The following is a 44,799-nucleotide window of genomic DNA, read 5'->3' on the forward strand; positions in this document are numbered from 1 at the left end:
AAAGCGCTTAACCTTGTAGGTCGGCATTTATGCCGTCATTTATTTTGATTTTGTAATTAATGCTGATGGGCTAAAGCTCAACCTACTTAAAGAAAGTACTAGGTTTAACAAACAGGTGCTAGGAACTCACTCATTTTAGCCTTTGATTGCTTAGCTAAAACGAAAAACGCTGCGTTTATGACGCAGCGTTTTTGTTTTTGGTGCTTTAATCTTTTAGAACCTAGAACCTAGGACCTAGGACCTAGGACCTAGAAGCGAAGCGTCCTAGAACCTAGGATCTTCTTTTACCTTAATTACTTAGCTCTTAGTTGCTAAACTCTTAGTTACTTAAGAATTCAGCCCTTGTCGCTGGGTTTGACTTAAATTTGCCGCCTAGCGCTGTGGTGGTGGTTGAGCTGGTTGAGTCCATCACGCCACGAGATTTAACGCAGTAATGCACCGCATCCATCTTAACCGCTACATCTTGAGTGCCTAATAACGCCTGTAGCGCCACTAGAACCTGTTGTGTCAGACGCTCTTGCACCTGAGGGCGCTGAGCAAAGAAACGCACGATACGGTTAATTTTAGACAGACCGATAATGTTCTCACGTGGTAGGTAAGCCACGGTTGCCACACCGTCGATGGTGACTAAGTGATGTTCACAAGTACTGGTTAAGCTGATGTCGTTAACCTTAACCATTTCATCAAAGCCCATCTTGTTTTCGATGACGGTGATCTTTGGAAAGTTGGCGTAGTCTAGGCCTGAGAATATTTCATCGACATACATTTTGGCGATACGACGTGGGGTATCCGCTAAGCTGTCATCGCTTAAATCCAGTGACATTAAGGTCAAGATCTCACGCATATGATGCTCAATCTTGTCTTTGCGTACTTCAGCGGTTAGCTCGCTAGGTAGCATCGGCGTTTCTAAGCCGCGCTCCATTAATGCAGCTTTTACTATTTGAGCAGATTCACTGAGGATTGCTTCTCTTGATGTCATAAGTTCCTCCTTCACCATAAACAATGAGTGGTGATTTTCGTATCCAGTGTACTAGGGCCGTCAGTCTTATTGAGACTAAGTTATCTCATGAAAAAATGAATAGTTTGAGTGGCAACTATTTGCATTGTATTTAGAGAGGACGGGAGAATAGCGCTATTTGCTGTAAATATACACCGAAAACCGCATTGGAGATAAGAAAAACCGACTAAATTAGTCGGTTTTTCTATTTGAGACATTGTAATGCTAGATCCGCAGTGGCTTTTTAAGCTGCGTTAGCTTTGAAGCAGTTGCTGTTGGATGAAAGTCCACTGTTCATTAAAGTGCTTGGTCGGCTTGAGCTTAAACTCACTACGCACAAACTGAGCGATGCGGCCTTCGGCTACAGCAAGCAGTAAGTTAGCTAACACGGCTTCATCGAGCTCAAAGCCTTTACCTTCACGTAGACTCTTCTCGCGTAAAATTTGCTTTAAATGCGTTTCAATCTTCGAGAATAACTGGCTAATACGGCTACGCAGGCGTTCGTTTTCACCCAGTAGTGCATCACCGTTTAATACTCGCGAGATCCCTGGGTTGCGCTCGGCAAACACCAACAATAGTTGCAAGAGTTGCTGGCAACGTTTCATGGTGTCTTTTTCTTCGTCCATGATCAGGTTGATACGAGAGAGTAGCGATTCTTCGATAAACTCAATGAGTCCTTCAAACATACGCGCCTTGCTAGGAAAGTGACGGTAGAGCGCCGCTTCTGATACGCCAACTTCTGCGGCTAATTTAGCTGTGGTGATCCGTTGTCCTGGGCTCGTTTCTAGCATTGTCGCTAAGCATTGGAGGATATGCTCACGACGATTTATCTTAGGGCTTGCAGCCATTTATCTGTCCTTCACTCGATTACTACTGAGCGAGACGGCAAGGAAACTTTGCTCCATGCTATCCATTTAAATTGATTACGCGAGGTTCGCTGAAATCTGTTATTTGGTTCCTGAGTGGCCAAATCCACCTGCGCCGCGATCAGACTGATCAAACTCATCGACAAGTTTAAATTCAGCCTGTACAACCGGTACAAATACCAGCTGCGCGAGTCTATCACCAATTTCGATTGTAAAAGGCTCACTGCCACGATTCCAGCAAGAGACCATTAATGGTCCTTGGTAGTCAGAATCGATAAGTCCAACAAGATTACCCAATACGATACCGTGCTTATGGCCAAGGCCTGAGCGAGGTAAAATCACCGCAGCTAAACTAGGGTCTGCCACGTGAATAGCAATGCCTGTCGGGATAAGTACGGTTTCACCCGGCTGTATTGTTAGCTGGGTGTCGGTGATGGCGCGAAGATCCATGCCTGCACTGCCTGGTGTGGCGTAAGCGGGTAGCGGAAATTCTGTGCCGATCCGTGAATCGAGGATTTTTAATTCGATTGGTGTCTTCATTAGTTTTTTATTTTATTCGCTATTAGGGTGAGCAATTGCTTGGCTAGCGTGTCTTTATCAACAGCGGGTAGCTCTTGACTACCATCGCTCCAAAACACGCTCAATGCATTCGCGTCGCTATTAAAACCAATGTCGCTATTAGATACATCGTTAGCGGCAATCATATCGAGCTTTTTACGGCTTAACTTACCACGAGCATATTGCTCTACATCATTGGTTTCAGCTGCAAATCCGACGGTAAATGGTCGGTTAGCATGGCTGGCAACGCTGGCTAAGATATCAGGATTTCGCACTAGCGCAAGCTGCATCTGCTCAGCTGATTTTTTAATTTTATTTTCTGCGACTTCAGCGATTCGGTAATCGGCAACGGCTGCGCAGCCGATAAAGATTTGATGCTGTTCAACCTGCGGCATCACCGCGTCTAACATCTCTTGAGCCGACTCAACATTAATGCGAGTCACGCCTGCTGGCGTCGCTAAATTGACAGGGCCTGCGACCAGAGTCACCTCTGCGCCCATCTGCGCTGCCGCTTTAGCCAGTGCAAAGCCCATCTTGCCTGAGCTATGGTTGGAAATATAACGCACAGGATCAATCGCTTCACGGGTAGGACCCGCTGTGAGTAGCAGTGACATACCTTGCAGTAACTTAGGGCCAAAAAAATCAACGGCCTTGTCGGCAATAGCGACAGGTTCAAGCATTCTGCCAGGACCGACTTCACCGCAAGCTTGTGAGCCTGAATCTGGCCCCCAAATCTGTAAACCTCGCTGCGCCACTTGCGTTAAGTTGGCTTGGGTTGCACTGTTGCGGTACATCTGTTGGTTCATTGCCGGGCAAAGTACCACAGGTGCCTCGGTGGCTAAGCAGGTCGTTGTAATTAACTCGTCTGCCATGCCAGCGTTTATGCGTGCGATAAGGTTTGCTGTCGCTGGGGCAATAATGACTAAGTCGGCCCAGCGTGCTAATTCGATATGCCCCATGGACGCTTCGGCCGTGGGATCAAGCAGATCGGTTGCTACCGGATAGCCTGAAAGTGCCTGCAAAGTGAGCGGAGTAATAAATTCCTGCGCACTTTGACTCATAACCACGCGGACGTCTGCGCCGCGCTCTTTTAATTTCCGTACTAGGTCAGCAGATTTGTATGCGGCTATGCCGCCGCCGATGCCCAGCAGTACTTTTTTGTTATTGAGACCCATACTTAACTCTTTCCATAATCACTTTGGCGATAAATGTTTCATCACGCTGCAGATGTTGCGGCCTAAGATATCACAAACCGCTAAATGGTGATGAACAACTTCCAAAAATCTAGACCATACTCATAGAAGAAAACAACAGGGAGGTTGTGATGGCGATTAAGGATTGGCCCGAAGGGGAAGCACCGCGAGAAAAATTATTAAATAACGGGGTGAAGCAGTTATCGGATGCTGAATTATTGGCGGTATTGCTTAGGATTGGCGTAAAAGGCTTAAGTGCTGTTGAGCTGGCAAGAACTATGCTAAATGAGTTTGGGGGGCTTAGAGGCCTGCTTAGCGCGTCTCAAATGCAAGTTTGTAGGCAAGATGGAATAGGTCCGGTAAAATTTGCGCAAATACAGGCTGCAGTGGAATTAGGTACGCGAATTTCGCAAGAAAAACTACAAAGAGGAAATTTTTTATCTGATCCTGATTTAACTCGGGACTATTTAATGAGACAATTGTCTGATCGTGCTTACGAAGTGTTCGCTATTTTATTGTTAGATAGTCAACATAGGGTGATTCAATTCGTTGAATTATTTAGGGGCACAATCAATTCAGCATCGGTTTATCCACGTGAAGTGGTGAGCCTAGTGCTTGAAAAAAACGCTGCGGCTGTAATCGTGTGTCACAATCACCCCTCAGGGATTGCAGAACCAAGTTCAGCCGATAGACGAATTACTGAGCGATTGAAACAAGCCTTACAAACTATCGATGTTTCCTTGTTGGACCATATGGTTGTGGGCGATCGAGAGATAGTTTCTTTCGCTGAACGGGGATGGATAGATTAATCTATCCCTTGATCTTTGATTTTAGATCCTGTATAAAATGCGCCCTCTGTTGTGTGCCTCAGGCGACGGCCGTGTTCGAGGTGCATTAATGCTCGAGCGTTAAATATATTGTTTTGGAGAAGATTGACATGTCAAGAGTATGCCAAGTAACTGGCAAGCGACCAATGGTTGGTAACAACCGTTCGCACGCGAAGAATTCAACGCGTCGTCGTTTTTTACCTAACCTACAGAACCACCGTTTCTGGTTAGAAAACGAAAAGCGTTTCGTACAGCTACGTATATCTACTAAAGGTATGCGTATCATCGATAAAAAAGGTATTGAAGTTGTTATTGCTGAACTTCGTGCCCGCGGCGAGAAGGTGTAATAAACCATGGCTAAAGCTAAAGGTAATCGTGAGAAGATCAAGCTAGTTTCTAGCGCTAACACTGGTCACTTCTACACGACTGAAAAAAACAAACGTAACATGCCTGAAAAAATGGAAATCAAGAAATTTGATCCAGTTGTTCGTCAGCACGTTATGTACAAAGAAGCTAAAATCAAGTAATTACTTGTTTAAGCATCTTGGAAAAAGCCTCTATTTATAGGGGCTTTTTTTTGCCTAAAATTTGGCATTACTCTGCAATATCATTGTTTTCTATCCCGCTCATTCGTCATTGGTGACTTCATTTTTCACCTAATTCCTCGCGCGGCTTTACTTAATAGCCTTAGCACAAATAACACCAATTTATGCCTGCCAGACGTACTTTACCCTAATGTAAAAATAAACAGCCAAATTGAAAATAAATGCTTTTTAAATGAATATAAATGCAATACTATCTCTTGGAGTTACTAAATTCTGTTATTCAGATGAATGTATATTTACTCTTGAGGTGATTCTAGCGTGCGTACCACTGAACTTGTTGATGGATTTCGTCATTCCGCTTCCTATGTTAATGCCCATAGGGGCAAAACCTTTGTTGTGATGCTGGGCGGTGAAGCCTTAGCTCAGAAACAGTTTCGCGCCATTATCAACGATATTGCATTGCTGCATAGCCTAGGGATCAAAATCGTCTTGGTGCATGGTGCTAGGCCTCAAATTGATGAAGCCCTCGCGCAATACAGTCTGCCTGCCGAATATTACAATGGTGTAAGAGTTACGGAAGAAGATGCTCTTAAGGTGATTAAGCAGGTTGTTGGTGGCTTACATCTCGACATTACCGCGCGCTTGTCGATGAGTTTAAGTAACACGCCTATGCAAGGTGCGCAGATCAATGTTGTTAGTGGCAACTTTGTGATTGCACAACCGCTAGGAGTTGAAGATGGCGTCGATTATTGCCTCAGCGGTAAAGTGCGCCGAATTGACAGTCAAGGCTTGAAACGTCAGCTTGATAATGGCGGTATCGTATTGCTTGGGCCTGTCGCCGCCTCTGTGACGGGGGAGAGTTTTAATCTTACAGCTGAAGAGGTTGCTACCCAGATAGCCATCAAGCTTCAAGCGGATAAGATGATAGGTTTTAGCTCGCAGAAAGGTATCTTAGATGAGACCGGTCAGGTCATCGCCGAATTGATGCCGACAGATGCGCAAACTATTTTAAATAACCTGTCACAAGTCACGCCACTGTGCGTGGGAACAAAAGCTTTTTTGCAGGCAAGCATTGATGCGTGTCGTAATGGCGTGAGCCGCTGCCACTTTGTTAGCTACCTCGATGACGGAGCCTTGCTACAAGAGCTTTTCTCTCGCGATGGCATTGGTACTCAGATTGTGACTGAAAGTGCCGAACGCTTGCGTAGAGCGTCGATTAGCGATATCGGTGGTGTGTTAGATCTCATTCGTCCATTAGAGCAAAAAGGAGTTTTGGTCAGACGTTCACGTGAGCAGCTTGAAATGGAGATAGAGCAATTTATGCTGATTGAGCGCGATAGCTTAGTGATCGGTTGCGCTGCGTTTTATCCATTCGAGGAGGATAATGCGGGGGAGTTTGCTTGTTTAGTGGTGCACCCTGATTACCGTGATGCCGATAGAGGCAGCTTGTTGCTACAAAATATTATTGGTCAGGCAAGAGTGAGAGGCTATTCGCGCTTGTTTGCCTTAACGACTCGCAGTATTCATTGGTTCTTAGAGCATGGCTTTAATATCGTTGAGGTTGATGAGTTACCTGAGAAGAAAAAGCAGCTGTATAACTACCAACGAAAATCGAAAATCCTGGCTTTGGAGTTGTGAGTCCACTCTTAGAACGTGACCCTTTGATTTTGAGCTTAAAAGAGCCTGATATGTTGCTTTATCGATAATCAATGGCCCCACTAAACAAAAAAGCGAACCTCAGGTTCGCTTTTTTGTTTAAGATTCAAGACGGCTTATTTCTTAGCTTTTCTTTTATAAAACATATCAGTAGTAAACAATATCAATGCTGCCCAAATGAACGCGAAAGTAATGCCTTTTTCGGCATCGAATGGTTCATTGAATAAGCTGATTGCTAGCACAAACATGATACTTGGACCTATGTATTGAAAAAATCCTAGCATTGAAAAGGGGATCCTCACCGCCGCGGAGGCAAAGCACAATAGAGGAATCGTGGTGACGATACCGGCTGCCACTAGCAGTAGATTCAAATGCCAATCGTTAGTGAGCAGATGAGTTAATGAATCGCCCATATTGGTAAACAGGAAAATTAGCGCGATTGGCATCAAAATAGCGGTTTCTACCAATAAGCCTGTCTTGGCGTCGACATTCACTTTTTTACGCAGTAAACCGTAAAATGCAAACGAGCAAGCTAAACCAAGTGATACCAATGGAATTGAGCCAAATGAGATCAGCTGGATCATCACGCCAGTTGCCGCAAGAGCAACAGCGGCCCACTGGAGTTTACGTAGGCGCTCACCGAGAAATATCATCGCTAAGCTAACGTTCACTAACGGGTTAATGAAGTAACCTAGGCTGGCATCGAGCATATGGTCGTTATTGACCGCCCAAATAAACAGTAACCAGTTACCGGCAATCAGTACTGATGTGACACAAAGTACCGCGAGTTGCTTTGGCTGTTTAAGTAAGTGACGCAGGCGGGCAAAACCACCGAACAGTGCAATTAATATTGTCACAAAGAAAAATGACCAGATCACTCTGTGCAGCAAGATCTCAGATGCAGGAACATCGCCGAGTAACTTAAAATAGATCGGGGCAAACCCCCAAAGGGTATAGGCGCAAATGGCGTACAGTATGCCTTTACGGTATTCAGTTTCTTGCATTGGAATGTACTAAATAGGAAAGTAGCCGCAGATTGTAGTCTTGCTAAGCAATAGACTCAAGCGGGTGGGCGGCTTTATTGGAGTGGCTTGCTGTTGTGTGAATTTGACAGCTAGGAAACTTTAGCTGCCACTTAAAGCTAAGCGAGTGATTTGTTTTTATTTAATGTCTGGTTTAACGTCTAGCCAACCATATAAGTGCCTGTGCCAAAAGCAATATGGTCGCCTTTTTCGTTATGCAGTTCCATTCTTGAAACTGATACACGATTACCTGCGCGGATCACTGTGCCTGTCCCTGTAAATATTTCACCACGGCCAGGTCGAAGGTAGTCAATTCTAAGATCGATTGTGCCTAACGTTTTAATACGATGTGCTAACTCTTCAATGCTCCAGTCGTCACGGCTTGCTACTAACCCTGAAAACGCTGTGAGGCCGCCGACGACATCAAGGACTGTAGCCGTAACCCCGCCATGAAGGATCTGCTGATGAATATTGCCAATCAGCTCAGGTTTCATGGTCACCTGGATCTCTACACCGTCCATATCATATCGCTTGATATCCATACCAAGCAGGTTATGAAAGGGCACGTGCTTGTCAAAAATCTCAGCGACTCTTCGTAGTGTCTCTTGTTGAATAAGCTGACTCATCTTGCATCCTTGTTTGCTGATTGGAAATCTTATTGGCCACTTTAGAGTATTTAATCTATCGCTAATGGATGGGGTGATGCAAGCTCAAATTTTATTCATTAGCGAGAATCGAGAGAGACAATGTCGCTCGCCTCAATTAGAATAGTCGACCCTATTTTTAATACAGGTTTACTATGGATCCGGTTGCGCTCGATAATTCGGTCGATCAATTATCTTCCACCCTTCAGTCGGTATTTGGTTACCGTACTTTTAGAGAGGGGCAGCGAGAGGTTATTGAACAGATCTGCGCGGGACAAGATTGCTTAGTTATCATGCCTACTGGCGGTGGTAAAAGCCTGTGTTATCAATTACCAGCATTAATCATGCCTGGTCTGACAGTTGTTGTCTCCCCCCTGATCTCCTTAATGAAAGATCAGGTTGATAGCCTTATTCAAACGGGTGTATCTGCAGCTTACTTAAACTCCTCTCAACCAAGAGAAGAGAGTCTGCAAGTTTTGCAGAAGATGCGTTATGGCGAGCTGAAGTTATTGTACGTATCGCCAGAGCGTTTACTGCAGGCAAGTTTTATCGACAGATTGCATGAGCTTAATGTATCGCTATTTGCTATCGATGAAGCGCACTGTATCTCTCAGTGGGGCCATGACTTTAGACCTGAATATGCCGCGTTAGGCCGATTACGTCAGCAGTTTCCGCAAGTCCCCATCATGGCGCTGACTGCGACAGCCGATAAAGCGACTCGAGCCGATATTTGTGAGCGGTTAACCATAACGCCACATTCACTGTTAACCAGTTTTGATCGACCTAACATTCGCTATACCGTGGCTGAAAAACTCAATGCAGCAAATCAGTTGCGTCAGTTTGTTGATGCACAAAACGGCACCAGTGGCATTGTGTACTGTAGTAGCCGTCGCCGGGTTGATGAGGTCGCTGAGCGCTTGCGTCTGCAAGGGCATCAAGCCGAAGCTTACCATGCGGGTAAAACGCAAGAAGAGCGAGCAGATGTACAAGACAGGTTTCTAAAAGATCAGTTAGACATAGTGGTTGCAACTGTGGCATTTGGCATGGGGATCAACAAATCTAACGTGCGCTATGTGGTGCATTACGATATTCCCAAGAGTGTAGAAGCTTATTATCAAGAAACCGGACGAGCAGGGCGTGATGGGCTGGACTCTGAAGCATTAATGCTGTTTGACCCTGCCGATATTGGCCGGGTGCGGCACTTAATCGAGCAATCAGAGCCTGGTCCTCAGCAGCAAGTCGAGTTTCATAAGCTTAATACCATGGCAGCCTTTGCCGAGGCGCAGACTTGTCGTCGCCAGGTGCTACTGCATTACTTCGATGAAAGTGCGCAAAAGGCCTGTGGTAACTGCGATATCTGCTTAGATCCGCCCAAAAAATACAATGGCATTCAAGATGCTCAAAAAGTGTTGTCTTGTATCTACCGTATTGGGCAACGCTTTGGTATTAATCATCTTATTGACGTGCTGCGTGGTTCAAAGTCGGCGAATGTGATTGAACGTGGACATGACAAGTTATCTACGTGGGGCATTGGTAAAGAGAAAAGCCACGAGCATTGGCTCAGTGTGATAAGGCAGCTGATCCATTTAGGGCTGGCGAATCAAGATATCACCCGAGGCTCTTCTGTTACCCTTAACCCATCTGCACGCGCAGTGCTTAAAGGTGAAGTGGAGCTATTACTTGCTGAGCCTAGAATTGTTATTCAAACCACTAAGCGCCGCAGTAATAACTCCCGTGCGCCGCTGAATTACGACCGCAAGTTATTTGCAAGGTTGAAACTACTGCGCCGTACCCTAGCCGAAGAGTTAGATGTACCGCCCTATTTGGTGTTTAACGATGCAACTCTGGCTGAGATGGCGGCGATATTACCAACCAGTCCTGGAGAAATGTTGGCGGTAAACGGTGTTGGTGAGCGTAAACTTGAACGGTTTGGTGGCGAGTTCTTAGATGAAATAGCGGATTACCTTGCCGAAGGCTAATCAGCCTTTGAGCTTATCTAGGACTATTTATTGCAATGTTTGAAGGGTTGAAGTCTAGCGGCTGTTAGTGACAGGAATGAGTCGTCTAAGTTGGCTAACATTGGCGCGCTTTATCATAGATTGTAAGTTATCAAACTGCTGCATGCTGGCAAGACCAATGTTGACCTTGCTGTTGTTTTGCCATACCGCCATGGTGCCGGAGAGCTGCTCGATGACGTTAATCGCGGCAGCCTCTGAAGTATGGGGTAACATGATTAACAGCTGCTGCTCAGATTGTAAAAACAGCTGATCTTGCTCTCTTAACTTCGTCTTTAGTTGTTCAATCATAATCGGCATATCACTGTTTAACACGCCACTAGGGTCGAGCACTAACAATGAGAGCGGATAATGTGCGTGTTTACTGACACTCAGTAAATCTTCCATTTTTTGCTTGCCGGTCGCATTAGGCTTTATCGGCGTCGGCTCTTTAGAGGTTGGCGATGTTTTTGGTGTTTGTTTGTGATACCAGGCGATAAAGATGATTAAGCTGAAAAGAATAAATACAATTGGTAAGAATTGACCTGAAATTAATTGGCTGGGTACGACTGCTGCGTTGATACTTTGCTGATGTTCGGAGGCCTGTTGTTGGCGGCTTAAGTCTGATTTTAAATGAGATAACCAAACATTTTGGATAAATAGAGTTTCATTCTCGGTAGCTTGGAACTGCTTAAGCTGGTAATCGTAGGCTAAAGCAAAATCTTTCTTCTCGGCAAAGTATTTAGCTAACACGGCATAACAAAATTTTAGATCAGTATATAGATTTTTTTGTTGAGCAATCGCTATCGCTTCATTCATCTGCTCCAAGCCTAACTCCTCTTGACCTTGAGCCAAATTAACCTGAGCTAATAGGTGTAAAGCGCTAATGGTTGCGCTCGCGTTAGACTCTTTCTTAAACGTGTTAATGCTTAATTGAAGCAGTTGTTCGGCACTACTATATTTACTGCTACTAAAATCAATAAAGGCAATTTGCATATAGGCCTTGGCTAGTTCAAAAGGGCTACCAAGTTCTGCGAGCTTGCTGCGTGCTACCTGAACGTAATGATCCCTTAACTTAGCTTGATGATTAGATTGGGCTAGGTTAGCGGCATCAATTGCCAGGTTAAGCGCTATTTTTCCTGCTGAATTAACATCTTTGAGCGCCTTGTCTAAAAAGGCCTTTGCTTCTTTGGGTTCATTTTCTTCTATCAGTAACTTAGCCATGGATGCATTTAAGTAGGCGATGGGCGTGAGTAGCCATTGCTGATCTTGCTGTTTAACTTGTGGATAAAGGTCTAACGCTAGACGTAAGTCTTCAATAGCGGTGTCGTTATGCTGAACCTTAGCGTCAAGCTGACTTCTGAGCCATAAGCCATTAATCAAGGCCTGGGGTTGTTTTAGGCGACGAGACATGGTGATAGATGAATGAATTAACGGCAGGGCTTGTTGGTAATTACCATAGTGAACGTATGCTTGGGCCATACAGTTGAGAAAGTAAGGTCTTGCTTCATCTAGCTTCAGGCGTTTTGCTTTGGCTTCGTTAAATCGCGCTAAGTTAATTGCGGCTGCATTTTCCCCTAACTGCAGATAGGTTTCACACTTAAATGCGCTCATTCGCAGCTGTAAAACTTGGGGGTCTAAATAGGCGTGGAGTTGTTGTTCGATGTCGTGGATGGTATTTAATGCTTTGCTGGGATACTGATAGACAGTGGTATTAAGCTGATCTAGCTGCTCTAGGGTTAATGAATACGCAGGTGAAAGCCACAGCGTAAAGCTGAGGATCATAATACGAAAATCCATTTTAAAACGCTCCAAGGGTAACCCTTACCCACTTTCCATCGAATAAGGCCGCATTATAGCGAATCTAAATGAAATATGCATAAAAAAGCTTGTGACGCGAGAATATTGCGACAGGTTAATTATATGTCTGCTTTTTTGCGATAAAAACGTGTTCTTGCATGTTATTACGCCGATTACTGTCTTTTATTTCGCTTTTAAGAGCGATAATTAGCCTGAAAATAACTGAAGTAAGCTAATTTATGGTTGACACTGATGCGTATGCACGTTAAAAATTAACCGAACCCGCTATGGTGTTGGGAATATTTATCTAGTTATGGTGAATATAAAATCGTAACAAATAGAAAGTAGGTTAATTAACGTGATGATATATACCCGTGTATTACTAGGACTCCTTTTTCTCATTCTCGCAGGATCTGCGCGGAGGACTTAGTGCTATACGCTTAAAAATAAGCCTGCATTAATAAACCCCGCCAAGACGCGGGGTTTTTTGTATTTAAAGCAATCGCTATTAAACGCCAAATAGCAACGTGAACGCATAACTGAACAATGATGTTCAATGGAGAAGATAGATGTCTAACCGAGTGATTATATTTGACACCACCTTACGTGATGGTGAACAAGCATTAGCAGCAAGTTTAACGGTTAAAGAAAAGCTTCAAATTGCATTAGCGTTAGAGCGTTTAGGCGTTGACGTGATGGAGGTGGGGTTTCCCGTTTCTTCACCGGGTGATTTTGAGTCGGTGCAAACAATTGCAAGAACGATTAAGAATAGTCGCGTATGTGCTTTGTCCAGAGCATTAGAAAAAGATATCGATGCGGCGGCCCAGGCTTTGTCAGTAGCGGATCAGTTTCGCATCCACACCTTTATATCGACATCGACCATTCACGTCGAAAGTAAGTTAAAGCGCTCGTTTGACCAGGTGTTAGAGATGGCAGTTGGGGCGGTTAAATACGCGCGTCGATTTACCGATGATGTTGAGTTCTCCTGTGAAGATGCCGGGCGCACACCTATCGATAACTTGTGCCGTATGGTGGAAGAGGCGATTAAGGCTGGCGCACGCACGATTAATATTCCTGACACGGTTGGTTACACGGTGCCAAGCGAATTTGGCGGCATTATTCAAACGCTGTTTAACCGCGTCCCCAATATTGATCAGGCGGTGATCTCAGTGCATTGCCATGACGACTTAGGGTTGTCGGTAGCCAATTCTATTACTGCCGTGCAGCACGGTGCACGACAAATTGAATGTACCGTAAATGGTATTGGTGAACGCGCGGGTAACTGTTCATTAGAAGAGATCGCCATGATCCTATCAACTCGTAAGGGCGAGTTAGGCTTGGAAACGGGCATTAATGCCAAAGAGATCCACCGTACATCTAGCTTAGTGAGCCAACTTTGTAATATGCCGGTGCAGGCGAATAAGGCCATTGTTGGCGCGAATGCATTCACTCACTCATCAGGCATTCACCAAGATGGCATGCTAAAAGCGCAAAACACGTATGAGATCATGACACCTGAGAGTATTGGTCTTAATCGTAATAACTTAAATATGACCTCACGCTCTGGCCGCCACGTTATTAAGCACCGCATGAGCGAGCTTGGTTATGGTGAGCAAGATTACGATATGGACGTATTGTATGAAGACTTCCTGGCGTTAGCAGATAAAAAGGGGCAGGTGTTTGATTATGACTTAGAAGCGTTAGCCTTTATGGAGGCGCAAGCTGAAGCCGATGATCATTTTAAGCTGCAGCAATTAGTGGTGCATTCAGACTCAACCGAAGGCAGTGCCACTGCGACGGTAAAAGTGGCTGTTAATGGTGAAATAATTACCGAGGCGGCGACAGGTAACGGTCCGGTTGATGCTGCTTATAAAGCGGTTGCCCGTGCCAGTGGCTGTGAAACCAATATCACTAGTTACCAGCTAAGTGCAAAAGGCGAAGGGCAAAATGCATTAGGCCAGGTGGATATTACCGCTAAATACCGTGAGCAAAATTTCCATGGTGTGGGTCTGGCAACCGACGTTGTTGAAGCTTCTGCCAAGGCCTTGATTCATGTGATGAACCTGACATGGCGCGCCGATAAAGTGGCTGATTGCAAACAGCGTATTCAACAGAACAAGAGAGAGCTCGGTGGCGTGTAAGCCATCGAATCGACACTAAGGTGTTTGAGCGTAAGAATAAGTTTAACGAACAAATTGAAGAATAAACCACAGGAGTGAGCCGAAGTATGAGTTATCAGATTGCAGTACTGGCCGGAGATGGCATTGGACCAGAGGTGATGGCTGAAGCGCGCAAAGTGCTAAAGGCGACAGAAGAGCGTTTTGCACTATCGATTGAATATACTGAATATGATGTTGGCGGCGCGGCGATCGATAATCACGGTTGCCCGCTACCTGAAGCCACACTAAAAGGTTGTGAAGCGGCGGACGCAATTTTGTTTGGCTCAGTGGGCGGCCCAAAGTGGGAGCACCTTGCTCCTAATGATCAGCCAGAACGCGGCGCATTATTACCACTACGTGGCCACTTCGAGCTTTTTTGCAATATGCGTCCGGCAAAGTTGCACGCGGGCCTTGAGCATATGTCACCGCTACGCAGCGATATCTCTTCTCGTGGTTTTGACGTGCTTTGTGTGCGAGAGCTAACCAGTGGGATCTATTTTGGTAAGCCTAAGGGGCGCCAAGGTGAAGGCGAAAACGAAGAAGCGTTTGATACTATGCGCTATAGCCGCAAAGAGATCCGACGCATTGCAAAAATCGCCTTTGAAACCGCGCAAGGGCGTCGTAAGAAAGTCACCTCTGTCGATAAAGCCAATGTACTTGCTTGTTCAGTGTTATGGCGAGAAGTGGTTGAAGAGGTTGCTAAAGACTTTCCAGATGTTGAGCTAGAACATATCTATATCGATAACGCGACCATGCAACTACTCCGTCGTCCCGATGAATTTGATGTCATGCTGTGCTCTAACCTTTTTGGCGACATCATCTCTGATGAAATTGCCATGTTAACAGGCTCGATGGGCTTACTTTCCTCTATTAGCATGAATAGCTCAGGCTTTGGTTTGTATGAACCTGCTGGTGGTAGTGCACCTGACATTGCTGGTCAAGGCATTGCTAACCCAGTAGCGCAAATTCTTTCGGCTGCATTATTACTGCGTCATAGCCTAAAGCAAGAAGAGGCGGCAACAACGATTGAAAATGCAGTCGGTCAGGCATTGAGTGACGGTTACCTAACTGGTGAGCTACTTGCTACTGAAGATCGCCACAACGCTAAATCAACCAGCGAGATGGGTGATTATATTGCCAAGCTTGTGCGAGAAGGAGTGTAGTCATGGCTAAGACATTATATGAAAAGGTATGGGATAACCATATTGTGTTTACAGCCGAAGGTGAGGCGCCAATTATCTATGTAGATCGGCATTTAGTGCATGAAGTGACGTCTCCTCAAGCCTTTAGTGGGCTAAAAGTGGCTGGGCGTAAATTACGTGCACCAGAAAAAACCTTCGCGACGATGGATCACAATACCTCCACCACGAGTGCCAGTTTAGATGCGTTAAGCCCAATGGCGCGCACGCAGGTTGAAACCCTAGAGCGTAACTGTAAAGAGTTCGGTGTACGTCTTTATGATATTCACCATAAAAACCAGGGTATTGTACATGTGATGGGCCCAGAGCTAGGTATCACCTTGCCGGGTACCGTAATTGTATGTGGCGACTCACATACTGCAACCCATGGCGCTTTTGGTGCGCTGGCCTTTGGCATTGGAACCTCTGAAGTCGAGCATGTGATGGCAACGCAAACTTTGCGCCAGCTTAAAGCTAAGACGATGAAGATTGAAGTGCGCGGTCATGTTGCTGATGGCATTACGGCTAAAGATATCGTGCTGGCCATTATTGGCAAAATTGGTATGGATGGCGGTACAGGCTATGTGGTCGAATTCTGCGGTGAAGCGATTGAAGCCTTAACGATGGAAGGCCGCATGACAGTTTGTAATATGGCCATCGAAATGGGCGCCAAAGCAGGCATGATAGCACCCGATGCCACAACAGCTGAGTACTTAGAGGGTCGTGAGTTTGCACCTAAGGGCACTTGCTGGAAGCAAGCAGTTAAAGCATGGAGTCAGCTAAAAACTGATGCCGATGCCGTATTTGACGCGACCGTAGTGATTGAAGCTAAAGATATTGCACCACAATTAACCTGGGGCACTAACCCTGGACAAGTCGTGGCGATCGATCAACTGGTTCCTAATCCCGCTCAAGAAAGCAACCCTACGGTCAAAACCAGCATTGAGAAAGCGCTAGAGTACGTAGATTTATCCGCGGGCACCTTAATGACCGATGTCAGCATTAATAAGGTATTTATCGGTTCGTGTACCAACTCTCGCATTGAAGATCTACGCGCAGCAGCGGTGCATGCTAAAGGTCGCAAGGTGGCTGACGGTGTTAAAGCCATCGTCGTGCCGGGTTCGGGTCTAGTGAAAGAGCAAGCAGAAGCAGAAGGCTTAGATAAGATCTTCTTAGATGCAGGCTTTGAGTGGCGCTTACCAGGCTGCTCTATGTGTTTAGCAATGAACGATGACAAGTTAGAAGCAGGCGATCGCTGCGCTTCGACCAGTAATCGTAATTTTGAAGGTCGACAAGGACGAGGTAGTCGTACTCACTTAGTGAGTCCAGCTATGGCAGCCGCCGCAGCGGTTGCGGGTCATTTTGTTGATATTCGTAAACCATACTAGGAGAGCAGCATGCAACCATTTATCTCACATACGGGGCTTGCGGTTATCTTAGATAGTGCAAACGTCGATACCGACCAGATCATCCCTAAGCAATTTTTGTCTAAGGTGACCCGAGACGGCTTTGGTGTTCATTTATTTCATGATTGGCGTTATCTAGATGATGCAGGCGATAAGCCAAATCCAGATTTTACTTTGAATAAGCCTCGCTATAAGGGGGCGTCAGTTTTGGTGTCGCAGGAAAACTTTGGCTGTGGTTCAAGCCGAGAGCATGCACCATGGGCATTGGCTGATTTTGGTTTTAAAGTGATTATTGCGCCAAGCTTTGCCGATATCTTTTATGGTAACTCTATTAATAATGGTTTGTTGCCGGTAAAGCTCGCTGACGCAGAAGTTAAACAGCTAATGGCTGAGGTTGAAGCTGAAGAAGGGGCGGAGATCGGTATTGATCTTCAGGCTTTAACCGTGACCAGTCCTTCAGGCGCGGTATTCCATTTTGATATTGCTCAGTCGGCAAGACACAATTTATTAAATGGATTAGATGCGATTGGGCTAACCCTGTCACATGCCGATACGATTGCTAATTATGAAGCTAACATTCCATCTTGGAGAGTCTAAACACATTAAAATAGCGTCTAAAAATTAGCGTACAGCTGTACCATTATTGAGTTTTGCTGAAGCCATTTAGATTTTTTTCTAAATGGCTTTGTTTAATTTAGCCTTTGCTATATAAGTTAAGTTGCTGTTTTTGTTTTATTTGCTTGTGCATCCCCGTCTGAATGAATCTGATCTTATAAATGTGCCAGTTATTATCACTACTATTTGGCTTAATTTGTAGAGTACATTCGTACGCGCCATATCTTGGTTCTATCCTTATGATTAATAAGTTTATTTCCTCGGTGTGTAACCAATCATTAATATCATTCAGCGACGGTAACCCCTGATGCTGGCACAGTTCTTATGTTTTAAAGTGTGATCTCTTCTATATTTATTCTGCCTGTCGTTATTTTTGCCAGTGTTTTGTGCTGTTTTTTATAAAGTACTTGAAAAGATATTCTGCAGTTGTAAAATCGCCGACATTAAAAAGTGGAGTTAATACTCTACTTCTTGTTAACATAATTAGAGATAACAAATGAATAAGCGTTTAATAACTCTTGCTGTGAGTACAGCACTTTTGGGGACGGTTACACAGGTTCAAGCTGCTGGTTTTCAATTAGCTGAATACTCTGCAACTGGGTTGGGTCGTGCGTATGCTGGTGAAGCAGCCATGGCCGATAACGCTGCTGCGCAATTTCGTAACCCTGCGATGCTTACCTATTTAGAAGGCACTCAACTTAGCACGGGTGCGATATTGGTTATGCCAGATATTGATGTCGATGGTTACGTCACATCAAATGGTGTTACAACACCATCATCAGCAAAAGATATCGCTGGCGATGCCGTAGTTCCTAACTTCTACGTATCTCATCAGTTAAATGACCAATGGTTCCTTGGTTTAGCCGTTGGCAGTAACTTCGGTATGGCGACTGAACTAGATGATGACTTCCTTGCGACTCAGTTTGGTAATGAAGCTTCGATTATGGCAATCGAAATCAACCCGAACGTTGCATATCGCATAAACGAGCAATTCAGTGTTGGTGCGGGTGTGCGTTTGGTTCTTGGTGAAGGAAGTTTCGGCGCTCAGGCTCCAACAGGAACAATCGTGCCTGCAGGCTCGACGCTTAAGTATATGGAAGGCGATGACATCTCTTGGGGTTGGCAGTTAGGTGGTGCATGGCAGATTAACGCCGATAACCGTATCGGTTTTAACTACCGCTCTGAAGTAGAGCAAAACCTTGAAGGCGACGCTAAAGGTCTAGGTTTTGACGTTGCCATGCTAATGCAAGGTAAAGCACCTTCTAGTCATTATGATGGATCAATGGAGCTTGCACTTCCAGCTACAGCAGAAATTGCTAGCTTCCATCAGTTGACTGAGAAACTTGCTATCCACGCAAGTGTTAACTGGACTGATTGGAGTTCGTTTGAAAAGCTAGAAGCAATGATCCCAGAGATCTCTGCCAATCCTATTCTAGTTAAGCAAGAGAACTGGGAAGACAACTACCGTTTTGCCGTTGGTGCAACTTACCAGTTGTCACAAAAATCAACGCTAAGAACAGGTGTTGCTTACGACCAAGCTGCAGTGTCTGATGCTAATCGTACAACCACAATTCCTGAAGTTGACCGTTTATGGTTGAGCGTGGGTTATGGTTACCAGTATAGCGACAACCTAGATTTCGATTTTGGTGCAACTTACATCTTTGCTGATGAGTCTCCAATTCATGAACATGAAGCTGACTCTGCTATGTTTGGCGGTACTTTCGAAGGTCAGGTTAGCGGCAACATCATTCTAGTTGGTGTTCAGGCGACTTACCGCTTCTAATGTAGCCTCTAGTACGGGACTTACCTTAGCCACAATTAAGGTGTTTAGCCCTGACAGTTTTAATTTAAAGCCTCGCCTATGCGAGGCTTTTTGTTAGAACATTTCGCTGCCGACTTTTACGTTAAATGACTTCTAGTTAAATGACTTCTAGTTAAATGACTTTGCCGGGGAGCACTTGCATGTAGAGCGCGGTCAACAATAGCATCATTTATTGGCCTTTAATTCGTTTGCCAACAACATACTGAGTCGAGCACTTTCTTATACTGATGGGTATAACTACTGCTGAGTTGGATGAGCGGTCAGTTTCGTGGTAAAAAAGAATGAAGCACATTTAGATGATGATAACTACAAGGTCTCCTTGTAGTGCGTTATTCAACCCACTGCCCAAAAGCATAAAAATAAATAAGAGGTTCACCATGAAACCCAAGATTTGGTTACTGGCTATCGGTTCAGCATTGATGAGCGTATCGCCACTGGCTAGCGCTAGTAATACTTTAGCGATTGAAGCTCAACAGCCCGATTCTGTGACAGTCGTAAAACAGTTTATTCAAGGCTTTAATAATCATAGTGTCGAGCAGTTACTGCAACATACTACGCCTAATGTGCATTGGTTTAATTTATCGGGCACTAAAATGGATGTTGAAACAGCGACTCAGCATGAGCTGGGGGCGGCTATGACGGACTATTTTTCCAGTCTAACTGACGCCCATGCCACATTGAGGCAGATAGTCGTGTCGGCAAATTATGTCAGTACCGTTGAAGAGGTGACTTGGAGCCATGAAGGTGAGCAAAGTAGTCAGTGTAGCCTTGGTGTTTATCAGTTATCGGGCGATAAAATTAGTGCGGTTTGGTATTACCCTGCCCATGCTTGTGATCAAACCACATGGGTAGAGAGCAGCGAGCCAGGCATTGTTCAGCCAGAGATCGGCCTATTAAAAGAAACGCGTCAATAAGGAAAGCATACGTGTCAAAGAAATACATCATTGCACTGGATCAAGGTACTACTAGTTCTCGAGCCATCGTGTTTGATCACAATACCAATATGGTCGCTAGCTGCCAGCGTGAGTTTAGTCAGATGTACCCAAAACCGGGTTGGGTTGAACATGACGCGATGGAGATCTGGGCTTCGCAAAGTTCGACACTCATTGAGGCATTAGCGCGAGCTGACATTCATAGTGAAGATGTTGCCGCTATCGGCATTACCAACCAGCGCGAAACCACTGTGATATGGGATAAAGCGACAGGCAAGCCGGTTTACAATGCAATTGTATGGCAATGCCGTCGTAGTAAAGCTATCTGTGATGACTTAAAAGCACAGGGGCTGGAAGATTATGTTAAGCAAGCAACAGGTTTACTGCTTGATCCTTATTTCTCTGGCACAAAAATTAAGTGGATTCTGGATAATGTAGCAGGAGTGAGGGAGCGCGCGGAAAAAGGTGAGTTGCTATTCGGCACGATTGATACCTGGCTGGTGTGGAAGCTCACCGAGGGACAAGCCCATGTCACCGATCCAACGAATGCATCGCGCACCCTGTTATTTAATATTCACACCCAAGAGTGGGATGAGACTCTGCTTAAGGCGCTCAATATTCCGCGTTCAATTTTACCAGAGGTCAAACCTTCTTCGGCTGTTTACGGTCATACTCGTATCGTGGGTGAAGGTAGCCATATTGCTATAGCAGGTATGGCTGGCGATCAGCAGGCGGCATTGTTTGGTCAGCTTTGTATTGAAGAGGGGATGGCAAAAAATACTTATGGCACCGGGTGTTTCTTATTAATGAATACCGGTCTTGAGGCCGTTCAGTCACAGCATGGGCTATTAACCACTATAGCCATTGGTGCTAATGGTGAGGTGAATTACGCGCTAGAGGGCTCGGTTTTCATGGGCGGCGCCACAGTGCAATGGCTTAGAGATGAGCTGGGGCTTATTCGTGATGCACAAGATACCGAATACTTTGCCTCTAAAGTTGAAGATACCCATGGGGTATATTTAATTCCTGCGTTTGTCGGTTTGGGCGCGCCATACTGGGATCCAGACGCGAGGGGCGCCTTAGTGGGGTTAACTCGGGGCGCTAATCGTAACCATATCATTAGGGCCGCACTTGAAGCGATAGCTTATCAAAGTCGTGATTTGCTTGATGCCATGGCTAAAGATAGTCATGTTGAGCTTAAGCAGATTAAAGTCGATGGCGGTGCGGTAGCGAACGATTTCTTAATGCAGTTTCAGTCAGATATTACCAATGTTGAAGTTCAGCGGCCTGATTTAACTGAAACCACGGCCATGGGGGCCGCATTTCTAGCGGGATTGGCGGTTGGGTTTTGGGAGTCAACTGATGAGCTAAAGCTGAAAGCGGGAGTGGAGCGTAGCTTTACGCCACAGATCACGGCACAAAAACGCGATAGCTTATATCAAGGCTGGCAAGATGCTGTGGCTCGGATCCGCTAAGCGATAACCACTAACCACAAAGCTATACATTGATGTCGATCTTAGTGTGGAGCGACTCACTCTGTTTTGTTGCGGGTTCAGACTCTGTTGAGCTAGCAGGCTCGTTAAAATGAGTTGGCTGGTTAGAATGAGTCGCCTCAGCTGATTGAGCTATTTGCGGCAGAGTCAGTTCTTCTGGATTATCTTGTGCTTCTTTAGCTCGGCGGTCTTTGCTTGCGCCTTTTCTTCTCTCTAGGCTGGGGTCGAGTTGGTAAGCAATTTGTTGATCTTTGCGCCTATCATCGCTTGAAGAGCGCCTTTCTAGGTGAGGCGGTAGTTGAGACTGTGGCGGCTCATGGCTATCGGCACTGATTGCAGCACTATTATCGATACGCTTTACTTTTTCCTTAGTCTTTAGCTTCGATAAGACCGGCTTAGCAAGCATGGCATATACACTATCTAGACTAATCATTTGGCACCCCAGCATTAAATGTGATTATCTATTTATCGGCATGAGCTGGTTAAAATTTAGTCTTTATTTTGAGGTGAGCAAATTTATCCTGTATTGGAGGCGTAATTTGCAACCAATTTGGTTAATTATGATTAATTTAAAGCTAAGTCATCTCGATGCTACTGTGCTTTTATCTGGCAATTTTGAATAAGGTCATCTGCGTTAACGCCAATTTTATGGGGGAAATATCCACAATGGGCTTTAAATGCGGTCAATGCCCCCCTGTCTTCTGTCTGTTTTTCCTACTTTTTAGCCCAGAAGTCACATAGCATCCCCACTTAAATCCCTAGTAGGCTTATTCATTTTATTTTAATCAAAATGCGCTGCTAACCCGCTTGGTTGCTGGATCTTAAATAAGCGGCTTTCCTTGACAAGTCTTGCGTTCTATCCCTAAACTTAGCTGTTGTGGGGAAATGTGGATATTTGTGGGTAATTTATAGAATAACAGGGATGACAATAAGGTGTTTTCTGGGGCCAGCGCTATAAACCTTGATACAAAAGGACGGATCGCAATACCAAAGCGATACCGTGAGCCGCTGCACGCCTGCCATAATAGTCAACTTGTGATCACTGTAGATATTCAATCCTCTTGTTTATTGCTGTATCCCATTCAAGAGTGGGACAAAGTTGCAGCTAAACTCGCGTTACTTTCCGACACACAGCCTACCGAAAGAGCAATTAAACGCATGTTGCTCGGATACGCCCACGAATGTGAATTAGATGGTAACGGTCGCATGCTGTTACCAACGCCTTTACGTCAATATGCCAACTTAGATAAGCGGGCGATGTTAGTCGGTCAGCTCAACAAGTTTGAGCTGTGGGACGAAGCGGCATGGCAACAACAGATTGAGCAGAGTCGATTAGCGATTCTTAATGAAGATTTGGCTGCTAACGAACGTTTGGCAGATTTTTCACTTTAGCGAGTGATACTTAAAAGTAGAAGAAACCCATGACACAAGAATTTGAACACCTATCAGTCCTGTTAACGGAAACAGTTGCTGGCTTAAACATAAAACCTGATGGCATCTATATCGATGGCACATTTGGTCGTGGTGGTCATTCTAGAAAAGTTCTTGAAGAACTTGGACCGAATGGAAGATTGATTGCTATCGATCGTGATCCGCAGGCGATCGCAGCGGCGCAGCAGTTTAAAGATGATAGCCGTTTTCAAATTGTGCATGGTGGTTTTGGCCAGTTGGCAGACTATGTAGAAGAGTTAGGCCTGAAAGGCAAAATTGATGGCGTGTTGTTGGACTTTGGCGTTTCATCGCCTCAGCTCGATGATGCGGAACGTGGTTTTAGTTTCTTAAGAGACGGCCCATTAGATATGCGTATGGACAACTCTCAGGGACAAACTGCAGCCCAGTGGATTGCTCGCGCCGAAATCGAAGATATGGCGTGGGTGTTTAAAACCTATGGCGAAGAGAAAAATGCGCGCCATATTGCTCGCTGTATCGCAGCCGATCGTGAGAAAGCCCCTTTTTTGCGCACCAAAGAGCTTGCGGACTTAATCGCTCGAATCACTAAGAACAAAGAGCGTAATAAGCATCCAGCTACTCGCGTATTCCAAGCTATCCGTATTTATATCAACAGTGAACTAGAGCAAATTGACCAGGCTCTAGAAGGCGCATTAACCGTGTTAGCGCCAGAAGGTCGCTTGTCAGTGATCAGCTTCCATTCGCTTGAAGACCGTATGGTAAAACGCTTCATTCGTCGTAATAGCCAAGGCGAAAGCGTACCTCATGGCCTGCCTATTACTGAAGAAGAGATTAATAAGTCACGTAAGCTCAAGGGCGTTGGTAAAGCGATTAAGCCTTCAGCAGAAGAGATTGAGCGTAACGCAAGAGCACGTAGCTCGGTGCTGCGTATTGCCCAACGCTTACCTTACGAAGTGTAAGTGAGCTAGAGGTTAGCGTGAGTAAATCGCAATTGAATTTAACTCGAATCGTGTTGCTAGATCTTTGGCATCACAAATGGGTCATGATCTTAGCATTGCTGGTGATGCTAAATGCGATTGCGGTGGTGTACACCAGTCATGAAGGACGAAAGTACACCAGCCAGTGGGATCAGTTATTACAAGAAAGAGACAGGCTAGATATTGAATGGCGTAACTTGCTTTTAGAAGAGCAGTCACGGTCTGAGCATAGCCGTATAACCCGCATAGCGACTAAAGAGCTTAATATGAATCGTCCGCTACCAAAAGATGAGGTTGTCGTAAGAGTGCCATGAGCAAACAGGCAAAGCGTAAACAAAAACCACAGTTAATCCAATGGCGTTTATACGTCGTGGTGGCTTTTGTTTGCCTGCTGTTTACCAGTTTGGTTGGCCGAGCTGCTTATATTCAAATCATCGAGCCTGAAATGCTACGTCACCAAAGTGACATGCGTACACTGCGCACCACGAGTCGTGAAGTGCAGCGTGGCCTCATCACCGACCGTAATGGTGAGATGCTCGCGGTGAGTGTGCCGGTCAAAGCGGTATATGCCGATCCTAAAGTGGTTCATGACAAGAATGGTTTTGCTGATATGCGCCGCTGGCAAGCATTAGCGGATGTTTTGCATGAGCCAAAAGAAGATATTCTTAAACGTGTTCAGTCTAATCCTCGTAAACGCTTTACCTACCTTAAACGCCAAGTGACTCCAGCGGTTGCCGACTATATCAAACAGTTAAAGCTACCGGGTGTTTACCTTAAGCCTGAATCACGTCGTTATTACCCAACCGGTGAGATCTCGGCGCAGTTAGTAGGTATCACCAATATCGATGATAAAGGCATTGAAGGGCTTGAAAATAGCTATAACGACTGGCTAACTGGCACGCCGAGCAAGCAAAAAGTACGAAAGTCACGTGACGGTCATGTCGTCGAGCGTCTTGATATGGTGCAGGAGGGCGAGAGCCCTAATGACTTAGTGCTAAGTATTGACCAACGCATTCAACAGCTTGCCTATCGCGAGCTTAAAAAAGCCACTGAGATTAACCAAGCAACATCCGGTTCTATCGTGGTGTTAGATGTGCATACCGGTGAAGTATTGGCAATGGCTAACACGCCATCGTACAACCCTAATTCTCGCGAAAACCTGCAAAGTTATCGTATGCGTAACCGCGCCCTAACTGACTCCTATGAGCCTGGTTCTACTATCAAGCCATTTGTGGTCGCAGCGGCACTCGAAGCTGGCACCATTAAGGCTGATCAGATTATTAAGACCAATCCTGGTCGTATGCGCATCGGCGGTAAGATTGTCCGTGACGGTCGAAACTATGGCGATCTTTCCCTGAGTGGCATTTTGGTGCATTCCAGTAACGTGGGTATGACAAAGATTGCGTTATCTATGCCAGTGCAGGAACTATTAGGCGCCTACCAAACCATGGGGCTGGGTAATTATTCTGGAATAAATTTAGAAGGTGAAAGTGCCGGGCTTATTCACGACCGTCGTCGTTGGTCTGAGTTTGAACGTGCGACCTTGTCTTTTGGTTACGGCTTAATGGCCACACCACTACAGCTTGCAAGAATGTACTCAATTTTGGGCAACAAGGGCGTACTGTACCCAGTTTCGATTTTAAAACTAAAACAAAAGCCTGAAGGTACCCAAGTGCTTTCTCCTGAAGTGGCACAAGGTGTCATGGAGATGTTGGTTGGAGTGACAGAAAAAGGTGGCACCGCGCGTAAGGCCCATATTGAAGGTTATCCAGTAGCGGGGAAAACCGGTACTGCACGTAAGGCGGTAGCCGGTGGTTATGGCGAAGACTACGTAGCGTTATTTGCCGGCGTTGCTCCTGTGCACAATCCTAAACTCGCCATTGCCGTTGTAGTGAATGAGCCAAAAGGCGATCGCTATTATGGCGGCGATGTTGCGGCGCCCGTTTTTGCCGCGGTCATGTCAGGTGCTTTACAAATGCTAAACGTTGAGCCTATTTCAAATCGTGAAAAGGTCCGTTTAGCTGCTAATTCTAGGAGTGTTGAATAATGCTAATACGCGATCTATTAGCGCCATGGTTCCATTATTCGGGAGCCGAAGACTTCTTGGAGCTCACACTAGATAGCCGTGCTGTACAAGCTGGCTACCTGTTCGTTGCTATTCCAGGCTATCAAGTCGATGGTCGCAAATATATTACTGCAGCCTTTGAGCGCGGTGCAGTCGCAGCCTTAGTGCATACCGACTCACCCGATGAGCACGGTAAGGTTATCAATGAGGCTGGGCTCCAGATCCTATTTTTCCAGCTGAATAGACAAATTTCAGCCTTGGCTGCGCAAACTTATCCACTGTCTCAATCGCGCCCCCAAATTATTGGCGTGACAGGGACTAATGGCAAAACCTCTGTGACTCAGCTAGTGGCACAGTTGCAATTATTGCAGGGTAAAACAACTGCGGTGATGGGGACCTTAGGTAATGGTTTGTGGGGCGAACTTGTTGATAGTGGCAACACCACCGCCGATCCCATCACGCTTATTAAACAGTTGCAAGATTTTGAACAACGCGGCGCCGATACCTGCGCAATGGAAGTCTCTAGCCATGGTCTAGTGCAAGGGCGGGTCGAGGCGGTTCCATTTGATGTGGCGGTATTTACCAACTTAAGTCGTGATCACTTAGATTATCATCACACCATGGATGCCTATGGTGCAGCCAAAAAGCGCTTGTTCCAATTTACCAGCCTACGCGCGGGCTTAATTAATTGTGATGATGCCTTAGGTCGAGACTGGCTTGCAGAGCTAGCGTCAGACAAGCTTATCGGCTTTAGTATCAAAGCGGATGCCAAGGCTGCCATTTATAGCAAAGATTGTCATTTTCATGATGGTGGCGTGTCATGCACCTTGGTTTGGCCAACGGGTGAGGCCAAGCTTAACTCTCCGTTACTCGGCGACTTTAACCTCTCAAACCTATTAGCAGCCCTAGGCGCGCTTTACCTACTCGGTGAAGATATGCATGCGCTGGTGGCACTAGCAGAAAAGCTGGAGCCGGTAGCAGGTCGTATGGAGCGTTTTACCACTAAAAATGGCGTCACATTGGTGGTTGATTATGCCCACACTCCAGATGCTATTGAGCAGGCGCTAAAAGCGCTCAGAGTGCATTGTAAAAGCCTGCTTTGGTGTGTGTTCGGTTGTGGTGGCGACAGAGATAAGGGCAAGCGCCCTATGATGGCCGCCAGTGCAGAGCAGTTTGCCGATAAGGTGATGGTGACTAACGATAACTCGCGCAGTGAAGATCCGAATGCAATTATTGCCGATATTTTAGCGGGGCTACAGCGGCCTGAAGACGCGTTAACACAAGTTGATCGTCAAGCGGCTATTAAAGAAGTTGTGGCTCAGGCAGTTGCGGGCGATATGGTATTGCTAGCAGGTAAAGGTCATGAAACCTATCAAGAGATTAATGGTGCAAGATTGAATTACGATGAAAGAGCATTTACAAGAGCCATTGCAGAAGGTGAAGCATGATTAGCGTTTCTTTGGCCGAGCTAGCGAGCCGCTTAAATGGTCAACTTGTTGGCAGCGACGTGCTGATAGATAGCGTTTCAAGCGACAGTCGTGCAGTAAACAGCCAAACCCTGTTTGTGGCACTGAAAGGCGAGAATTTTGATGGCCACGTTTTTGCACAAGCTGCAGTCGACGCGGGTGCTAATGCGTTGCTGGTTGAGCGTGAGTTGCCGATAAATGCCAGCCAGCTTATCGTCAGTAATAGTCAAAAGGCGATGGGTGAGATTGGTGCATATGTGCGTGAAAAGCTTGCCCCAGTTTGTGTGGCATTAACCGGTTCAAACGGTAAAACCAGCGTAAAAGAGATGATTGCGACAATTTTGACGCAGAAACATCAAGTGCTTTATACCGCAGGCAATTTCAATAACGAAATTGGTGTGCCCTTGACCCTATTAAGGTTACAAGCGGGTGATGAATTTGGCGTATTTGAACTCGGAGCAAACCATGCTGGTGAGATTGATTATACCTCTAGCTTAGTTAAGCCAAGTGTTGCCATGGTCAATAACGTGGCGTCGGCTCACCTTGAGGGCTTTGGTTCTTTAGAGGGCGTGGCTAAGGCCAAATCTGAGATCTTTAACCATATTGGCACTGGTGGCACCGCGGTGATTAATGCCGATGATGCATTTGCTGATATCATGCTTCAGGCGTCTAGCCATGTTAAGCAGTTATGTTTTGGCGTTAAAAATGAAACGTCGAGAGATCTTGATGTTTTTGCAACAGATTTGATGGCTGACGCCTATGGACGTTATGCCTTTAGCCTATGCTACGGTGCAGAAGTACATAGAGTTAAATTGCCGTTAGCGGGACGTCATCAGGTGTCAAATGCATTGGCCGCTACAAGCATGTGCCTTGCACTGGATCTGTCTTTAGCTGAGATCTGCCAAGGACTTAGTCAGCTACAACCTGTAAAAGGACGTATGCTGCCAAGTCAACTTGGACGAGTGACAGTGATTGATGACAGTTACAATGCAAATCCGGCTTCAGTGGGGGCTGCAATTGACTGGCTTCAAGAAATTAAAGGAAATCGCTGTTTAGTGCTGGGCGATTTGGGTGAATTAGGCGACAATGCCGCCCTTTTGCATTGTGAGCTTGGGGAATTAGCCAAGGCCAAAGGCGTTAACGCGCTGTTTTGTGTCGGTACGCTAAGCGAAGGTGCAAGTCATGCTTTTGGTTCCACTCACTATCACGATATCGATGATTTAGTTGCAGGATTAATTCAATACATTAATGAGTTACCGGCTGAAATCACAGTGCTAGTGAAAGGTTCTCGCAGTGCGAGAATGGAACGTGTAGTCGAAGCTTTAACAATGGCCTATGGTCGCGGGGAGTTTGTTTAATGCTGGTTTACCTGGCTGAGTATTTAACCCAGTTTTACAGTGGGTTTAACGTATTTTCTTATGTCACCTTTCGAGCAATCTTAGGCTTGATGACGGCAATGGTATTTAGTCTTTGGTGGGGACCGAAGATGATTGCTCGGCTGCAGCTAATGCAAATTGGCCAAGTCGTGCGCAATGATGGTCCTGAATCGCACTTTAGCAAACGCGGCACGCCAACGATGGGGGGATTATTGATCCTTGCCGGTGTGTTTATTAGTGTGTTGTTGTGGGGCGATCTTGGTAGCCGTTACGTATGGGTAGTGCTGTTTGTATTAGGTAGCTTTGGCTTAATCGGCTTTATTGATGATTACCGTAAAGTGGTGCGTAAAGACACTAAAGGCTTAATTGCTCGGTGGAAGTACTTACTGCAATCTTTGGCTGCACTAGTTATAGCAGTGTATTTATATGCATCAGCACAAAGCCCGGGTGAAACCCAGTTAGTCGTGCCTTTCTTTAAAGATATTATGCCTCAGCTTGGCGGCTTCTTTATCGTGCTGGTTTATTTCACTATTGTGGGCTCAAGCAATGCAGTGAATTTAACTGACGGTCTCGACGGTTTGGCGATTATGCCGACGGTTATGGTCGCGGCAGCATTTGCCTTGATTGCTTACCTGTCTGGTCACGTTCAGTTTGCTAGCTACTTACATCTTCCTTACTTGCCTGGTGCGGGTGAGCTTGTGATTGTTTGTACCGCAATTGTTGGTGCAGGCCTAGGCTTCTTGTGGTTTAACACTTATCCAGCGCAAGTCTTTATGGGTGATGTTGGATCTTTAGCGCTAGGTGCAGCTTTAGGCGCAATTGCGGTGTTGGTTCGTCAAGAAATCTTATTGGTGATTATGGGTGGCGTCTTTGTGATGGAGACGGTATCGGTGATCCTACAAGTTGGCTCTTATAAGCTGCGTGGACAGCGCATCTTCCGCATGGCACCTATTCATCATCATTATGAGTTGAAGGGCTGGCCGGAGCCGAGAGTGATTGTACGTTTTTGGATTATTTCTTTGTTCCTCGTCCTACTTGGATTGGCGACATTAAAGCTTAGATAAGCTAAATAACAGCTTGAAATTAGATAGCACAGTTAATTTAAACAACAGGATTACATAGGTCTGATATGGCGCAGCAATATTCACACATCGTTTTAGGTTTAGGTGCAACAGGCTTATCTGTTGTGCGTTACCTGTGTGCGCAAGGCATTGTCCCTTTAGTGATGGATAGCCGAACTCAGCCTCCTGGTGCTGACACCTTAGCGGCAGACTTTCCTCAAGTAGAGTTAGTCGCGGGTGGATTTGATTGTCGCTATTTAGTGCAAGCGCAGCAGATCATCATCAGTCCTGGTATAGCATGCGAAACCCCAGAAGTTAGGGTCGCATTCGATATGGGGATTGAGGTGATTGGTGATGTGGAACTTTTCGCGAGAGAAGTGAGCAAAACCTCTGCTAAAGTGATTGGTATTACCGGTTCTAACGGTAAAACCACGGTCACAACCTTAGTGGGCGAGATGGCTAAAGCCAGCGGTTGTTCATACGCTGTTGGTGGTAATATCGGTATACCAGCCTTGGACCTACTACTGAAGCCTAAAGATTTATATATTTTAGAGTTATCGAGTTTTCAGCTTGAAACTACCCAGAGTTTGCAGTGCACAGCAGCAACTTGCCTCAACATTAGCGAAGACCATATGGATCGTTACAGCGATCTAGAGTCATATCGCCAGGCAAAACTTAAGCTGTATGAACAAACCAAAATGGTGCTGTTTAATCGCGAAGACCCATTAACCATTCCGAATAATCCGACTAATCAGCAAAGTTTTGGTTTAAATGCGCCAGAAGTTGATGACTGGGGAATTTCAGGTGGAATGGTCGTGCAAGGTAACAGCCAGATTATGTCTGTTAGCGATGTGGTGCTTGTGGGAAGTCATAACCATGCAAATGTCATAGCGGCAATGGCGTTAGCAACTGCAGCAGGTATTGGGCGAGATTTTCAAATCGAGGTCGCTAAGACATTCAGTGGATTAGCTCATCGCTGTGAAGTGATTGCTGATATTGCTGGCGTGACTTATGTCAACGACTCTAAGGCGACCAATGTTGGCGCGACTGTCGCAGCAATCGAGGGCTTAAGTGATCACTTAGGTGAACTGATCTTGATCGCTGGCGGCGACGGTAAAGGTGCAGACTTTTCTCCGTTAGTACCAGTACTAGGCAAAGTCAGCCAGCTAATCACGTTGGGTAAAGATGGCGATAAAGTCGCGGCGTTAAAAGCGGACTCAATAAAAGTAAAGACAATGGCAGAGGCTGTTGCCAAGGCGCATGAGATAGCGACAGCAGGTGATATCGTGATTTTGTCACCAGCATGCGCCAGCTTAGATATGTACCCCAACTTTATGGCTCGCGGGGATGAATTTCGCAGCTTAGTAGAAGCGCTTCATGGCGAGTAGCGAGAAGCAGTTAAGCTTATTTGGCAACCGCTTTAAGTGGTCGTTGCCGAATTTGTTTAATGACACCTCGGCACCAGGAATGCAGCTATATGATCGGCCGTTAATGTTTGCGGTGTTGTCACTTATCTGCTTTGGCTTTGTGATGGTGATGTCAGCTTCTATGCCAGAGGCGCAAACCTTGACCGGCAATCCGTTTCATTTTGTGTGGCGTCACGGCGCTTACTTAGTCGGTTGCGTTATTATTGCGGCGGTGGTGCTGCAAATAGAGATGCGCCATTGGCAACACTTTAGTCCGTGGTTGTTGGTCGTCGTTGGTGTCATGCTGGTCGCGGTGCTGTTTGTGGGCACAACCGTTAATGGAGCAACCCGCTGGTTATCGATAGGGCCAATCCGTATTCAGGTAGCCGAGATAGCTAAGTTTGCCTTTGCCATCTACATGGCTGGCTACTTGGTACGACGCCACCAGGAGATTAGAGAAAACGCTAAAGGCTTTTATAAGCCCATTGCTGTTTTTGCTGTATATGCGTTTTTGATTTTGATGCAACCAGACTTAGGTACTGTGGTCGTACTGTTTGTGGGTACCGTCGGGTTACTGTTTTTAGCGGGCGCGCGATTACTGGACTTCTTCGCATTGATCTTAACTGGGATATTAGCATTCGTGGCCTTGGTATTACTTGAGCCCTACCGAATGCGCCGAGTAACGTCGTTCCTCGACCCGTGGCAAGATCCGTTCGGTAGCGGTTATCAGCTGACTCAATCTCTTATGGCGTATGGACGCGGTGATTGGTTTGGCCAAGGCTTAGGCAACAGTATTCAAAAGTTAGAGTATCTGCCTGAGGCGCACACTGACTTTATCTTTGCGGTTATTGGCGAAGAGTTAGGGTTTATCGGCATTATCGCCGTATTAGCAGTGCTGCTATTTGTTGCACTGCGAGCGATTAAACTCGGCAGTATGTGTCTAGCACTAGAAAGAGCATTCGAAGGTTATCTTGCTTATGGCATCGGGATCTGGATCTGCTTTCAAACCGTGGTAAACGTTGGTGCCAGTATTGGTATGTTACCAACCAAAGGATTAACTCTGCCATTTATTAGCTATGGCGGTAGTAGTTTGTGGGTCATGACGGCGGCAGCCATGTTGCTTATCCGGATAGACCATGAAAGACGATTAAGTGTTATTCAGGCCGTTGAAGGCCGGACAAGTAAACAATGAGTGAATTAATGACTAACCAAGCTGAAGAAAAACGCATTTTAATCATGGCTGGCGGAACTGGCGGCCATGTATTTCCTGCGCTAGCGGTGGCTAAATATTTGAGTCAGCAAGGCTGGAAAGTGCGTTGGTTAGGCACTGCAGAGCGAATGGAAGCGAGATTAGTGCCACAACATGGCTTTGATATCGACTTTATCGATATTAAAGGTGTGCGTGGTAATGGCTTGATGCGAAAGCTCGCTGCGCCATTTAAGATCCTACGTTCGGTGATGCAAGCGCGTGCTGTTATTAAAAAGTTTAAGCCCGATGTGGTGATGGGCATGGGCGGCTTTGCTAGCGGTCCAGGCGGCGTTGCTGCCAAGATGTGTGGCATACCTTTGGTGTTGCATGAACAGAATGCGATTCCGGGCATGACCAATAGATTGTTGTCGCGTATCGCCTCTGAGGTGCTATGTGCCTTTGACGGTACCTTTACCGACATTAAAGCTGAAACTGTCGGTAATCCTATCCGCAAAGAGCTTATCGCCCTTGGCGAAAAGCAAAAGCCTGCCTGTGACGATGATTCGCTAAAAGTGCTCGTTGTAGGCGGTAGTTTGGGAGCAAAGATTTTTAATGATGTCATGCCAAGTGTACTCGAAGGGGTGAGTAAAACCCATTCAATGACGGTTTGGCATCAAGTTGGGCGTGATAATTTAGCGAGCGTTAAAGCCGAATATCAACGATTAGGCCAAGATGGCAGCGTAAGCGTTGCTGAGTTTATTGATGATATGGAAGCGGCTTATCGCTGGGCTGATGTGGTGGTGTGTCGCTCTGGTGCGTTAACCGTATCTGAATTAGCTGCAGTCGGTTTACCGAGCTTGCTAGTGCCATACCCACATGCGGTAGATGATCATCAGACTAAAAATGCCCAAGTATTAGTTAACGCTGGGGCAGCATTTTTACTGCCACAGCCTATAGTCGATACCAGCAAGTTAATGACTAAATTGTCGATGCTGGCATCTGATAAACAAGAATTATGCAATATGGGCCAGCGTGCTCGAGACGTTGCCATTTTAGATGCAACTCAAAGAGTCGCCAACGTCTGTATTCGATTAGCACAGAAGGGTTGAGATGAGTAACAAAGCAGAGAAGTATTCGCAGCTAAGATCCATGATCCCTGAAATGCGTAGGGTTAAGCACATCTATTTTGTTGGAATAGGTGGTGCGGGTATGGGCGGCATAGCGGAAGTGCTTGTTAATGAAGGTTACCAGTTAAGTGGTTCAGATATCGCTGAAAGTGCGGTCACTCAGCGATTAGCTCAACTTGGTGCGACCATCTATATTGGCCACGATGCAAGCCAAGTTAAAGGTGTAGACGTGGTTGTTGTTTCAACCGCGATTAGCGCTGACAACCCTGAGTTGGTTGCAGCAAAAGCGCTTAGGATCCCCGTGGTGCGTCGGGCTGAAATGCTAGCTGAGCTGATGCGCTACCGTCATGGTGTCGCTGTTGCCGGAACTCACGGTAAGACGACTACGACGAGTTTGATCGCAAGTGTTTATGGTCAAGCAGAGCGCGATCCCACTTTTGTGATTGGCGGCTTGTTAAATAGCGCAGGTACTAACGCTCGATTAGGTCATAGCCGTTACTTAATTGCTGAAGCTGATGAGAGTGACGCGAGCTTTTTACATCTGCAGCCGATGGTCAGTGTCGTGACTAACATCGAAGCTGACCATATGGATACCTATGAAGGTGATCTAGAAAAGCTTAAAACAACCTTCGTTGATTTCCTGCATAACCTGCCTTTTTATGGGGTTGCAGTAGTCTGTATCGATGACCCTATTGTACGAGAGCTTATTCCACGTATTGGTCGTCGTGTAGTGACTTACGGTTTTAGCGATGACGCTGATGTGCAGGCGCTAGATTTCGAGCAAACAGGCTATTGCAGCGCATTCACGGTTAGACGTGCAGGGTTAGCAGATGTGCGCTTAACAGTTAACTTGCCAGGCGAGCACAACGTGTTAAACGCGCTGGCAGCGATTGCCGTAGCTACTGAAGATGACATCGAAGATGAAGCAATTATTGTTGCTTTAGGTGAGTTTCAAGGCATTGGTCGTCGTTTTCAGCAAATTGGCGAGTTTAGTACCGCGAAAGGTGAGATTAAATTGGTTGATGACTATGGTCACCACCCAAGTGAAGTTGCCGCCACGATTAAGGCAGCCAGACTCGGTTGGCCTGAACGCCGCTTGGTGATGATCTATCAGCCGCACCGTTACAGTCGTACCCGCGACTTGTATGAGGACTTTGTAGAAGTACTATCACAAGTCGACTGCCTGTTGATGTTAGATGTATACGCCGCAGGTGAAGCACCTATTCCGGGGGCTGACAGTCGGGCATTGTGTCGCTCTATTCGTGTTCGTGGTCAGGTTGAGCCTGTATTTGTTGCGAGCACCGAGCAGCTAGAAACCGTTTTACCAGAGATATTGCAAGACGGTGATTTACTGCTGACCCAAGGGGCTGGCAGTATTGGGTTGTTATCACGTAGCCTTGCCGAATCGAATTTGGGTTTTGGTACTGAGACTACTGATGAAAAAAATGCGTAATTTAGAGTTATATACCTTAAGTTACACATCTAATTTTGACGCTTGGAATAAGGGCTATATAATGGCCGATTTTCTGAGTTCCCGGTTGCAAAAGGAAGCCTAAGGTGTCTTGGCGCGAGAAAGGTCAGCGTATTCGAGTTTTGCTTTCGCAAGCTGATTGGTATCTGTGTTTTGGTTTGGCGTTCTTACTGTGCGTATTGATTGGTTTATCGATGGCAGTGATGAAACTCAATACCGTGCTAAATGATGCTGATGCGCTACCTATTGAAGCGGTAGCGATTAAAGGGGAGCGCTTATATACAGACGATAAAGAGATCCAACTAGCATTGCAGGATTTGATGCAGAGGAGTTTCTTTTCGGCTGATGTGACCCAAGTGCAAGAAGCCCTCGAAGCATTACCTTGGGTTTACCAAGCCTCCGTTAGGCGCGAGTGGCCAGCCAAGTTAAAGGTATATTTGGTTGAACAAAAACCAGTTGCGCATTGGAATGGTGATGCTTGGCTCAATATTTACGGCGAAGTGTTTGATGCACCGGCGAAAGAAGGTATACCTAATTTACCTATATTGACGGGTCCTGAAGAGCAAGGTAAGTCGGTACTAACTACTTACCAGCAGGTAGGCGAGTTATTAAGAATTAATGGCTTTAACTTACAAAGTTTAAGCTTAAGTCCAAGGCATGCTTGGCACGCTGAGCTAAATAATGGCATTAAGCTGGAGCTCGGTCGAGAAGATAAGATGGCAAGGATACAAAGATTTATCCACGTCTACCCAAAACTTGCAGAGCAAGATAAACAGGTAGCTATTGTGGATTTGCGCTACGACACAGGTTTGGCCGTAGGTTGGGATGATGCACAAAAAGAGAGCCGTTAATTAATGACCAAGAATCTAGATAGAAATCTGATTGTGGGATTGGACATAGGGACATCAAAAGTCGCTGTGATCATTGGTGAAGTATTGCCTGACGGTGAGATCAGTATTGTCGGTCTGGGAAACCATCCTTCAAGGGGGATGGATAAAGGCGGCGTAAACGATCTCGACTCTATCGTCCGCAGCGTACAAAGAGCACTGGATCAAGCCGAGTTAATGGCAGATTGCCAGGTCTCATCGGTGTATTTAAGTATTTCTGGCAAACATATCGAATGTCAGAATGAAAACGGCATGGTGTCGATTAACGACGAAGAAGTGACTCAAGAAGATGTCGACAATGTGATCCATACGGCTCGCTCTGTCAAAATTCCAACTGAGCGTCGTATCTTGCATGTATTGCCTCAAGAATACGCTATTGATATACAGGACGGCATTAAGAGCCCAATTGGCATGTCAGGTATGCGTATGGAAGCCAAGGTTCATATCGTGACTTGTGCCAATGACATGGCTAAGAACATCACTAAGAGTGTCGAGCGCTGTGGTTTAAAAGTTGACGACTTAGTGTTTTCAGCCATCGCTTCAGCTGATTCAGTACTGACTGATGATGAGAAAGACTTAGGCGTTTGCTTGGTCGATATTGGTGGCGGTACAACCGATATTGCGGTTTATACCAATGGTGCACTGCGTCACTGTGCTGTCGTGCCCGTTGCGGGTAATCAGGTGACTAACGATATCGCTAAGATATTCCGTACACCTTTGTCACACGCAGAACAGATTAAGGTGCAGCACGCTAGCGCTCGTAGCGCGATGGTGAGCCGTGAAGACAGTATCGAGGTGCCTTCAGTAGGTGGTCGTCCTTCACGTAGCATGTCACGTCACACGTTAGCGGAAGTGGTTGAACCTAGATACCAAGAATTATTTGAATTGATCTTAAAGCAGCTACGCGATAGCGGCTTAGAAGATCAGGTTGCAGCAGGCATTGTCATTACTGGTGGTACCGCATCGATTGAAGGTGCCGTTGATATCGCTGAAGCGACATTTGGTATGCCAGTGAGAATGGCACAGCCGCTGCCAGTTAAAGGTTTACACGAATATGTGGATCAGCCTATTTACTCTACCGGAGTCGGGTTGCTTCACTATGGTGCGCGCAGAGTGATCGAACGACAGTTCGAACGTCCTGAACGACAAGGGGTTACCAGTCTTTGGAATCGGGTTCAGAGCTGGTTTAAAGGCGAGTTTTAGTTAATAACGCAGGCATAACGGAGAAAAGACCATGTTTGAGATCATGGATAGTCATTCAGACGAAGCGGTGATTAAGGTCATCGGTGTCGGTGGTGGCGGCGGTAACGCTGTTGAGCATATGGTTAAACACAACATCGAAGGTGTTGAGTTTGTAGCAACAAATACTGACGCACAAGCATTGCGTAAGTCTGCTGCAACGACCACAATTCAATTGGGTCGCGATGTGACCAAAGGTTTAGGCGCTGGCGCCAACCCTGAAATCGGTCGTTTAGCGGCAGAAGAAGACAGAGAAAACATTCGTAATGCGATTAAAGGTTCAGACATGATCTTTATCGCTGCGGGTATGGGCGGTGGTACCGGTACTGGTGCTGCACCAGTAGTTGCAGAAATTGCACGTGAAGAAGGTATTCTTACTGTTGCTGTTGTAACCAAGCCTTTCCCATTCGAAGGCAAGAAGCGTATGACCTACGCGGATCAAGGTATTGAGCAGCTTGCTAAGCATGTTGACTCGCTAATTACCATTCCAAATGAAAAGTTACTTAAAGTGTTAGGTCGTGGTACGTCTTTATTAGATGCATTCGCTGCAGCTAACAACGTGTTACTTGGCGCGGTTCAAGGTATTGCCGAGCTAATTACTCGCCCAGGTCTAATCAACGTCGATTTCGCCGACGTAAAAACGGTTATGTCTGAAATGGGTAATGCCATGATGGGTACCGGTGTAGCAAGCGGTGAAGATCGTGCTGAAGAAGCTGCAGAAGCGGCTGTTGCAAGTCCATTACTTGAAGATATTGATCTAGCTGGTGCGCGTGGCGTATTAGTTAACATCACTGCGGGTATGGATATGAGCATTGAAGAGTTCGAGACTGTGGGTAACCACGTTAAGGCTTATGCTTCTGATAACGCAACTGTTGTTGTGGGCGCGGTAATCGACCCTGAAATGTCTGATGAGCTACGCGTAACGGTTGTTGCTACGGGTATTGGCGCAGAAAAGAAGCCGGATATCCAGCTAGTATCTAAGCCTGCCCCACGTCCAGAGCCGATTGTTCCAGCTGAGCCTCGTGTAGAGAGCTTTGCAGCAGAAGACGCTATCGCTCCAACGATGTCACACGGTAATACTGCAGCTGCAACTCAGCCTCAAGTAGCAACACCAGTGGCTGAAAAAAAGAGCGATCTTGACTACTTAGATATCCCAGCATTTTTGCGTAAGCAAGCTGATTAATCTTAGTGTTAATAAATAGTTAAGAAGTATGAGGCAATACTAAACTATTGTCCTAAAGCTGAGTGAGTTTTGGTGAATTTGCAAAGATATGCTAAGATATCCGACCAGCATAGCCTGCACACGACTGAAAAGTGTGCGGTTAGCGCTTTTTTGTTGAGATAATGAACGGGTAAATACATGATTTTTCAAAGAACTGTAAAAGAAATGGTTAAAACGACTGGTGTTGGATTGCATTCCGGCAACAAGGTTACGTTGATCATTAAACCCGCGCCCATCAATACCGGTATTAAGCTAGTTCGTACCGACTTGTCGCCTGCAGTTGAAATACCAGCTGTTGCCGATCAAGTTCGTGAAACGACTATGTGTACTGCCTTGGTAAATGATGATGGTGTTCGTATCTCAACAATTGAGCATCTATTTGCAGCGCTAGCCGGACTAGGTATTGATAACGCAGTTATCGAAGTTGACGCGCCTGAAATTCCAATTATGGATGGCAGTGCGAGTCCTTTTGTTTTCCTACTTCAGTCTGTAGGTATTCAAGAGCAAAACGCCGCTAAAAAATACATCAAAATCACTAAACCTATCCGTGTTGAAGACGGTGATAAGTGGGCAGAGTTGAAACCTTTTAAAGGCTTCAGAGTCGATTTCGCAATTGACTTTAACCACCCAGAGATCGCGCGTAGTCAGCAGCATATGGTTATGGATTTTTCATCGTCTGCTTTTGTGAAAGATATCAGCCGTGCAAGAACCTTTGGTTTTATGCGCGATATTGAGTACCTAAGAGCGAATAATCTTGCACTAGGTGGCAGCATGGAAAATGCTGTTGTTCTTGACGAATATCGCGTCCTCAACCCCGATGGCCTGCGTTATGAGGACGAGTTCGTTAAGCATAAGATTCTTGACGCTTTTGGTGATCTATATGTAGCGGGTCACGCTATTGTTGGTGAGTTCTGTGCATACAAAACTGGCCACGCACTTAACAATCAGTTAGTACGTGCCATGCTTGCACAGCAGGACGCTTGGGAAATTGTCAGTTTTGAAAAAGAAGCCGACGCACCAGTCAGCTTCTCGGTACCCGCGGGTGCTGTATTCGCTTAATCGCGAATTAAGATTGCCTTGAACGGCTGGCTAATGCAGCCAGCCGTTTTAGTTTTACCGCTAATGTCCCCTCAGTATGTTCAGCTAACGCTTCAATATGAGCGGCGGCATTTTCACTAATTAGGTTGTGAGCGACCTTGGGTTTTGTTTCATACATTAACAAGCTTGGGTTGACTTTAACCTCGATTGCGGTAAGCATGGGTAGCGTTTCGGCTTGCAGCTGTTGTAATATTTTGGGTTTTTGGAAGTTAATTCTTGCCGCCCAAGCAGCCGTAGTTGTTTCAATAACCAAGATCCCTTGGCGTAAATTGGCAACCTTTAGTTGCTCTGTCACTGGACCAGTTAGCACTTGTTTCACGTAGCGATCTAAGTGTAATAACAGTTCTGCCTTTTCAGCTAAGTTAGGCATTGTGCCTTGCTGATGTAGTAACTGACTGAGATCCTGTGGGGGCTTTTTCATATGATAATAAAATGGCTTAATTAGGCTATGAGTGTAACAGTTTTTATTCAAGGTCGAAATGGTGCCACACGCTGGCAACCAGGAAAGCGTTGGCTGCTATTGCCTATTTTGCTCATCGCAGCAGGTACGGGTCTTTATCAGCACAATGCCAAGCAACTTACACAGCAACAAGCTAATGTCGACGGCGAGCGTATGGCTCGTGAAGAACAAAAAGATGAGTTAGTCGCGCTAAAGAGTGCGACAGAGACTCAACTTTCGATGTTGGTTGCCCACGTTGCTCGTATGCAAGCTAAACTCACGCGCTTAGAAGCACTGGGTCAGCAAGTTGCTCTCAATAATCAATTAGAAGATCAATTTGATTTCTCTTCAGAAGTCGGTGTTGGTGGTATCAGTGAGTTGGGTACTAACATCGAACTCGATCAGCTTATCGCAGATATGGATAAGTTGGTGTCTCGAATAGATAATAATAATGTTCAGTTATCACTACTTGAAACAGTAGCATCTAATCTCCATATAGATGAAGAGCGTTATATATCTGGGCGACCAATCCAGAAAGGTTGGTTATCCTCGCCCTATGGTTTACGTAATGATCCTTTTAACGGTAAAAGAACGATGCATAAAGGTATCGACTTTGCTGGAAAAGAGGGCGTCGATGTAATCGCGACAGCAGGTGGCGTAGTTACATGGGCGGACAAGATGTTTGGTTATGGTGAGTTAGTCGAAATTGATCATGGAAATGGTCTAAGCACTCGTTATGGTCACAATAAAGCTTTGTCAGTAACTGTGGGCGATGTGGTCGCTAAAGGCGATAAAATCGCTGTGATGGGAAGTACTGGGCGCTCAACTGGGCCTCATGTACACTATGAAGTGTTGCGTGGTGGACAGCAGATCGATCCGCAAAAGTATGTCTACCGCAAGGCAGGTTAATCATAAAATAGGCTTTCAGGCTCTCAAAGGGACTTGGCCAACAACATAGAAGTGGTTCAGATGTTTGGTAAATTACTGACAAAAGTATTTGGTAGTCGCAACGATCGTACACTTAAAGCATTTGGTAAAGTCGTTAATAAAATTAACGCACTAGAGGCTGAGTACGAAAAGCTATCTGATGAAGATTTAAAAGCAAAAACGGCCCACTTCCGCGAGCGTTTAGACGGCGGTGAAACATTAGAAGGCGTATTACCTGAAGCATTCGCGACAGTACGTGAAGCCTCGAAGCGTGTATTTGATATGCGTCACTTCGATGTGCAGCTTATTGGTGGCATGATCCTGGATAGTAACCGTATTGCAGAAATGCGTACCGGTGAAGGTAAAACACTGACGGCAACTCTGCCAGCCTACCTTAATGGTCTAACGGGCAAAGGTGTACACGTCATCACGGTGAACGATTACCTTGCGGGTCGAGACGCTGAAAACAACCGTCCTCTTTTCGAATTCCTTGGTTTAACCGTTGGTATTAACGTTGCGGGTCTTGGGCAAGTAGAAAAGAAAGCTGCCTATGATGCAGATATTACTTACGGTACTAACAACGAATTCGGTTTTGATTACCTACGTGACAACATGGCATTCTCGCCAAGTGAGCGCGTTCAACGTCCACTTCACTATGCACTAATCGATGAAGTCGACTCGATTCTTATTGATGAAGCACGTACGCCGCTAATTATTTCTGGTGCGGCTGAAGATAGCTCAGAGCTATACATCAAGATCAATACACTGATCCCCAATCTTATCGCGCAAGATAAAGAAGATACTGAAGAGTATGTGGGTGAAGGTGATTACTCAGTTGATGAGAAGTCGAAGCAAGTGCACATGACCGAACGTGGTCAAGAGAAAGTTGAAGTACTGCTAACTGAGCGTGGCATGCTAGCCGAAGGCGACTCGCTTTATTCTGCTGCTAATATCTCTTTATTACATCATGTAAATGCAGCACTACGTGCCCATACCTTATTTGAAAAAGACGTAGACTATATTGTTCAAGATAACGAAGTGGTTATTGTTGATGAACATACTGGCCGTACTATGCCTGGTCGTCGTTGGTCTGAAGGTTTGCATCAAGCGGTAGAAGCTAAAGAAGGGGTTCATATTCAAAATGAAAACCAAACATTAGCCTCAATCACTTTCCAGAACTTCTTCCGCCAGTACGAAAAGTTAGCGGGTATGACGGGTACTGCCGATACTGAAGCATTCGAATTCCAACACATCTACGGACTTGATACAGTGGTTGTTCCGACTAACCGTCCAATGGTTCGTCAAGATAACCCTGATTTGGTTTATCTGACAGCTGACGAAAAGTATGCTGCAATCGTAAAAGATATCGTTGGCTGCCGTGAGCGTGGACAACCAGTATTGGTCGGTACAGTATCGATTGAACAATCAGAACTGTTACACAGCTTACTTAAGAAACAAAAGATCCCGCATGAGATTTTGAATGCTAAGTTCCACGAGCGTGAAGCTGATATTGTTGCTCAAGCTGGTCGAATTGGTGCGGTAACAGTGGCAACTAACATGGCCGGTCGTGGTACCGATATCGTGTTGGGCGGCAACTGGAACATGGAAATTGATGCGCTAGCTAACGCAACTGACGAGCAGAAAGCTAAGATTAAAGCTGACTGGAAAGTTCGTCATGATGAAGTTGTTGAAGCCGGTGGTCTACATATTCTAGGTACTGAACGTCACGAGTCTCGCCGTATCGATAACCAGCTACGTGGTCGTTCTGGTCGTCAGGGTGATGCTGGTTCATCTCGTTTCTATCTATCTATGGAAGATAGCTTAATGCGTATCTTTGCTTCTGACCGCGTATCTTCAATGATGAAGAAACTTGGAATGGAAGAGGGTGAAGCGATTGAGCATCCATGGGTGTCACGCGCTATCGAAAATGCACAACGTAAAGTAGAAGCACGTAACTTTGATATCCGTAAGCAGTTACTTGAATTTGATGATGTTGCTAATGACCAGCGTCAGGTTGTTTATGCTCAACGAAATGAGTTGATGGATGCTGAAAGTATTCAGGAAACGATCACAAATATCCAAGCAGATGTGGTTAACGGCCTCATCGATCAATATATTCCGCGTCAGTCTGTTGAAGAGCTTTGGGATGTTGAAGGGTTAGAGAAACGCCTACAGCAAGAATACGCAATGAGTCTGCCAATTCAAGAATGGTTGGATAAAGAAGATGACTTGCATGAAGAAACCTTGCGTGAGCGTATTGTTGATACTTGGGTTAATGCATATAAAGCAAAAGAAGAGATGGTAGGCGAGCAAGTTCTACGTCAATTCGAAAAGGCGGTCATGCTGCAAACGCTTGATGGTTTGTGGAAAGAGCACCTTTCTGCAATGGATCACCTGCGTCAAGGTATTCACTTGCGTGGTTATGCACAAAAGAATCCAAAGCAAGAATATAAGCGTGAATCGTTTGAGTTGTTCCAGCAGATGCTTGAATCACTAAAGCACGATGTGATTAGCATCCTGTCTAAAGTACAAGTACAGGCACAATCAGATGTTGAAGAGATGGAAGAGCGTCGTCGCCAAGAAGATGCCAAGATCCGTCGTGATTATCAACATGCACAAGCTGAAGCTATAGTGGGCGCAGAAGAAAGTGCTGCATTGGCTGCTACCCAACCAACAGTTCGCGATGGCGAGAAAGTTGGTCGCAATGATCCTTGCCCATGTGGTTCTGGTAAGAAGTACAAGCAATGCCACGGCAAGCTTAGCTAGAATAGCAAAACAATACTCAAGAAAAGGGTGACTCATTGAGTCGCCCTTTTTTATTACCAATGAAAAAGGATAGTGGGTTAATTTATTAGTTTCCTAAGTCTGGCTCTTAACCCAAATAGCGCCTTGCTACATAAGTTATGTATATATGAAGATAGGCTAGTAAGAAGCGAGTAAGAAGACAGTAAGAAGATAAACGAGTGGTGCAATCCAACCACAGTAACATTAATACCGTGTAGAAATAGCTTAACTTTAATTTGGTGCTGGCGATAAAAGCGTCGCTGAAAGCAAGTTTTGTGGATAAGTCTGAGGGTAACTAGTGGCTAAGTTGTGCTTAAATTAAAACATTAAAAAAAGGCGTTTATTTTCGAAAAAAGCACTTGCGCTCTTTTCGAATCTCCCTATAATGCGACCCCACTGACACGGTGAAGCAGGCAACTAGCCAAGCACACAGCGTTAGAGAGATTAACTTCTACGGAAATTAATCTCAGGTGACAATCGCTTTAAGAGCTTCGGGTTTTGCTTCTTTTCACGAGAGTGATTAAGAAATCATCGCTTGAAAAACTTCTTAAAATAAGCGCTTGACGCCGCCACTGGAGAGTGTAGAATACGCCTCCTCAGCCAAACGACCTAAGCGTCTAAGGCGCCATTTGAAAGGCTTTTGCCTTAATAGAATTGGCACGCTCTTTAACAATATGACAAGCAAATCTGTGTGGACACTCACAGAGATTAAGTTATTCGAAATTGCCTCTCACGAGGCAATCAAAAAATTACTTAATGAATGAGTGTTCATAGCAATATGAAAAAGTTTGATTTCACTTTTTAAAGTGGAAACAAATCACAGAATTCGTTGAGCCGCTGATTACACCTTACTTGTAAGGTGGAAGAAGCAAAAAAACTTTAATTGAAGAGTTTGATCATGGCTCAGATTGAACGCTGGCGGCAGGCCTAACACATGCAAGTCGAGCG

38 protein-coding genes and 1 rRNA gene are annotated in these 44,799 nt (G+C 45.6%); 30 read left to right on the plus strand and 9 right to left on the minus strand.

Features of this window, described 5'->3' with window-relative positions:
* Positions 1-319: 319 nt before the first annotated feature.
* The 4 genes from folE to coaBC form a co-directional block, all read right to left on the minus strand.
* Positions 320-979 carry a GTP cyclohydrolase I FolE gene (gene folE / locus ACVBIK_RS15770; protein ID WP_447162698.1) on the minus strand — a complete coding sequence of 220 codons (660 nt, stop codon included), beginning with the start codon at positions 977-979 and terminating at the stop codon, positions 320-322.
* Between the two features lie 272 nt (positions 980-1,251).
* A complete protein-coding gene (slmA, locus tag ACVBIK_RS15775) occupies positions 1,252-1,845 on the minus strand; it encodes a nucleoid occlusion factor SlmA (RefSeq protein ID WP_220760941.1) in 594 nt (197 codons plus the stop codon).
* 99 nt (positions 1,846-1,944) lie between these two features.
* Positions 1,945-2,403, minus strand: a complete 459-nt coding sequence (dut, locus tag ACVBIK_RS15780) for a dUTP diphosphatase (protein WP_447162697.1) — start codon at positions 2,401-2,403, stop codon at positions 1,945-1,947.
* A complete protein-coding gene (gene coaBC / locus ACVBIK_RS15785) occupies positions 2,403-3,596 on the minus strand; it encodes a bifunctional phosphopantothenoylcysteine decarboxylase/phosphopantothenate--cysteine ligase CoaBC (protein ID WP_447162696.1) in 1,194 nt (397 codons plus the stop codon). Before coaBC ends, dut begins: the two co-directional genes overlap by 1 nt.
* Before the next feature lie 149 nt (positions 3,597-3,745).
* Between coaBC and radC the strand changes: the two genes are divergently transcribed.
* The 4 genes from radC to argA all read left to right on the plus strand — a co-directional run bounded on the left by radC (position 3,746) and on the right by argA (position 6,624).
* Complete coding sequence (gene radC, locus ACVBIK_RS15790) at positions 3,746-4,423, plus strand: RadC family protein (protein ID WP_447162695.1); 678 nt, start codon at positions 3,746-3,748, stop codon at positions 4,421-4,423.
* A 128-nt stretch (positions 4,424-4,551) separates the two neighbouring features.
* The gene (gene rpmB / locus ACVBIK_RS15795; protein WP_012157028.1) at positions 4,552-4,788 is read left to right on the plus strand and encodes a 50S ribosomal protein L28; all 237 of its coding nucleotides are present in this window, start codon (positions 4,552-4,554) and stop codon (positions 4,786-4,788) included.
* 6 nt (positions 4,789-4,794) lie between these two features.
* Complete coding sequence (gene rpmG, locus ACVBIK_RS15800) at positions 4,795-4,968, plus strand: 50S ribosomal protein L33 (RefSeq protein WP_012275560.1); 174 nt, start codon at positions 4,795-4,797, stop codon at positions 4,966-4,968.
* Positions 4,969-5,304: 336 nt separating this feature from the next.
* Complete coding sequence (gene argA / locus ACVBIK_RS15805) at positions 5,305-6,624, plus strand: amino-acid N-acetyltransferase (protein ID WP_447162694.1); 1,320 nt, start codon at positions 5,305-5,307, stop codon at positions 6,622-6,624.
* 134 nt (positions 6,625-6,758) lie between these two features.
* Here argA and rarD read toward each other — a convergent pair whose 3' ends face one another.
* A complete protein-coding gene (rarD, locus tag ACVBIK_RS15810) occupies positions 6,759-7,646 on the minus strand; it encodes an EamA family transporter RarD (protein WP_447162384.1) in 888 nt (295 codons plus the stop codon).
* A 179-nt stretch (positions 7,647-7,825) separates the two neighbouring features.
* Positions 7,826-8,290 carry a thioesterase family protein gene (locus tag ACVBIK_RS15815; RefSeq protein WP_447162385.1) on the minus strand — a complete coding sequence of 155 codons (465 nt, stop codon included), beginning with the start codon at positions 8,288-8,290 and terminating at the stop codon, positions 7,826-7,828.
* Between the two features lie 173 nt (positions 8,291-8,463).
* Between ACVBIK_RS15815 and recQ the strand changes: the two genes are divergently transcribed.
* Positions 8,464-10,287: a DNA helicase RecQ gene (gene recQ, locus ACVBIK_RS15820; protein ID WP_447163458.1), complete on the plus strand. Its 1,824-nt coding sequence runs from the start codon at positions 8,464-8,466 to the stop codon at positions 10,285-10,287.
* 54 nt (positions 10,288-10,341) lie between these two features.
* Here recQ and ACVBIK_RS15825 read toward each other — a convergent pair whose 3' ends face one another.
* Entirely contained in the window at positions 10,342-12,102 is a 1,761-nt protein-coding gene (locus ACVBIK_RS15825) for a tetratricopeptide repeat protein (RefSeq protein WP_447170059.1), read from the minus strand.
* 569 nt (positions 12,103-12,671) lie between these two features.
* Here ACVBIK_RS15825 and leuA point away from each other — a divergent pair.
* From leuA to glpK, 7 genes are all read left to right on the plus strand, one after another.
* Positions 12,672-14,243, plus strand: coding sequence for a 2-isopropylmalate synthase (gene leuA, locus ACVBIK_RS15830; RefSeq protein WP_447162388.1), 1,572 nt, complete (start codon positions 12,672-12,674; stop codon positions 14,241-14,243).
* Positions 14,244-14,329: 86 nt separating this feature from the next.
* The gene (gene leuB, locus ACVBIK_RS15835; RefSeq protein ID WP_447170060.1) at positions 14,330-15,424 is read left to right on the plus strand and encodes a 3-isopropylmalate dehydrogenase; all 1,095 of its coding nucleotides are present in this window, start codon (positions 14,330-14,332) and stop codon (positions 15,422-15,424) included.
* A 2-nt stretch (positions 15,425-15,426) separates the two neighbouring features.
* Complete coding sequence (gene leuC / locus ACVBIK_RS15840; RefSeq protein ID WP_447170061.1) at positions 15,427-16,827, plus strand: 3-isopropylmalate dehydratase large subunit; 1,401 nt, start codon at positions 15,427-15,429, stop codon at positions 16,825-16,827.
* Positions 16,828-16,836: 9 nt separating this feature from the next.
* Entirely contained in the window at positions 16,837-17,442 is a 606-nt protein-coding gene (gene leuD / locus ACVBIK_RS15845) for a 3-isopropylmalate dehydratase small subunit (protein WP_447163455.1), read from the plus strand.
* 514 nt (positions 17,443-17,956) lie between these two features.
* A complete protein-coding gene (locus ACVBIK_RS15850; RefSeq protein ID WP_447162392.1) occupies positions 17,957-19,243 on the plus strand; it encodes an outer membrane protein transport protein in 1,287 nt (428 codons plus the stop codon).
* 416 nt (positions 19,244-19,659) lie between these two features.
* Positions 19,660-20,196 carry a nuclear transport factor 2 family protein gene (locus ACVBIK_RS15855; RefSeq protein ID WP_447162393.1) on the plus strand — a complete coding sequence of 179 codons (537 nt, stop codon included), beginning with the start codon at positions 19,660-19,662 and terminating at the stop codon, positions 20,194-20,196.
* Positions 20,197-20,207: 11 nt separating this feature from the next.
* Positions 20,208-21,689 carry a glycerol kinase GlpK gene (gene glpK, locus ACVBIK_RS15860; protein WP_447162394.1) on the plus strand — a complete coding sequence of 494 codons (1,482 nt, stop codon included), beginning with the start codon at positions 20,208-20,210 and terminating at the stop codon, positions 21,687-21,689.
* Between the two features lie 22 nt (positions 21,690-21,711).
* Here glpK and ACVBIK_RS15865 read toward each other — a convergent pair whose 3' ends face one another.
* On the minus strand, positions 21,712-22,140 hold the full coding sequence (locus tag ACVBIK_RS15865; RefSeq protein WP_447170062.1) for a hypothetical protein: 429 nt from the start codon (positions 22,138-22,140) through the stop codon (positions 21,712-21,714).
* A 500-nt stretch (positions 22,141-22,640) separates the two neighbouring features.
* Here ACVBIK_RS15865 and mraZ point away from each other — a divergent pair, with 500 nt between their 5' ends.
* The 15 genes from mraZ to lpxC all read left to right on the plus strand — a co-directional run bounded on the left by mraZ (position 22,641) and on the right by lpxC (position 39,662).
* Positions 22,641-23,099, plus strand: a complete 459-nt coding sequence (gene mraZ, locus ACVBIK_RS15870; protein WP_447162396.1) for a division/cell wall cluster transcriptional repressor MraZ — start codon at positions 22,641-22,643, stop codon at positions 23,097-23,099.
* A gap of 29 nt (positions 23,100-23,128) precedes the next feature.
* Positions 23,129-24,076, plus strand: coding sequence for a 16S rRNA (cytosine(1402)-N(4))-methyltransferase RsmH (gene rsmH / locus ACVBIK_RS15875; protein WP_447162397.1), 948 nt, complete (start codon positions 23,129-23,131; stop codon positions 24,074-24,076).
* Between the two features lie 17 nt (positions 24,077-24,093).
* Positions 24,094-24,408 carry a cell division protein FtsL gene (gene ftsL, locus ACVBIK_RS15880; protein ID WP_447162398.1) on the plus strand — a complete coding sequence of 105 codons (315 nt, stop codon included), beginning with the start codon at positions 24,094-24,096 and terminating at the stop codon, positions 24,406-24,408.
* Complete coding sequence (locus ACVBIK_RS15885; protein ID WP_447162399.1) at positions 24,405-26,141, plus strand: peptidoglycan D,D-transpeptidase FtsI family protein; 1,737 nt, start codon at positions 24,405-24,407, stop codon at positions 26,139-26,141. The genes ftsL and ACVBIK_RS15885 overlap by 4 nt, the downstream gene beginning before the upstream one ends.
* A complete protein-coding gene (murE, locus tag ACVBIK_RS15890; RefSeq protein ID WP_447170063.1) occupies positions 26,141-27,607 on the plus strand; it encodes a UDP-N-acetylmuramoyl-L-alanyl-D-glutamate--2,6-diaminopimelate ligase in 1,467 nt (488 codons plus the stop codon). The genes ACVBIK_RS15885 and murE overlap by 1 nt, the downstream gene beginning before the upstream one ends.
* On the plus strand, positions 27,604-28,983 hold the full coding sequence (locus ACVBIK_RS15895; protein ID WP_447170064.1) for a UDP-N-acetylmuramoyl-tripeptide--D-alanyl-D-alanine ligase: 1,380 nt from the start codon (positions 27,604-27,606) through the stop codon (positions 28,981-28,983). The genes murE and ACVBIK_RS15895 overlap by 4 nt, the downstream gene beginning before the upstream one ends.
* Entirely contained in the window at positions 28,983-30,065 is a 1,083-nt protein-coding gene (gene mraY, locus ACVBIK_RS15900) for a phospho-N-acetylmuramoyl-pentapeptide-transferase (protein WP_447162402.1), read from the plus strand. Before ACVBIK_RS15895 ends, mraY begins: the two co-directional genes overlap by 1 nt.
* Before the next feature lie 65 nt (positions 30,066-30,130).
* Positions 30,131-31,450, plus strand: a complete 1,320-nt coding sequence (murD, locus tag ACVBIK_RS15905) for a UDP-N-acetylmuramoyl-L-alanine--D-glutamate ligase (RefSeq protein WP_447170065.1) — start codon at positions 30,131-30,133, stop codon at positions 31,448-31,450.
* On the plus strand, positions 31,440-32,660 hold the full coding sequence (gene ftsW / locus ACVBIK_RS15910) for a cell division protein FtsW (protein ID WP_447162404.1): 1,221 nt from the start codon (positions 31,440-31,442) through the stop codon (positions 32,658-32,660). Before murD ends, ftsW begins: the two co-directional genes overlap by 11 nt.
* A gap of 8 nt (positions 32,661-32,668) precedes the next feature.
* Entirely contained in the window at positions 32,669-33,766 is a 1,098-nt protein-coding gene (murG, locus tag ACVBIK_RS15915) for an undecaprenyldiphospho-muramoylpentapeptide beta-N-acetylglucosaminyltransferase (RefSeq protein ID WP_447163522.1), read from the plus strand.
* A gap of 1 nt (position 33,767) precedes the next feature.
* Complete coding sequence (gene murC / locus ACVBIK_RS15920) at positions 33,768-35,237, plus strand: UDP-N-acetylmuramate--L-alanine ligase (protein ID WP_447170066.1); 1,470 nt, start codon at positions 33,768-33,770, stop codon at positions 35,235-35,237.
* Positions 35,238-35,341: 104 nt separating this feature from the next.
* The gene (locus ACVBIK_RS15925; RefSeq protein WP_447170067.1) at positions 35,342-36,106 is read left to right on the plus strand and encodes a cell division protein FtsQ/DivIB; all 765 of its coding nucleotides are present in this window, start codon (positions 35,342-35,344) and stop codon (positions 36,104-36,106) included.
* 3 nt (positions 36,107-36,109) lie between these two features.
* Complete coding sequence (gene ftsA, locus ACVBIK_RS15930) at positions 36,110-37,345, plus strand: cell division protein FtsA (RefSeq protein ID WP_012157000.1); 1,236 nt, start codon at positions 36,110-36,112, stop codon at positions 37,343-37,345.
* Positions 37,346-37,376: 31 nt separating this feature from the next.
* Positions 37,377-38,564: a cell division protein FtsZ gene (ftsZ, locus tag ACVBIK_RS15935; protein WP_447162407.1), complete on the plus strand. Its 1,188-nt coding sequence runs from the start codon at positions 37,377-37,379 to the stop codon at positions 38,562-38,564.
* Between the two features lie 177 nt (positions 38,565-38,741).
* Positions 38,742-39,662 (plus strand): UDP-3-O-acyl-N-acetylglucosamine deacetylase, encoded by a 921-nt coding sequence (gene lpxC / locus ACVBIK_RS15940; RefSeq protein ID WP_447162408.1) that lies wholly within the window; start codon positions 38,742-38,744, stop codon positions 39,660-39,662.
* A gap of 7 nt (positions 39,663-39,669) precedes the next feature.
* Here the strand turns inward: lpxC and ACVBIK_RS15945 are convergent, their stop codons facing one another.
* Positions 39,670-40,122, minus strand: coding sequence for a DUF721 domain-containing protein (locus ACVBIK_RS15945; protein ID WP_447162409.1), 453 nt, complete (start codon positions 40,120-40,122; stop codon positions 39,670-39,672).
* Positions 40,123-40,149: 27 nt separating this feature from the next.
* Between ACVBIK_RS15945 and ACVBIK_RS15950 the strand changes: the two genes are divergently transcribed.
* The 3 genes from ACVBIK_RS15950 to ACVBIK_RS15960 all read left to right on the plus strand — a co-directional run.
* Positions 40,150-41,049 (plus strand): M23 family metallopeptidase, encoded by a 900-nt coding sequence (locus ACVBIK_RS15950; RefSeq protein ID WP_447162410.1) that lies wholly within the window; start codon positions 40,150-40,152, stop codon positions 41,047-41,049.
* A gap of 60 nt (positions 41,050-41,109) precedes the next feature.
* Positions 41,110-43,833 (plus strand): preprotein translocase subunit SecA, encoded by a 2,724-nt coding sequence (gene secA, locus ACVBIK_RS15955; protein ID WP_447163450.1) that lies wholly within the window; start codon positions 41,110-41,112, stop codon positions 43,831-43,833.
* Positions 43,834-44,731: 898 nt separating this feature from the next.
* A 16S ribosomal RNA gene (locus tag ACVBIK_RS15960) occupies positions 44,732-44,799 on the plus strand; the annotation flags it as partial.

The organism is Shewanella sp. 125m-1 (assembly GCF_052977065.1).

Excerpts from the sequence above, each read along its gene's own strand:
- folE (WP_447162698.1), bottom strand. The coding sequence starts at position 979 with ATGACATCAAGAGAAGCAATCCTCAGTGAATCTGCTCAAATAGTAAAA.
- slmA (WP_220760941.1), bottom strand. The coding sequence starts at position 1,845 with ATGGCTGCAAGCCCTAAGATAAATCGTCGTGAGCATATCCTCCAATGC.
- dut (WP_447162697.1), bottom strand. The coding sequence starts at position 2,403 with ATGAAGACACCAATCGAATTAAAAATCCTCGATTCACGGATCGGCACA.
- coaBC (WP_447162696.1), bottom strand. The coding sequence starts at position 3,596 with ATGGGTCTCAATAACAAAAAAGTACTGCTGGGCATCGGCGGCGGCATA.
- radC (WP_447162695.1), top strand. The coding sequence starts at position 3,746 with ATGGCGATTAAGGATTGGCCCGAAGGGGAAGCACCGCGAGAAAAATTA.
- rpmB (WP_012157028.1), top strand. The coding sequence starts at position 4,552 with ATGTCAAGAGTATGCCAAGTAACTGGCAAGCGACCAATGGTTGGTAAC.
- rpmG (WP_012275560.1), top strand. The coding sequence starts at position 4,795 with ATGGCTAAAGCTAAAGGTAATCGTGAGAAGATCAAGCTAGTTTCTAGC.
- rarD (WP_447162384.1), bottom strand. The coding sequence starts at position 7,646 with ATGCAAGAAACTGAATACCGTAAAGGCATACTGTACGCCATTTGCGCC.
- ACVBIK_RS15815 (WP_447162385.1), bottom strand. The coding sequence starts at position 8,290 with ATGAGTCAGCTTATTCAACAAGAGACACTACGAAGAGTCGCTGAGATT.
- recQ (WP_447163458.1), top strand. The coding sequence starts at position 8,464 with ATGGATCCGGTTGCGCTCGATAATTCGGTCGATCAATTATCTTCCACC.
- ACVBIK_RS15825 (WP_447170059.1), bottom strand. The coding sequence starts at position 12,102 with ATGGATTTTCGTATTATGATCCTCAGCTTTACGCTGTGGCTTTCACCT.
- leuA (WP_447162388.1), top strand. The coding sequence starts at position 12,672 with ATGTCTAACCGAGTGATTATATTTGACACCACCTTACGTGATGGTGAA.
- leuB (WP_447170060.1), top strand. The coding sequence starts at position 14,330 with ATGAGTTATCAGATTGCAGTACTGGCCGGAGATGGCATTGGACCAGAG.
- leuC (WP_447170061.1), top strand. The coding sequence starts at position 15,427 with ATGGCTAAGACATTATATGAAAAGGTATGGGATAACCATATTGTGTTT.
- leuD (WP_447163455.1), top strand. The coding sequence starts at position 16,837 with ATGCAACCATTTATCTCACATACGGGGCTTGCGGTTATCTTAGATAGT.
- ACVBIK_RS15850 (WP_447162392.1), top strand. The coding sequence starts at position 17,957 with ATGAATAAGCGTTTAATAACTCTTGCTGTGAGTACAGCACTTTTGGGG.
- ACVBIK_RS15855 (WP_447162393.1), top strand. The coding sequence starts at position 19,660 with ATGAAACCCAAGATTTGGTTACTGGCTATCGGTTCAGCATTGATGAGC.
- ACVBIK_RS15865 (WP_447170062.1), bottom strand. The coding sequence starts at position 22,140 with ATGATTAGTCTAGATAGTGTATATGCCATGCTTGCTAAGCCGGTCTTA.
- rsmH (WP_447162397.1), top strand. The coding sequence starts at position 23,129 with ATGACACAAGAATTTGAACACCTATCAGTCCTGTTAACGGAAACAGTT.
- ACVBIK_RS15885 (WP_447162399.1), top strand. The coding sequence starts at position 24,405 with ATGAGCAAACAGGCAAAGCGTAAACAAAAACCACAGTTAATCCAATGG.
- murE (WP_447170063.1), top strand. The coding sequence starts at position 26,141 with ATGCTAATACGCGATCTATTAGCGCCATGGTTCCATTATTCGGGAGCC.
- ACVBIK_RS15895 (WP_447170064.1), top strand. The coding sequence starts at position 27,604 with ATGATTAGCGTTTCTTTGGCCGAGCTAGCGAGCCGCTTAAATGGTCAA.
- mraY (WP_447162402.1), top strand. The coding sequence starts at position 28,983 with ATGCTGGTTTACCTGGCTGAGTATTTAACCCAGTTTTACAGTGGGTTT.
- murD (WP_447170065.1), top strand. The coding sequence starts at position 30,131 with ATGGCGCAGCAATATTCACACATCGTTTTAGGTTTAGGTGCAACAGGC.
- ftsW (WP_447162404.1), top strand. The coding sequence starts at position 31,440 with ATGGCGAGTAGCGAGAAGCAGTTAAGCTTATTTGGCAACCGCTTTAAG.
- murG (WP_447163522.1), top strand. The coding sequence starts at position 32,669 with ATGACTAACCAAGCTGAAGAAAAACGCATTTTAATCATGGCTGGCGGA.
- murC (WP_447170066.1), top strand. The coding sequence starts at position 33,768 with ATGAGTAACAAAGCAGAGAAGTATTCGCAGCTAAGATCCATGATCCCT.
- ftsA (WP_012157000.1), top strand. The coding sequence starts at position 36,110 with ATGACCAAGAATCTAGATAGAAATCTGATTGTGGGATTGGACATAGGG.
- ftsZ (WP_447162407.1), top strand. The coding sequence starts at position 37,377 with ATGTTTGAGATCATGGATAGTCATTCAGACGAAGCGGTGATTAAGGTC.
- lpxC (WP_447162408.1), top strand. The coding sequence starts at position 38,742 with ATGATTTTTCAAAGAACTGTAAAAGAAATGGTTAAAACGACTGGTGTT.
- ACVBIK_RS15945 (WP_447162409.1), bottom strand. The coding sequence starts at position 40,122 with ATGAAAAAGCCCCCACAGGATCTCAGTCAGTTACTACATCAGCAAGGC.
- ACVBIK_RS15950 (WP_447162410.1), top strand. The coding sequence starts at position 40,150 with ATGAGTGTAACAGTTTTTATTCAAGGTCGAAATGGTGCCACACGCTGG.
- secA (WP_447163450.1), top strand. The coding sequence starts at position 41,110 with ATGTTTGGTAAATTACTGACAAAAGTATTTGGTAGTCGCAACGATCGT.